We start from the raw sequence: 46,276 nt of genomic DNA, 5'->3' as shown, positions 1-46,276 counted from the left end.
CAGCGCCAGGCCCCGCCCCCGCCGCGTCCCGCCCCGCCTCCGGGCTACGGCCAGCAGCCCGGCTACCCGCAGCAGCAGGGCGGCCCCTGGGGCGCGGCCCCGGCCAGCGCGCCGGGCTATGCGGCCCCGCCTTCCGGCTACGCCCCGCAGGCCTATCCGCCTCAGCAGGCGGCGGTGGCCCCCGGCGGCGGCTTCTTGAAGGGTGCGCTGGGCACGGCGGCCGGCGTCGCTGGCGGCGTGCTGCTCGCCGATTCGATCCGCGGCCTGTTCCATGGCGGCGGCATGGGCGGCGCTGGGAGCAATCTCGGCATCGGCTCGGGCTTCGAGCACGCGAGCAGCGGCGGCGACACGATCATCAACAATTACTACGGCGACCAGGGCGGCTATCCCGACGCCGGCTATGGCGGCCCGGAGCCCAGCGCCCCCGATGTGCAGAGCGCCGATTACGACACCGATGTCGGCGGCTATGACGACGGCGGCGGGGACGGCGGCTTCGACGTGTGAGTCGCCTTCTCCGAGACGAGAATTCTCGAGCGGCGCGCTCCCGAGCGCGCCGCGATTTTTTTGCGTCGTTGTGCCTCTGTTAACCAAGCTGCGCCAGCCTGCCCCCTGTTGAAATCGTCAGCGTCTCCCGGTTCGTCGAATTATCGATTCTCGAGGAGAGAGCTATGTCGCTATTCTTCACCACGCTTGTTTTTTTGGTCGTTTTCGCCTTCGTCGGGCAAAGAGAAGCGCTCGGCGCGCCACAATCTCCGAAATCCGCGTCGACTTCGGCCTCCGATCCTCTCGTTTGGCTGCCGCCGGCGGAGATCGCCGCAAGAGCTTCCGCGCCGAAAGATGTGACCGGATCGATCGACAAGGAGCGCCGCCCCGCGCCGATCGACGCGGCGGCGTTCGAGGAGTTGCGGGCGGAGGTGTCGGCCCTTCGCCGCGCCGTCGCTTCTCTTCCTGCGGCTGCGCCGACGCTCGGCGGCGTCGTCAAAGCAATCCAAGGTCTGGAAAGGCGTCTCGCCATCATCGAAACCCGCCGCGCCTCGACGCGCGGCTCCTCCATAAGAGCTTCAAATCCGCTTTGATGGCGCCAGAGGATTGCCGCGCCGCGTCACGGCAATCCTCATCTTTATACAATTTGCCTTCGAACGATCGTTTCGTCACGCGATGCATCGAACGCCGCAAAAAAATCGGCGATCTTTCGATAGAGTTCCCTTTGCGCCTCCCTCCGGCCCTTCTCGAAAGGCTTCATGCGCGCGCCATGCATCGCGTCATTGTGGTCGAAGGACCGCCCGAAAATTTCGTCGAGCCGATGCCAGCGCCATTGGCCGGGCTCGATGCGATCCTCGAAACCGAATATCCCTTCGCCGCCGACCGGATGCGCGCGGCCGATGAACGGATAGCGCTGCGAAATCGTATTGACCACGCCGTCGTTCTCTCGCCAGAGCGTCATCGTCAAATCGCCGCTTCCCCAATCCGGCGTCGGAGGCGCCGAAAACTCGGGCCGTGTCGCGATATAGGCGGCCGAGTCCCGCATCGTCAGATCCATGGTGCGATCGTGGCGATGCCGCGCGCTCAGAAACGGCAAATTCAAAAACCGTCCCTCGCGCGTCGCGGAGGAAACCAATGCGAGATAGAGACAATTCTCGAATGTCTCCATCGTCTGATTGAGGCGCGCGGCGCCGTGCAAGGTGACGTCGAAGCCGAGATTGTCGCCGCTCTCGACGAAGCGGGTCGCATCCAAGCGCCTCAGGAACGCTTCGCCATTGTCGTGCTCATGCGCCCAATGATCGAGATGCAGATCATAGAGGCGCGACGCCCCGACGCTGGACAAAGCAGAAACGACAGCGAGCGCGCCGGCGACCAGCGCGCTCGGCAGCAGTTTCGGCTTGCCCTGCTCTTCGTCGCAATAACGATAGGCGAGCGTCGAGCCATTGAGCGGGCCGGAGATGGCGACGATCGCCTCCACCCAATCGGCGCTGGAGCCGACGCCCCAGAAATCCCGAGCCAGAAGATATTGCAGCATCCGGCAAGTCTGAGCGCCGGCGCTGTGGCCGATCAGTATCACCGGATTGTCGGCCGACCAGCCATCGATGAAGCCGCGGCCGGCATAATCGCGCGAGAAACGCGCATGGCCGGCCTGCGCACTATGGCTCTCGCCATAATCGATGCGCGCGCCGACGATCTGCGCGAATAGCTCACAGGCGCAATCATGGACCGAATTGAGCGGCCCGCATTTGGCGAGATGGGTGCGAAAGCGCGGCGCAAATTGCGCCGGAGCGTCGCCCCAATAAGGAAGCCCGCCGAGATCATTCGGCCCCCATCCCATCAGGCCATGGACGAAAACGACATAGCTCGACTTCATCGACACCCGCCTCGTCGATCGCGGTGACCCGCAAGCTAGCAGGAAGAGCGTCACGCGTCATGGCGACGACGAGACTCTGATCGCGAGCGAGCCACGAATCGCCAATTCGGCGTCAATTCAGCAATTCGTCACATGTCGCGTGGTGGCGCGCCGAACCGCATAAATATGATATTAAAATATTCTAATATGAGACTTGATTTAAATCTCTGATTATAATATCAACTATCGCATAGTTTCATGTATGCATGAATTTTTACGTTCTGTATCTATGCTATCGTATTATATGTTTCCGAAAATGTCTTTTATTTAAGCACAAATATTCTGCTGACACCGCATGATAGCTTCGTTTTTCTGTCACCATGGAATTACGGCACACACCTTGCTGTGAAAGAACCGACGTCGAAACTGTTTCTGGTCTTTGGACCGCAAGAGCGTCGGCGTGTCGCGCTTTGCTTTGCGAAGCGCGCCCGCCACGCGTGCGGCAGCCGCGAATGAAGCGACGTCACAAGATAAAGTCCAGCGGAGGAATCATGCCTATCAGTCTCGCAACCAATGCGGCGACCGACGCGTTGAAGGTCAATCGCGCGCCGGTCGGAATCGAGCCGCAGGAAGTCCATAAATGGCTGCAGAGCTTCAATTGGGACTTCAAGCAAAATCGTACGAAATACGCGACCAAATACCGTATGGCGAACCAGACCAAGGAGCAGTTCAAGGTCATCGCCAAGGAATACGCCCGCATGGAGGCGGCCAAGGACGAGCGGCAGTTCGGCACGCTGCTCGACGGACTCACGCGCCTCGGCGCCGGCAATAAGATTCATCCTCGCTGGGGCGAGACGATGAAGGTGATCTCGAACTTCCTCGAGGTCGGCGAATATAATGCGATCTCCGGTTCGGCGATGCTGTGGGATTCGGCCACCGCCGCAGAGCAGAAGAACGGCTATCTCGCGCAGGTGCTCGACGAGATTCGTCACACGCATCAATGCGCATTCATCAACCACTATTATTCCAAGCACTATCACGATCCGGCCGGCCATAATGACGCGCGCCGCACGCGCGCCATCGGCCCGCTGTGGAAGGGCATGAAGCGCGTCTTCTCCGACGGATTCATCTCCGGCGACGCCGTGGAATGCTCGATCAATCTGCAGCTCGTCGGCGAAGCCTGCTTCACCAATCCGCTGATTGTCGCGGTGACGGAATGGGCTGCTGCCAATGGCGACGAGATCACGCCGACGGTTTTCCTCTCGATCGAGACGGACGAACTGCGCCATATGGCCAACGGCTATCAGACGATCGTCTCGATCGCCAATGATCCGGCGGCGGCCAAATATCTCAACACCGATCTCAACAACGCCTTCTGGACGCAGCAGAAATATTTCACGCCGGCGCTCGGCTATCTGTTCGAATATGGCTCCAAGTTCAAGGTCGAGCCCTGGGTGAAGACCTGGAACCGCTGGGTCTATGAGGATTGGGGTGGAATCTGGATCGGACGTCTCGGTAAATACGGCGTCGAGAGCCCGGCTTCGCTGCGCGACGCCAAGCGCGACGCCTATTGGGCCCATCACGATCTGGCGCTGGCCGCTTTCGCTCTGTGGCCGCTCGGCTTCTCGCGCGTCTCGCTGCCGGACGAGCAGGATCAGGAATGGTTCGAGGCGAATTATCCCGGCTGGGCCGATCACTACGGCAAAATCTACAATGAGTGGAAGCGGCTCGGCTACGAGGATCCCAAGAGCGGCTTCGTCCCCTACGCTTGGCTGCTCCAGAACGGACACGAGGTCTATGTCGACCGCGTGTCGCAAGTGCCGTTCATCCCGACGCTCGCCAAGGGTTCCGGCTCGCTGCGCGTGCACGAATACAATGGCAAAAAGCACTCGCTGACGGATGATTGGGGCGAGCGCCAGTGGTTGTCGGAGCCTGAGCGCTACGAGGCCCAGAATCTGTTCGAGCAATATCTCGATCGCGAGCTTTCGGACGTCATCGCCGAAGGCCATGGCGTGCGCTCGGACGGCAAGACGCTGATCGCGCAGCCGCATGTGCGCGGCGACAATTTGTGGACGCTCGAGGATATCGAGCGCGCCGGCTGCGTCTTCCACGATCCGCTGGCGGCGTTCGGCTGATCCTCTTCCGTCGCAACAAAGACTTCGCCGGACGCTCGCGCCCGGCGAAGAGAGCCCCTCCAGGAGGACCCGCGAGAACTTCAGAATCTGAATTGCCTTTTCGGCCGGCTCGGCTGGCTGCGCATCCCGCGCGCCCTGCTCGGCTTGTCGAGCGCTACTCTCGACCTCACAGACTCGCCCTCTGGAGATTTTCTCCAGAGGGCCTTTTTTCGTGGGCTGGAGCGCGAAATCGTCGGGGGCGCCGCGGGCCGACGTCGCGAACGCGTCCCCACCCTTGCGCCCGGCCCCCTTTCCCCGTAACACCCTGCCCCCATGTCCGACGCATTCCGCCCCAAATCCGAATTCCTCGCGACGCTCATCGCGCGCGGCTTCGTGCATCAATGCTCCGATTTCGAGGGGCTGGATGAAAAGGCCCGCTCCGGCGAGCTGGTTTCCTATGTCGGCTTCGACTGCACGGCGGCCTCGCTGCATATCGGCAATCTCTTGTCGATCATGCTGCTCTCCTGGCTCCAGCGCACGGGCGGCAAGCCGTTGCCGCTCGTCGGCGGCGGCACCACGCGCGTCGGCGACCCTTCCGGCAAGGACGAGAGCCGCAAGCTGCTCTCGATCGAGACGATCGACTCCAACAAGGCGGCGATCCAGAAGACCTTCGCGAAATTCCTCAGCTTCGGAGACGGCAAGACCGACGCCATTCTGCTCGACAACGCCGAATGGCTGACCAAGCTCAATTACATCGATTTTCTGCGCGACGTCGGCCGGCATTTCTCGGTCAATCGCATGTTGTCGATGGATTCGGTGAAGCTGCGGCTCGAGCGCGAGCAGGAGCTGTCCTTCATCGAGTTCAACTATATGTGCCTGCAATCCTATGATTTCGTCGAGATCGCCAAGCGCTATGGCGCGAGCCTGCAAATGGGCGGCTCCGATCAATGGGGCAACATCGTCATGGGCGTCGATCTCGGCCGCCGGCTCGGGACGCATCAGCTCTATGCGCTGACCGCGCCGTTGCTCACCACCTCCTCCGGCGCCAAAATGGGCAAGACGGCGGCGGGCGCCGTCTGGCTCGACGCCGCTATGCTCGCGCCCTACGATTATTGGCAATATTGGCGCAATACGGAGGATGCGGACGTCGTCCGCTTCCTGAAGCTGTTCACCTTCCTGCCTCTGGACGAGATCGAGAAGCTCGCCGCGCTCGGCGGAGCCGAGATCAACGAGGCGAAGAAGATTCTCGCCACCGAGGCGACCGCGCTTCTGCATGGGCGCGAGGCGGCCGAGCTCGCCGCCGAGACGGCGCGCCGCACGTTCGAGGAAGGCGCGCTGGCGCTTTCTCTGCCCAAGGTCGCTGTGACGGCGAGCGAAGTGGCGGCGGGGATCGGCGTGCTCACCGCCTTTGTGAAAGCCGGGCTCGTCGCCTCCACGGGCGAGGCGCGGCGGCAGATCAAGGCCGGCGGCTTGCGCCTCAATGACGCTGCGGTGACGGACGAGAAGGCCGTGCTATCGGAGAAGGATTTCTCCGAGGGAGTCGTCAAATTGTCGCTCGGCAAGAAGAAGCATGTGCTGCTGGAGCGCGGCGAGGAATAGGATTCGTTCAGCGCGGCGCCGGCGCGCTCTCGGGCAGCCGGCCCGTGCCGGTTCCGTCGATGACGCCGAAGACCTTGCGCAGCAGGCCCGGCGCGATCACCGACAGCGGATTGACGGTCAGCACCGGCGCGCTGAAGGCGCCGCTGACGCGAAAGCTCACCGCGAAGACGCCCTCGTGCTGGCCGCCGGCGAGCATCAGGCCGATGACCGGAATATTCGACACGAGATTATTGAGCCCATAGGCCGGCACGAAAGAGCCCGACACGTCGATGCGGTCACGCGCCATGTCGATATAGCCGTCCACCGTGAGGCCGATGTCGGTTCCCGACATCACCGCATCGCGCAGATTGAGCCGCCCGTTCGCCCAGGTGAAGGCCGCTTGCACGCGCGCGAATTTCACCGAATCCGGGTCGAAATGCGCGGCGCCCTTATCGTCGACGCGCGCTGCGCCCTGCATGACGAGCTGGCGAATGGCCGGCTCGTTCTGCAGATAGAAATCCTGAATGCGCATCGTGCCGTCGGAACGGCCCGGATTGAGCAATAGGGTCGCCGACAGCGCGCCGCTCTCCATGCGATGATAGAGATCGAGGAAGGAGAGAAAGGCGCCGCCGTCGCTGGTCGAGAGATCGATCTGCGGCGCGCCGCTCGGATGGCGCGTCAGCATTGCGGCGAAAGGCTCGCGGCCGAAATTGCCGGTCAGCGACAATTGCCGCGGCTTGCCGCCGCGCCGCTCGAAGCGAAGATCGACATTCGAGAGGATCTGCTTGCCGTGTCCGGTGACGATCGGCGATTTGAGATCGAGATCGAAATCGTCGCTCGTGGGCGGCTTGCCCGCGGCCGCGGCGGCGGCCGGCTCGGTCGAAGGCTGGGTGAGGTAACGCAGCAGCGGCCGCGCATCGATATTGGCGCCGCGCACGACGAGCTTCAGCCCCTCGCCGCTGCGCGTCGCCTCGAGACGCATATCGTCGCCGGGCGAGAGCTTCGCCTGGGTGAGCTTGGCCGAGCGCAACGCTCCGTCGCGAGCGAGCTCGACGACGCCGGCAAATTGCTGCGGCCCCGCCTCCGCCTGCAATTGCTCGAGCGCCGAGCCGTCCGGCCGCTTCACCAGAGTGAAGCTGGCGCGCCCGGGCTTGCCGGGCGCTTTGGTCACACCGGGCAGAGGGTGATCGAGCGCGGCTTTGGAGAAATCGATCTCGAATTGCGATTCGGAATCTTCGATCGGCAGCTTGGTCTGCACCTGCACGCCGACGACGCCGGAAACGCCGTTGAACCCATAGCCGGCGCGTTGGCGCGCGGCGTCGTCGAGCGACAGCGACAATTGCGCCTGCGCCTGTCCCTTCTCGCCGGCGGCGCGGCGCAGATCGAGCGTCACCGGCGCGCCGAACACGCGGCCCGCGCCGGTGACGCGCAGCCCCTCGCGATCCGAGATCAGCCGCAGAGCGGCTCCCTCCAGCCGCTCCTTGCCGATGAAGCGCTCCATGGAGAGATTGGTCGTCTCCGCGTCGACCGTGATGCGCGTATGCTCTTCTTTCGCCGACAGCCCGAGCTCGAAATCGATGCGCAATTTGCCTTCGATCTGGCCTTTGAGCTGATTGGCGTCCATCGGCAGGCTGGCGGCCGGGGCGACGCTCTTCAGGGAAAGTATGTCGGCGACCGCTTCGACGCCGCCGACGAGCTTCAATTCGATCCAGGCGGGCGCAGGATCGGGGCCGAGCGAGGGAGCGCGGAAGACGCCTTCCGTGATGGCGAGCTTGCGGCCCGGCGCGCTCTCCATCACGCCGGAGGAGGCGACGAAAGACACTGTGCGGCCGGTGAGCGCGATATGGCCGTTCATCCCGTTGATCGGCCACAGGCCCGGAACGGCGTCGACGAGCGTCGCATTGTCGAGATCGAAATCGCCGCGCAGCGCCGCATCCGGCGGCGGCCGTTCGTAGCGCCCGGCGATCATCGCCTGCTGGTCGAGATCGGCGGTGAGCGTTCCGCTGCGCATCACGCCGGCCGCGATATGCTCGTCCATCCACATGCGCGTCGGCGCGGCGACCTGCGTCGGCCAGATGCGCAGCACCGAGCGGATCGGCGTCTGCGTCGCGCGGATCGCATATTTGAGATGCGTTCCGTCCGGCTGCGCGCCATCGACCTCCACAGAGGCCGTGGCATGCACTTCGGGGCCATCGAGGAAGACGCGCTCGACCTTGTATCTCTTGGCGACGAGATCGAGCGTCGCGGTGAGGCCGGCGCTCTCGATCGCCAGCGGCGCCTCGCCATGACGCTCCGGCAGAAAGACGCCCGGCCGCACGAGATCGAAAGAAAGCGCGACGATCCCCGCCCCTTCCGCCGGCGGCGTCAGCGCGCCTTTGAAGGTCAGCCGCGCGACGCCGGTGCGGATCTCGACCGGCTCTATGGCGAGCAGCCGGCGCTCCATGTCCCAGCGGCCGGAGATGGACAGTTCCTGGAGCATGAAAGGCTCGGCGTCCGGCTCTTCGAGCCGGAAAAAGCCCTCGCCGACGGAGAATTTCCCGCTCGCTTCGACGACGCGGCCGTCGCCGGCGAGCGCGAAATGCAGATCGAGCGACAAGGGCGCGTCGGTGTCGAAGGGCAGCGTGCGGGCGCCGGCGGCGAGCGCGACCTCCTCCATGGAGAGGCCGCGCAGCCGCGCGTCGAGCGAGCGCCGCTCGCCCATCGCGCCCTTGGCTTCCACTTCGGCGCCGACATGGCCGGAAGGGCCGGTCGCGCCGAGACGCAATCGCCGCGCGCCGACGATCCTGTCGAAGCTCAGCGCCAGATCGTCATAGACGATGGTCTTGTCCAGCGTGCGATCGTCGATGACGAGACGGGCGTTGGAGACGCCGATTTTGTCGATGGCGGCGACGGGGCTCTCTGGATCGACGATGAAATTCATCACCGCGCGCAGAGCGCCGGCGGCCTGCCGCAGCGAGGGGACGGGCGCGGCCGCGGCGGACGCCGCCTGCGGCTCGGCGGTCGGCTCCGATTGCGGAGGCGGCGCGTCCAGCGGAATGGCGACGGGATCGGCGCCGGGCGCCGAGATCGCCACCACGCCGTTGGGAAGCACCTCCAGCCGCAGCTCGAGGTCCAGCACGTCGAGTCGGCGCGGCGTCAGGCGGCCGATGAGCAGCGATCGCGGGTCGACCGACAATTGCGCGCGCGGCGCGGCGAGAACCGTGCGCTCGCCGTCCTTCACGGCGAGGCCGTTGACCGTGAAAGTGAGGCCGTGATCGGTGCTGGCGATCGCCACCGAGCTCAGCCCGAATTGATAGCGATGCGAATAGAGATCGTCGAGCGCCTCGACGATCTTGGGCGCGAGCCAGTCGGAGGCGATGGGGCCGCGAGCGAGCGCGGCGAAAAAAGCGCCGACGGCGACCACGACGACGAGCAGCGTCGACACCGCCATGACGGAAAGACAACGCACCGCGCAAAAGCCGCGCAGCCGGATCGCGGTGCAGCCGCGCGGGAAAAACCCCAATAAAATGCGCGAGGCCCGCGTTTCGACCGCCGGGCTCTCGTCTATCCTCTGCGTCAAACGCCAGCCCTTCGGTTGCACCGCGCGGGTCCGCGCGCGCCGGCGCCGAATCTGCACGTCGTCGAGAAGATCACAACTCGAATGGCGCGCAACTGGGGATTTCTACCAGAATCTCTTGCGGAGCGCGCCATCCTCTGCATCCTGCCGATTGTAACGGCGGATGAGACGAAAGGAAGGCGCAGTGACCGAAGCGAAGAAATCCACAGGCTTGCGCGAAGGCGACGCCGCCCCCTCTTTCGAGCTGCCCGGCGCCGGCGGCGAGACGCTCTCTCTTTCCGGCTTTTCCGGCAAGAAGCTGGCGCTCTATTTCTACCCCAAGGACGACACCTCCGGCTGCACCAAGGAAGCGATCGAATTCAACGCTTTGAAGGCCGATTTCGGCAAGGCGAAGACCGCGCTCGTCGGCGTCTCGCCGGATTCGCCGGCCAAGCACGACAAATTCCGCGCCAAATATGAGCTGACATTCCCGCTCGCCTCCGACGAGAGCAAGGAAATGCTCTCCGCCTATGGGGTGTGGGTGGAGAAGAGCATGTACGGCCGCAAATATATGGGCGTGGAGCGCTCGACTTTTCTGATCGGCCCGGACGGGAAGATCGAGAAAATCTGGCGCAAGGTGAAAGTGCCGGGCCATGCGGCCGAGGTGCTGGCGGCGGCGAAGGGGAAATAGGCCCTACGCCCACGCCCGAGGCGGCTCTGCAACCCCTCTTCGTCCAGAGGCGCGTACCGAAAGTGCGAGGTCGACCTTCGAGACGCCCGTTTTCAGGCTCGTCTTCGATGGTCGATTTGCGCAAGCGCAGCCAAAGGGCGTTGTGCGGCGCACGTCCCGAAGATACGCTTCGAAAATGGCTATTCCCGATTATCAATCCTTGATGCTCCCGGTCCTTTCAGCCGCATCGCAGGGCGAAATTCGTATCGGCGACGTCGTGGAGCGCGTTGCGGACAGCCTCGCTCTGACGGCGGAGGAGCGAGCGCAACTGCTGCCGTCGGGCAGACAAACCCTTTTCGCCAATCGCGTGCATTGGGCGAAAACCTATCTGAACAAGGCCGGCCTGGTCGAAATCACCCGGCGCGGCCATTTCACGATCACAGATCGAGGAAAGATCGCGCTCCAGTCAAATCCTGGGCGTATCGACAACGCGTTTTTGACCCGGTTCGAGGAGTTCCGGGATTTCGTCAAAGGCGCACGGCAAGAAGACGAGGAGGCTCCGCCTGTCGCTCTGTCTTCGATCGAGCTTCGGTCGCAAACGCCCGATGAAATCATGCGGGAGGCGCATCGCGAAATCGATGCGTCCCTGAGACGAGACCTGCTCGATCGCGTTCGCAGCGCGCCGCCCGAATTTTTCGAGCGGCTGCTCGTCAATCTGCTCCTCGGAATGGGTTTCGGCGGCTCCGTCGCCGACGCCGGACGCGCTCTAGGTCGCAGCGGTGATGACGGCGTAGACGGCGTGATCGATCAGGACGCGCTCGGGCTGGATCGGGTCTATATACAGGCCAAACGCTACGCCGAGGGCAATAATGTCGGATCGGGAGCGATCCGAGATTTTTTCGGAAGCCTCGATCGGCACAAGGCGACTAAAGGCCTGTTCGTGACGACCTCGCGTTTTTCGGCTTCGGCGATAGAAACGGCCCAATTTCTCAGCAAGCGCATCGTATTGATCGACGGGGATCAGCTCACGAAGCTGATGATCCGATACAATGTCGGATGCCGAGTTGAAGAAGCACTCGATAGACGAAGACTACTTCGAGTGATCGGCCTGCGGTCGAGCAGTCGAACCGCTATCGTTTGACGGCCATAGTGATCGCGGCGTCTCCTCGGTCCACGGGAATTCGAGCCGCCTCGCCTCTGCTTGACGCCGCTATCCCGCTCGGCTACGTCACTACATGTTATAACATAACATATGGCGCGCCATGGCCCAGCTCCCCGACCCTCGCCTCCCCGTCACCGTCCTCTCCGGCTTTCTCGGGGCCGGAAAGACGACGCTGCTCAATCATGTGCTCAATAATCGCGAGGGCCGGCGCGTCGCCGTCATCGTGAACGATATGAGCGAAGTGAATATCGACGCCGATCTCATCCGTGACGGCGGCGCAGAGCTGTCGCGCACCGACGAGAAGCTCGTCGAAATGACCAATGGCTGCATCTGCTGCACCTTGCGCGACGATCTGCTCGCCGAGGTGCGGCGCCTCGGCGAGGAAGGCCGCTTCGATTATCTGCTGATCGAGAGCACGGGCATCGCTGAGCCGCTGCCGGTCGCCAGCACCTTCTCCTTTCGCGACGAGAATGGCGACAGCCTCTCGGATCTCGCGCGGCTCGACACCATGGTCACCGTCGTCGACGCGGCCAGCCTGCTGCAGGACTATGGCTCGAACGACTTTCTGCGCGACCGCGGCGAGGTCGCCGGCGAGGACGACGATCGCACTCTCGTCGCTCTCCTCGTCGAGCAGATCGAATTCGCCGACGTCATCGTGCTCAACAAGGCCTCGGCGGTGTCGGCGGAACGGCTGGCGCTGGTGCGCAAAGTGGTGAAGTCGCTGAACGCCGACGCGCGCATCGTCGAGACCGATTTTGGCGCGGCGCCGATGGACGCCATTCTCGACACCGGCCTCTTCGACGAGGAGAAGGCGGAGCGCCATCCGCTATGGCACAAGGCGCTCTACAGCCCGGAAGACCATGTGCCGGAGTCGGAACAATATGGAATAGAGAGCTTCGTCTATCGGGCGCGGCGTCCGTTCCATCCGGAGAAATTCAACGCATTCATCAATGCGACCCGGCCCGGCCTCGTGCGCGCCAAAGGGCATTTCTGGCTCGCCACCCGGCCGAAATGGGTCGGCGAATTTTCGATCGCCGGCGCGATCGCCCGCGTGACGGCCATGGGCTATTGGTGGATCGCCGTGCCGAAGCAGCATTGGCCCGATCATCCCGATTGGAAGCGCCATTTTGAGCGCAATTGGGACGAGGTCTGGGGCGATCGCCGGCAGGAGCTCGTCTTCATCGGAATCGGCATGGACGAGGCCGCGATTCGCGCCGCGCTCGACGCCTGCCTCGTCGGGCCGCAAAAGCCGAAGCGCTTCGACGCTTCCGCCTATCGCTCGCTCGGCGATCCCTTCCCCGCTTGGGAGAGCGCCGATGCTATGTGACGAAACCGCCGCCCCGCCGTCGCGGCTCTCCTACCGCCGGCTGATGCAATCGCGCTCGATCTGTCTGTTGCCGCGCGAGCTGGAGCCGCGAATCGCCGCGGCGCTAGATACGATGCGTTTCGCGCAGCCGCTGCGAATGCGGGTGACCGGAGCGGAGGAGACTTTGCCCCGCGCGCTCGCCGCCGCACTCGCCGAAGCGGGATTCGAAGCATGGCTCGCCCAATGGCTCACGAGCGATGTGATGCGCCTCGCGCGCCTCTATCGAGAGGCGACGCGGGCGAGCGAGATTCGCGTCCGGCTGGAGACGATCGAGGACGACGCCTGCCGTCTCTTTCACGTCGATTTCGTGCGCTTTCGGCTCGTGACCACCTATCGCGGCCCGGGCACGCAATGGATCGCGCCGGGACCGAAAGCCGATCCGGTCGAGGAGAATTCGATTCGGCGGCTCGAGCGCGGCTGGGTCGCGATAATGCGCGGCGAAAAGGCGGCGAGCGCCGACCTCCGCGCCCTGCCGCATCGATCGCCGCCGATCGCCGGGACAGGAATCGAGCGACTCTTCCTCGCCATAGACGAGGCGCCCGCGCCGTCCCGCTGACGGCGAGAGCGCATCGGCGGGATTATTGCGCCGGCGCAGCCGCGGCGCGGACGGCGAGCTGCTTCGTCACCTCGTCGAGCCCTTTCTTCGCCGCGGCGAGATTGGGGTCGAGCGCCAGCGCCTGCTCGAGATCGGGCTTGGCGTGTTCGGGATCGCGCTTGCCGCGATAGGCGTTGGCGCGATTGAGATAGGCGCGCGCATATTTGGCGTCGATCGCGACGGCCTTGCCGAAATCGGCGATGGCGCGGTCGAAATCGCCCTTGGCGTGCAAAGTCAGCCCGCGATTATTGTAGGCGATGGCAAGCTTTCCGTCCTGCTCGATCGCTCTGTCGTAATCGGCCAGCGCATGGTCGAGATCGCCCTTGGCCTGATAGAGCGCGGCGCGATTGAGATAGGCCTGCGCGGATTTGGGCTCGAGCTTTACCGCCGCATCGAAATCGGCGAGCGCGCGGTCGAGATCGCCCTTGGCGCGCCAGGCGCGACCGCGATTGCTCAGCGCGGCGGCGGATTTCTTGTCCAGCTCCAGCGCCTTATCGTATTCGACGATGGCCTTGTCGAGATCGCCTCTACTCTGATAGGCGCCGCCACGGCCGAGATAGGCGGCCGGAGATTTCGGCTGTGAGGCGACGAGCTTGTCGTAATCGGCGAGAGCATGGTCGAAATCGCCCTTGGCGCGATAGGCGGCGGCGCGATCGGCCAGAGCCGCCGCCGAATTGGGATCGATCTCCAGCGCCTTGTCGTAATCGGCGAGCGCGCGCTCATAATCGCCCTTGGCGTGATAAGCGCCGCCGCGATTGACGTGAGCAGCCACGCGGTTCGGCTTTATCTCCTTGTCGCCGCGGGCGATCACCTCGCTACAGCCCTCGATGCGCTTGTCGGGATCGGCGGCGCGGCAGCCGGCCCAAGCGTCGCCCTTGGCGTATGCCGCGTTGGAAAAGACGAACAGCGCCGCCGCGAGAGCGAAGCGGGCCGCAAGATGAAACGGCGTCGAGGCGAAAGCGAGAGGCGCCATGTGGCCAGGGGCTCCTATTGTCGAGTATTCCGCTATGATTTCATTTCGACGCTTCGAGGGCAATGGGAAAAATCCGAGCCCGCGCCGGAACCGCAGCGACGCAAACGGCGGCGCCGACGACTTCGAGACGCGCGGCCGCCGCGATTTTTGGCCTTGCAGTGCGGCTAAGGCGCAGCTCCGAGCGCCCCCCGAGCCAGAAAAACGGTCGAAAACATGCATTGAGACACTTCTGAACCACAAAAAATTACTCTAAGACTGAATGTCGATGAGCCTCTTGACCTCTACCGAAGATCTCGCCGCCGCCTGCGCCCGTCTCTCCCGTCATCCCTTCGTCACCGTCGATACGGAGTTTTTGAGGGAAACGACTTTCTGGCCCAAGGTCTGCGTCATTCAGCTGGCCTCGCCCGAGGAGGCCTTCGCCGTCGACACTCTGTCCGAGGGCCTGGACCTCACGCCCTTTTTCGAGCTGATGGCCAATGAGAGCGTGGTCAAGGTGTTCCACGCGGCCCGCCAGGATCTCGAAATCGTCTGGCGGCTCGCGCGGCTGATTCCCGCGCCCTTGTTCGACACGCAGGTCGCCGCGATGGTCTGCGGCTTCGGCGATCAGGTCTCCTATGTCGAGCTGGTGAAGGCCATCTCCAAAGAGAGCCTCGACAAATCCTCGCGTTTCACCGATTGGTCGAAGCGGCCTTTGTCGACGGCGCAGATCGATTACGCCATCGCCGACGTCACCCATTTGCGGCAGATCTACACGCATTTGCGCGCGCGGCTGGAGCGCTCCAACCGGCTCGACTGGCTCGCCGACGAAATGCGCACCTTGACCACGCCCGAGACCTATGAGCAGAGCCCGGAGAACGCCTGGGAGCGCCTGCGCCATCGCGTGCGCAAGCCGCGCGACCTCGCCGTGCTGATGGAGCTCGCCGCTTGGCGCGAGAGCGAGGCGCAGGGCCGTGACGTGCCGCGCTCGCGCGTGCTCAAGGACGATATGCTGATCGAGATCGCCCTCGCCGCCCCGCGCACGCAGGAGGCGCTCGGCAATCTGCGCGCCTTCCCGCGCGGGCTCGAGCGCTCGCGCTCCGGCGCGGATATCGTCGCCGCCGTGGAGAGAGCGCTGGCGCGCGATCCCGCCACATTGCCGCGCATAGAGCGGGAGAAGCGCGGCAGCTCCAGCGGAGCCACGGTCGAGCTGCTCAAGGTTCTGCTGCGGCAGGTCGCCGAAGAGACGGGCGTCGCCACCAAAATGATCGCCACCGTAGAGGACCTCGATGCCATCGCCGCCGACGATGGGGCGGATGTGCCCGCCCTCTCCGGCTGGCGGCGGGCGATTTTCGGCGAGAAAGCGCTGCAGCTGAAAGCCGGAAGGCTGGCTCTGGCGGTCGAAAAGGGCAAGGTCGTCACGCTCGACTGGCAGGAGCTGGACGAGTCCGCCGGACGCTGAGCCCCTCCACGCGAGATCTGCGAGGCGCGCCTTCAGGCTCGCTCTTTCCGTTCCCTTCAATCCGACTGACGTATGGGTAGGACATAATCCCGCCCATTCACCCATTCTATGACCCATCCTCTAGTATGGGTATGGGTAGCGCTATGCCCACCTGATCGGCATAGGCTACCCCGCTCTATCTTGCGACGCACAACCCGCCTTTCGATCTGAATTCATTGTAGAATCGAATAGTTCTATAGAGACGCCCCTGCGACAAACCGCGCCTTGAAATTCTGCTATTGCGATGCAACATACGCTCATGTTGCGACGCAACGTGAACTCGGGACGGCTTCGGCGCCTCGAGGACGAGCAGGTCGCAGAGGGGCGCTCCCCAGCGCCGTATGAGGAAGGACAAGACCATGATGACTGCAGGCAAACGCATCTTCGCTCTGGCCCTCGCCGCTGTGCTGAGCCTCACGGCGGGCGTGGCCCTGCACGCCGAGCCTTATGGGCCGGTCGCTGCGCCGGTGACGCTGAAGCCGCTCGCTGCGGCCAGCTTCGACGCGGGTCGGAAGCATGTGTTGAGCTATTTCGTCGGCGGCGGCGGCGCCTGTCGGCTGACGGTGATCGTCTTCGACGCGCCCACGCTCGAGGAGGCGACGCCGGCCACCGCGACGACGCGCTTCATCGTGCCGATCTCCAGCGGCTCCTCCGCCAATCTCGACACTGCCGTCGCCAAGACGCTGCGCTTCGCCTGCTCGGACGACGCCGGCGCCCTGACGGTGACGTCGAGCGAGCGTGTCGCGCCGCGCGCCGCCTATTGAAACGAGCGCCGCCTCCGTCAGACGACGGAGGCGGTCGCCTCTATCACCGCCTCGGCTCCGATGAGACGGCCGAGCGCCTTGCAACGGCTGGCCAGCCGCTCGCTCACGAGATCGGCGAATTCCCCCGGCAGAGACAGAATCAACCTCCCGTCGCTCGCGACGAGCGGCGTGAGCGGCAAGACGCCGGGCATGGCCGCGCTCAGCAGATAGCCGACGCGCAGCGCCGCCGAGAGCACGCGGGCGCGCTCCAGCAGGCGCGGCGACATCAGGCCGCGCACCGGCAGAGCGCCCTCGCTATCGGGGCCTGCGTGACGCAGCACCGCCACCAGCGCCAGAAAGGCGCGGCCCGGATGATCGACGGCCACGAAGGCGGAATTGGCGATCACATTCATCGCCTGATTGGCGCGATAGTCCGGATGGGCGCGCCAGCTGACATCCGAGAGAAAACAGGCGGCGTGGCGCAGCCGCACCTCCTCCTCCGTCTCCTGTAGGCCCGAAGAGGAAAACAGCGCATCGGTCCAGGCGATGAGATCATCTCCATAGCCGGGCGCGCGGGCCATGGCGCGCTCGAGCTCGCGCGCTGCGGCGACCAGCGGATCGGCGGCGCGTTCGGCCGGCGTGAGGCGCTCATAGAGCAGCCCCTCGCGCACGCCCGCGGCCGAGATGACGATCTCCTTGGGCCGCGCCTTGCGAATCACCTCGTCGAGCACAATCGCGCCATAGGCGAGCAGTGGACGGCGCGCCGTCGAGACCGCGGCGATGTCGGCCAGCGCCTCGCTGTCGACGCGCTCCAGCAGGCTGGCGAATTCCGCCGCGTCGCTGGTCGGGATGCGGTAGTTATGCATCATGTCGAGCGGATAATTGCGCTGGCGCATGTGCAGCCGCGCCAGCGCGCGCCATGTGCCGCCGACGGCGTAGAAGGCGCGGCCCTTGAGCCGTTGCAAGGGAAGCGCATCCTCGATCGCCTTACGAGCGATTCGCGCCGCCTGACGGGTGGAGCGGCTCGCGGCGTCCATCAGCGCGAGGCCGCCGAGCGGCAGCGTGACCCCCTCGCCCATTGCGCCGCCATGCAGATCGATGAGCTCGAGCGAGCCGCCGCCGAGATCGCCGACGACGCCGTCGGGCTCGTGAATGGCGGAGATCACGCCGAGCGCCGAAAGCTCGGCCTCGCGGCGGCCCGACAGCAGCGAAATCTCGCGGCCGATCGCTTCGCTCGCCGCAGTGAGAAAGGCGGCGCCATTGACAGCGTCGCGAGCCGCCGCTGTCGCGATCACCTCTATGTCGTCGATCTCCATGATCTCGCAGAGCGCGCGAAAACGCCGCAGCGCCTGCAACGCCTTGCGAATCGCGTCCTCCGGCAGGCGGCCCGTCGTGACGACGCCGCGTCCGAGACCGCACATGGCCTTTTCGTTGAATATCGGCGTCAGCGCCCGGTGCAGCCCGACATAGGCGACGAGGCGCACCGAATTGGAGCCGATGTCGACGATCGCGACAGGCCGCTGCGCTCGCGAGAGCGCCCCAGCCTCGGTCTCGACCGCGTCACTCCTCGCGCGGCTTGAGGAGCGATCGCGGACGCCATTCCTTGAGAGACTTGCCACGGCCGGAGAGACTCGGGTTGGTCATGAAGTATTTATGGGCGTTGAACCGCTCTTCGCCCTCCGGGGGAGTTATGCGTAAGGACGAGCCGTCCGGCAAGACTCGATAGCTCTGTTCGTTGTCGATGAGATTGGCCAGCATGATCTGATCGAGAATTTGCTGATGCACGGTCGGATTGGTGATCGGCATCAAGACCTCGACGCGGCGATCGAGATTGCGCGGCATGAGATCGGCCGAGGAAATATAGACATGGGCCTTGGCGTGCGGCAGCGCGTGGCCGCCGCCGAAGCAATAGACGCGGGCGTGCTCGAGGAAGCGCCCGACAATCGATTTGACGCGGATATTGTCGGAAAGGCCCGGCACTCCCGGCCGCAGGCAGCATATGCCGCGCACGACGAATTCGATCGACACGCCCGCCTGCGAGGCGTGATAGAGCGCATCGATGATCTCGGGATCGACGAGGGCGTTGCATTTGCCCCAGATCGCCGCCGGCTTGCCTGCCTTGGCGAAGCCGATCTCCTGCTCGATATGCTCGAGCAGCCTGGTCTTGAGCGAGATGGGCGACACCGCCATGCGCTCGAGCCCGGCGGGCTCCGCATAGCCGGTGATGAAATTGAAGATGCGCGACACGTCGCGGCCGATCGCCGGATCGGCGGTGAAGAGCGAGATGTCGGTATAAATGCGCGCCGTCACCGGATGATAATTGCCGGTGCCGACATGGCAATAGGTGACGATGCTTCCGCCCTCGCGGCGCACCACCATCGACAGCTTGCCATGCGTCTTCAGCTCGATGAAGCCGAACACGACCTGCGCGCCGGCGCGCTCGAGATCGCGCGCCCAGCGGATATTGGCCTCCTCGTCGAAGCGCGCCTTCAGCTCGACCAGCGCCGTCACCGATTTGCCGGCCTCCGCCGCCTCCACCAGAGCACGCACGATGGGGCTGTTGGAGGAGGTGCGATAGAGCGTCTGCTTGATCGCGACCACATTGGGATCGCGCGCCGCCTGCTGCAGGAACTGCACGACGACATCGAAGGATTCATAGGGGTGATGGACCGCGAGGTCCTTCTGCTTGATGGCCAGGAAGCAATCGCCGCCATTATCGCGCACGCGCTCGGGGAAGCGCGGCGTATAGGGCTTGAACTTGAGATCGGGCCGATCGAGCCCGACCACCTCGGAAAGATCGTTCAGCGCCAGCATTCCATCGACCACGAAAGTCTCGTCCTCGCCGACATCGAGCTCCTCGGCGACCAGCGCGCGCAGCGCCTCCGGCATGTCCGAGGCGACCTCAAGGCGAATGACCGAGCCGCGGCGGCGACGCTTGAGCGCCGTCTCGAACAGGCGCACGAGATCCTCCGCCTCCTCCTCCACCTCGAGGTCGCTGTCGCGAATGAGGCGGAAAATCCCCTGCCCCTTGAGCTGATAGCCGGGGAAGAGCTTCTGCGCATTGATGGCGATCAAGGTCTCGAGCAGCATGAAGCGCTCGCGCCCCTGCCCCGTCCCATGTCCCGTTCCTTGCGCGCTCGGCAGGCGCACGAAGCGCTCGATCTTGGGCGGCAGGCGCACCAGAGCGTGAAGCGTCTTGCGGTCGCCCGGACGCACTAGCTCCAGCGCCAGAGTGAAGCCGAGATTGGGGATGAAGGGGAAAGGATGCGCCGGGTCGATGGCGAGCGGCGTCAGCACCGGGAAGACGCGCGAGAGGAAATGATCGTCGAGCCATTCGCGGTCGCCCTTGGAGAGATGTCCCGGCTCCACGATGACGATGCCGACATCCTCGATCTCGCGGCGCAATTCGCGCCAGCGTCGCGTCTGCGCCGTGGTGAGCAGCGCCACGCGCTCGTTGATCTTCACCAGCTGCTCGGCCGGAGTCAGCCCGTCCTGCGAAAGAGTGGCGACGCCGGTGCGCACCTGACCGCGCAGGCCGGCGACGCGCACCATGAAGAATTCGTCGAGATTATTGGCGGAGATGGAGAGGAAGCGCAGCTGCTCCAGCAGCGGATGATTGCGGTTGGACGCCTCCTCGAGAACGCGGCGGTTGAACTCTAGCCAGGACAATTCGCGATTGATGAAGCGCTGCGGCAGAACGGCGAGCTCTTCGGGATGCTCCAGAAGCTCGCCCGGCTGGTCCATGACGGGAATGTCGGCTCCGGTCCGCTCGGCCTCGAGATTGTCCTGAATATGCTTCGTCATGCTTTTCCCACCTCTCGCCCGCCGGCGCGATTCTGACAGATTTTCCGCCATACGAAAGCCCTCACGCGCCGCGAGAGGCGTCGATGAGCTGGAGAAGCTCGCCCGCGAGCGCGCGCGTGACCGGACGGCCACGCGAGAGCGCTTCCTCGTCGAGCATCCGCACGAAGGCGCGCGCCGCATCCAGCGAACGCTCGAGCCGAAGCGCGACATAATCGACCAGCGTCGCCTCGACCGCCAATTGGCGGTCGCGAAACAGCTTTTCCAGCACGGCGCGAATCAGCGAATCGTCCGGCGCGCCGATTTCTACGACCGGCGCACGACGTAAACGCGACAATAGGTCGGGAAGCGCGATTTTCAGCGCGGACGGCGGCCGGCGTGACGAGATCAGCAGCGACCCGCCGCTTTCGCGAATGAAATTCATCAAATGAAACAAAGCTGTCTCATCCGTCACCGCCTCCAGCCCGTCGAGCAGCGCGCAGGCTCCGCAGAGCGCGCCGGGCTCGGGAATATCGGTCGGGGAGACGAGAAGAGCGTCATGTCGGCGCGCGAAGATCGCCCCGAGATGGGTCTTGCCGGAACCCGGCGGGCCGACGAGCAGCAGCGCGCTGTCCGGCCAGTCCGGCCAGCGCGAGATCATCTCGTGAGCCGCGCGATTGGCGGGCGAGATCAAAAAATCCGCGTCGCCATGGCGCGGCGCGCCCGCCAGATCGAAAAAGAGCTGGGCGGGGCCGCGGCGAGCGTCGCCTGCGCCGGGCATCGGAGTCAGCTCTCCCGCGGCGGCGCGGCGGGGCCGAGAAACAGCGCGCTCTGCCGATAGCGCCGCGTCGCGAAACGCAAGATGACGCCGAGCGCCGCCGCCACCGGCGCCGCGAGCAGCAGGCCGGTGAAGCCGAACAGCGATCCCGCCGCCAGCAGAGCGAACATCAGCCACACCGGATGCACGCCGATGGAGCCGCCGACGAGCCGCGGCGACAGAACATTGCCGTCGAGAAAAAGGCCGGTGGAGACGACCGCCACCGCCATGGCCGGCAGCCGCCAGTCCGGCCAGCCCTGAACCGTGGCGACGATGATGGAGAGGACGAAGGCGGTGATCGAGCCGACATAGGGCACGAAGCTGAGCACGCCGGCGCCGACGCCGATGAGAAAGCCGAAATTCAGGCCGATGAGCGACAGGCCGATGCTGTACCAGAGGCCCAGGAACAGGCAGACCAGCGCCTGCCCGCGCAGAAAGCCGGCGAGCGCTTTGTCGATGTCGCGCGCGATGGCGCGCACATCTTCGCGATAGCGCGGCGGCGTCAGCGAATCGAGCGTCGCGACCATATCGTCCCAGTCGAGCAGAATGTAGAAGGCGACGACCGGCGTGATCACCACGAGCGACGCCATATTGACCAGCGCCGCCCCACCGGAGACCAGCGATTTCAAAAAGGCGGCGCCCATGCGCGCCGCCTCGCTGGCGATGTCGTTCACATATTTCTGCGTGTCGAGCGAGGCGTCGGAGACCGGCAGGCCGAGCTTCTCATAGACGCTGCGCATGAAGTCGCCGGTCGCCTCGCGGCTGACGCGCGCGAGCAGCCCCTGCAGAGTAGTGAGATAGCCGGGCAGACTCTCGACGAATTCGGTCAATTGCCGCGTGAGCACCGGCGCGACCAGCAGCACGATCGCCGCCGTCAGCACGACGAACACCGTCAAAATTGCGAAAGAGGCGCCGAGGCGCGAGAGGCCGAGCGTTTGCAGCCGATCGGCGACCGGGTCGAGCAGATAGCCGAGCGCGAGCCCCGCCAGGAAAGGCGCGAGAACCGAGCTCAGAAAATAAAACAGCGCGAAGACGAGGAAAATCGCCCCCGCGCACATAACAAGCGGCCGTTCGAGCCCGAGCCCGACCGGAACGCGCGTCGCCTCCACCTCACGCTCCGACATCGTCCGGCCCCATGAGCTTGACCCAGCGCCAGAGATAGACGCTGGCCGAAGCGACGGTCAATGCCGCCACCACGGCGAAGACGAGGCTCGTCGCCTCCCCGAGCGGAAAAGCGAAGGCCTCGCCCGCGAGCACGATCGCGGCGAGCAAGAGCTGCGCCGCCGTGGTGGCTTTCGAGACCGGCAAGGGGCGAAGGTCCATCGGGCGGGCCAGCAGCCAAGCGACGAACACGGCGCCGACGATCAGAACGTCGCGCGAGATCACCAGAAGCGCGAGCCAGGGCGGCAGCGCGCCTTTTATCGCCAGCGTCGCATAAATGGAGACGATGAGCGCCTTGTCGGCGATGGGATCGAGCACGGCGCCGAGGTCCGTGCGCAGATCGAAGGTCTTGGCCAACCAGCCGTCGAGCGCGTCCGACGCTCCGGCGAGCACGAAAATCGCGAAAGCGGCGCGCCAATGCTCGCCGACGATCATGTCGATCGCCGCCGGCGTCAGCACGAGCCGCCCGATGGTGATGAAATTCGGCAGCCATTGCAGATAGAGGGAGCGCATGAGCATCATATTTGGCGCGCCACGGGCTCGGCGCTAGAGCGCCCCCGATCCGTTCGAGCGGCGCTCTGCCGGCGCAAGCTCGGCGCGCGTGCCTTCCGGCTCGCTTCTCGAGACATGTCGAACCGTCCGACGCAGACCGCCGGCCCATCCGAAACGGCGGTGATGGTAAGTCGGCGGCGCTGAGCCAGCTATACGTGATGCTACGCGGAAGGGCTCGCGCGAGGCCTACTTCGACATGCAGGCCTTGATCTCGCTCGAGGTCTTCATCGCCTCGAAAGTGTCGGCGCAGAATTTCTCGAGGCTCGGGCGCAGCTGCGGATTGGAGGCGTTGGCGCGCAGGCTCATAGCGCCCTCGAGCAGCTCCTTCTGCGCGGCGTGGATATTGGCGCGCGGCAGCTCGACCGAACATTCCTCATAGCGCTTCAGCAGCGCGTCGCAGATCGGAATGCCCGTCGAATCGACGGCGAAGGCCGGCGTGGCGAAAAAGAGAGCCGCTGCGAGAGACATAGGACGTTTCACTGCCGATTTTTCCCTTATCGCCCGACCCGGACGTCCCTATAGAGGCTCCGACGTGAAAAGAAAACGGGCGACGGGCGCTTGCGCGGCCCGTCGCCCCACTCCGGCGTAAGTGTCTCGCGAACGCCCGAGATTCCTCAGCTCACAGCCTGCGCTCACAGTCCGGCGAGATAGCCGGTCGGATCGACCGGCGTCGCCCCTTTGCGCAGCTCGAAATGCAGCTGCGGCGAGCCGACATTGCCGGACTGGCCGGACTTGGCGATCGTCTGGCCGCGCTTGACCTGATCGCCGCGCTTCACATCGAGCTCCCCATTATGGGCATAGGCGGAGACGAAGCCATTGGGATGCCGGATCAGCACAAGATTGCCATAGCCTTTCAGCTCGCTGCCGGCATAGGCGACGACGCCACCCTCGGCCGCTTTCACCTGCGTGCCCTCGGGCACGGCGATATTGATGCCGTCATTGCCGCCCGTGGCGAAGCCCTGGATGATGCGGCCGCGCGCCGGCCAGCGGAATTCGGGACGCGCATCGGCCGAGGCCGATTTCTCTTCGGCCGGCTGGGCCGGCGACGGGATCGAGGCGGTCGGAGTCTTGTCGATGCTGCGCAGAGCCTGCGGCTGCGGGGCCGGCGCGGCTTCGGCGTATCTCTGCGGCTTTTCCGCCTGCGGCGCGCGGGCGATCTCGCGCTCCTTGACGGGCGCCGGCTCGGGCTTCTTCTTGGCGATCTTTTCGGCGCGGACCTCCGGCTTTGCGGGCTCGGCCTGAGCGAGCTTCGCCTTGACGGGCTCCTGCTCCTTCGTCCGCTGCGCGAGCTGCGCGCGGGCAGGATGCGTCTCCGCGGGCTTTTGCGCCGCTTTGGCGGGCTGCGCCGGCGCCTGGGCGATCTGCCGCGGCGCGGGCTTCGCCTCGACCGGCTTGGCGACGACCGCCGGCTTGAGAACAGCCGGCTTGAGAACGGCCGATTTGGGCTCGACGGGCGCGGGCCTCGCCTCGATCTGCGCCTGCTTGACGGGGGCCGGACGCGGCCGCTCGGTCGAGACCGGCTTCGACGGCGCGGAAGCGGGCTCGACGCTCGATGTCCGCTTGGGCTCGACCGGCGCGGCCGCCTTGCGGTCGCGCACATCCGCCGCCCGCTGCGCCACATGGGCGGTCGCGGCATAGACGGGAGCGGCGCGCGCCGGCGCCGGAACGGCGACTGGCGCCGCAGCCGCGGAGGCGCGATAGATCGGGATCACCAGCCGCGAGCCGGGATGCACCTCGGCCGGCTTGCCATAGCCGTTGACGCGCAGCAGCGCATCCAGCGGCACGCCATAGCGCGTCGCGACGACGCCGGCCGATTCGCCCTCGGCGACGACGACGGGCGTGCCGCCTTCGGCGCTCCAATGATTATAGGCGCCCGCCGCCCTGGCGGGAGCAGGAGCGGCAACTTGGACAGGAGCGGGCGCAGGAGCCGCGGCGACGGGCGCCGGCGTGCGGATCGCCGCCGGCGGCGGGGCGAGCGGCTGCCGCTCCACGACGCTGCGGCGCACGGGATTGGTCCCCGTCGGAACGCGATCGACGCGGCCCATGGGCGCGGAATCCTGGAACGGATTGGTGAAGGGATCGGCGAAGCGGGACGCGTCCGAACAACCGGCGAGCAGGCCGGCGGCGCCGGCTGCGAACATGAGCCGCTTTGCGACTCGCGACAGAAAAATACGACGCTCAATTGCCATGACGCGACCTACACTCGAACGCGAACCTCACTGCGTTCATCTAGCCACAGGCCGGTTAAGGGAGCGTTTAAGATGAATGCGGGTTCAGCCGCGCCTCGCCGATTTTAGGTAAATGCGCGCGTTCACAGAGCCTTTGCGCGTCCTGCGAGCGAAGCGCCGAGCCGGCTCGGACCAAGATCGCTATCGGTCCAGATCGCATCGCCGGCGCGATGCGAGAGACAGAGCCGAGCCAATGGCCGCTCGCCCTCTTCCGCCGGCGCCTGAATGCGGCCGAACAAAGCCGTTCCACCCGGCGTCAGCGCCGCCAGGACAGAGTGCGGCGGCTCGTGAAAGGACATGTGCAGAATGATGCGATCGAAATATCCGCGCGTCTCATTCGCCGCGATACCGTCGCCGAACAGAACCTCGACATTGGCGCGGCCGACCTCGGCGAGACGCTGACGCGCCTCTATCGCCAAAGTCTCGTAACGCTCGATCGTCACCACCTCGCGCGCGAGCCGCGACAGCACCGCCGCGCCGAAGCCGGAGCCCGTCCCCACTTCCAGCACGCGATGAAGCGGCTCTATGCGCAGCGCCTCGAGCCGGCGCGCGAGCTCGGCGGCGGCCGGCATGGTCTGTCCGCAGCCGATCGGCAGCGACATGTCGCGGGCGGAGAGATCGCGGAAGCGATACGGGGCGAAGAGCGCGCGCGGAGTGGTCTCGAAGGCGCGCATGATGGCGAGGTCGCGCACGCCGGCGCGCCGCAATTGCAGGAGAAGCGCCGCGCGAGCCTCGATCGACTGTCCTTCGCCGGCGCTCTCCTCCATTTTTCCCCTATTCGAAAGCGGCGGAGAGCCGCGTCAAGGTCGGATGGTCGGTGAAGTCGAGGCGCAGAGGCGTCACCGAAATCTTATTCGCCTCCACCGCCTCGAGGTCGGTGCCCGGCCCCGGCGTGAAATTGCCGCGCCGAAAGCATATCCAATAATAGGGAATGCCGCGACCGTCCTTGCGATCTTCTATATGCATCAGATCATTGGAGCGCTGGCCCTGCATGGTGACGGCGACGCCCTTCACCTCCTCCGGCGCGCAATTGGGAAAATTGACATTCATCAGCACGCCGCGCGGAATCCCGGCCGCGACCAGCTTGCGGATGACGTCGGCCGCATGAGCCTCCGCGCAAGCCCAGTGAATATGCCGGCGTCCGGCGAAGAAATCATAGACCTGCGAGAGCGCGATGGAGGGAATGCCGAGCAGCGTGCCCTCTATGGCGCCGGCGATCGTGCCGGAATAGCTGACGTCCTCGGCGAGATTCTGGCCGGAATTGACGCCGGAGAGAATGAGATCCGGCGGTCTGTCGGCGAGCAGCTTGCGCACGCCCATGATGACGCAATCGGTCGGCGTGCCTTTGACGGCGAAATGCCGCGAGGAGATTTCGCGCAGACGCAGCGGATCATTGATGGAGAGCGAATGCGCGACGCCGGATTGCTCGCTCTCCGGCGCGACGACGAAGACATCGTCGGTGAGGCTGCGCGCGACGCGCTCGGCCAGAGCGAGGCCGGCGCCATGGATTCCGTCGTCATTGGTGATGAGGATGCGCATCGTCACTCGTTCTCGAAGGACTATAGCAATCGTCGGGCGCGATTCCTTCTCCCACTCGTGGGAGAAGGTGGCCCCGCGAAGCGGGGTCGGATGAGGGCCGTCGTGTCTTCAGAGAATCGAAGCACACGAAGCGATGCGCAAAGCAGAAGGACCCTCCATCCGACCCTCGCTGACGCGAGGGCCACCTTCTCCCGCGCGCGGGAGAAGGGTCACGCCCCAGCTACCGCGCCGCGGCGATTCGCTCCAGCCCGCCCATATAGGGACGCAGAACCGTCGGCACTGTGACGGAGCCGTCCGCCTCCTGATAATTCTCCAGCACGGCGACCAGAGCGCGGCCGACGGCGACGCCGGAGCCGTTGAGCGTATGCACGAAGCGCGTCGCCTTGCCCTCGGCGGGACGGAAGCGGGCGTTCATGCGCCGCGCCTGGAAATCGCCGCAGACCGAGCAGGAGGAAATCTCGCGATATTTCCCCTGCCCCGGCAGCCAAACCTCGAGGTCATAGGTCTTCTGCGAGGCGAAGCCCATGTCGCCGGTGCAGAGCGTCACCTTGCGATAGGGCAGCTCGAGCAATTGCAGCACTTTCTCCGCGCAGCCGGTCATGCGCTCATGCTCCTCGAGCGATTGCTCGGGCGTCGTGATGGAGACGAGCTCGACCTTATAGAACTGATGCTGGCGGATCATGCCGCGCGTGTCGCGCCCCGCCGCGCCGGCCTCGGCGCGGAAGCAATAGGTGCCGGCGGTGAAGCGCAGAGGCAGCTGCGATTCGTCGAGGATCGATTCGCGCACGAGATTGGTGAGCGGGACTTCCGCCGTCGGCACGAGCCAATATTCGCTCGCCGGCTCCTCCGATTGTCCATCGCCGCGACCTGCCGTCACGGAAAACTGATCGTCGCGGAATTTCGGCAGTTGCGCCGTGCCGAACATTGCGTCGTCGCGCACCAGCAGCGGCGGCGCCACTTCCGTATAGCCGTGCGCGCCCGTATGCAGATCGAGCATGAATTGCGCGAGCGCGCGCTCGAGCCGTGCGATTCCGCCCTTGTTCACGACGAAGCGCGCGCCCGATAGCTTGGCGGCGCTCTCGAAATCCATGAGCTTCAGGCCTTCGCCAATGTCGAAATGCTCTTTCGGCGTAAAGTCGAATTTGCGCGGCTCGCCCCAGAGCAGAACCTCGACATTGTCGTGCTCGTCCTTGCCTTCCGGCACTTGCTCGAGCGGCGTGTTGGGAATCTCCGACAGCGCCTTGTCGAGCGCGGCGCTCGCTTCGCGCTCCTTCTGCTCCAGCTGCGGGAAATCCTCCTTCAGCTTCGCGACTTCCGCCTTCAGCGCCTCGGCGCGGGCGGCGTCCTTCTCGCGCATGGCGAGGCCGATTTCCTTGGAGGCCGCGTTGCGCCGCTCTTGCGCCGCCTGCAAAGCCGCGATCGCCGCGCGGCGCTCGTCGTCGAGCGCGAAAAGGCTTTCCGACAGAGGCGCGAGGTTGCGGCGGCGGCGGCCATTGTCGAAAGCTTCCGCATTATCGCGAATAAATTTGATGTCGTGCATGAGAATCGATCCGCCGACTGGTGCGTGCCCTCATCCGACCCTCGCTGACGCGAGGGCCACCTTCTCCCACGAGTGGGAGAAGGATTCGCTCACCACGTCGTGTACGCGAAACCTCGGCCGCTCCCTTCTCCCGCGCGCGGGAGAAGGTGGCCCCGCGAAGCGGGGTCGGATGAGGGCCCTTGTCCCTCGAGCGGAACGAAGGGTCAACCCGCGGCTTGCTGTTCCTCGGCCGCCGCCCGCTTCTTCTCGATCCAGCGCACGGAAATGATCGACGCCTCGTAGAGCAGCAGGCCCGGTATGGCGAGCGCCAGTTGGCTGAACACGTCGGGCGGCGTCAGCACCGCCGCCACGATGAAGACGAGGACGATCGCATAACGGCGCTTCTCGGCCAGAAACTTCGACGAGACGATTCCGATCTGACCGAGCAGCGTCAGCGCCACCGGCAGCTGGAAGACGACGCCGAAGGCGAGCACCAGCGTCATGATGAGCGAGAGATATTCCGACACGCGTGGCAACAGCTCGATCTGCGCCTTTCCCGGCTCATTGGCCTGCTGCATGGAAATGAAGAAATGCAGCAGATTGGGCATGACGAGGAAATAGACGACGATCGCGCCCAGCGCGAAAAACACCGGCGTCGCGACGAGATAGGGACGAAACGCCTGCCGCTCGTGGCGATAGAGGCCGGGCGCGACGAAGGCGTAGAGCTGGCCGATGACGATCGGGCAGGAAATGAAGGCCGCGGCGAACATCGCCACTTTGATCTGCGTGAAGAAATATTCCTGCGGCGCCGTGTAGATGAGCTTGGCCTCCGGCCCCGCCGCCATCGTATAGGGAACGACCAGGAGATTATAGATATCCTTGGCGAAGAAGAAGGAGAGGATGAAGGCGCCGAGAAAAGCCAGCAGCGCGCGAATGAGCCGCTCGCGCAGCTCCATCAAATGCTCGATCAACGGCGCCTTGGTCGCGTCTATGTCGGCGTCGCTCATTTCGGCAGGCTCTCGGGCGGCGAAACCTCGCTCGACGGCGCAGACTCGCTCGGCTGCCGGGTCTCGTGCGCAGCCGGCGCTTCGAGCGCCGGCGCAGGCTCCTCGGCTTTGGCCTCATCGTCGGACAACGGGGCCGGCGGGCCTTCGATCGCGCCGACGATCTGCTCACGCGCTTCCTTGAGCGGATCGAAAGCGACGTCCTTGCCGACGCCGGCGAAGGCCGAATCGACCTCGCTCTTCAAATTCTTGTGGAGATCGGCAATCTCCGCCTCGCGCATCGCGTCCATGAACTGGCCTTGGAACTCGGCCGCCATGCGCCGCATTCGGCCGGTCACTTGTCCGATCTGGCGCAATACGCGCGGCAGATCCTTGGTCGGAATCGCGACGAGCGCGACGATGCCGATGACGATCAGCTTTCCGGGATCGAGATCGAACATGGTCTTCTCGAGAGCCTGCCGGCGGCAGGCGTGAAAAAGGGTGACGTCAGGCCTTTTTCGCTTCGGCCGGCTTGTCGGCGTGAAGCGTGGACGGGCTCGTGAGCGGCGAATGCTCCAGCGATTTCGTCGGCTCCTCGGTCTTCGCCTCGGTCTCGTCCTCGGCGAGGCCCTTCTTGAAGGCCTTTATGCCTTTGGCGACGTCGCCCATCACATCGGAGATTTTGAAACGCCCGCCGAACAGGATGAAGGCCACGCCGCCGACGATAATCCAGTGCCAGATCGACAGACCGCCCATGGCGCGAACCTCCCACTCGTCTTTCGTGGACCGGCGAGGCCGGCCGAAACTCCCCGGAACCTAGGACGCCGGACGCGCAAAAACAAGTTGGATGAACGAATTCTCCGACGCTTCCGGTAGGATTTCGGCGTCGGTGAGCTTCGGGCGCGCTCCCTCGAGTCAGGGCGAGGGACGGATGGCGACGCCGTCCCGGGCGTCGCGCCGCTTCGATTGCAGCGAATCGAGGCTCTTTTCCACCAGCGGGGCGACTCCGGCGACGATTTTGGCGACGCCCGCCCGGCTCGGATGAAGCCCGTCGACGAGCGTCGTCCCGGTCTCGCCGATCACGCCAGCGAGGAAAAACGGATAGAGCGGCAGTCCGCGCCGCGCCGAAAGATCGGGGAAAATGGCGTCGAACGCCTTTTGCCGCTCCTCGCCGAAATTGGCGCTGGCCAGCATTCCGGCGAGCACCACGTCGAGCCCTTTCGCCTGCGCCTGCGTGACGATCTTCTCGAGATTGTCGCGCGTCGTCGCCGGATCGAAGCCGAGCAGCATGTCATTGGCGCCGAGCTCCAAAATCAGCAGATCGCCGCCGTCGCGCAGCGCATAGGAGAGGCGCGCGAGCCCGCCACGGGTGGTGTCGCCCGAGACGCTGGCGTTGATGACGCGGACGTCATAGCCGTCCTTCTTCAGCCGCGCCTCGAGCTGCGCGGGAAAAGCGGCGTCGGCCGGCAATTGGAAGCCGGCGCTGAGGCTGTCGCCGAATGCGATGACGCGCAAGGGCTCGGCCGCCGCCGGGCGCGCGAAGGCCATTAAAAGCGCCAAAAGCATGGCGACGCACAGGAGCGCCGCCGGTCCCCGCGGCCGAAAGCGCGGCCGGAGACTGGAAACCAGGGGCGCCTTCGCATATGTCGGGGCGGTCGTCTGGGCCGGAACGCGAGAGGCGGACCGGCGGGCGGCGCAGCGGCATACCATTTGTAGGACCTCCCCAAAGTGCAGCGGCCGGTCATCCAGCTCGAGGACGTCGATCTCACCCTCGGATCGGGCGCGGCGCGCGTCCATGTGCTCAAGAACATAAGCCTCACGGTCGCCCGCGGCGAGGCCGTCGGCCTCGTCGGACCATCGGGTTCCGGGAAATCCACATTGCTGATGACGCTCGCCGGCCTCGAGCGGCCCGATTCCGGCAAGGTGCTCGTCGACGGCAGCGATCTCGCCCGCCTCGACGAAAACGCGCTGGCGCGGTTCCGCGGAGGTAAGATAGGCGTCGTCTTCCAGTCTTTCCAGCTCATCGCCACGATGACGGCGCTGGAGAATGTCGCCGTTCCGCTGGAGCTCGCCGGCCGCGCCGACGCTTTTGCGCGCGCCAGCCAGGAGCTGGAGGCCGTCGGCCTCGCCCATCGCCTCTCGCATTATCCGGCGCAAATGTCCGGCGGCGAGCAGCAGCGCGTCGCCCTCGCCCGCGCGCTCGCGCCCGATCCGGTCATTCTGGTCGCCGACGAGCCGACCGGCAATCTCGATTCGGAGACCGGCGCGTCCATCGTCGATCTCATCTTCGCGCAAAAGGCGCGGCGCTCGGCGACCCTGGTGCTGGTGACGCACGACCCCTCGCTCGCCGCCCGCTGCGACCGCGCCATTAGGCTGCGCTCCGGCCGCATAGAGGGCGAGGAGGCGAAAGCGTCATGAGGCGCGGCCTCGCCTCGCGCCTGCCGCTGGCGCTGCGTTTCGCTCTGCGCGATCTGACCGGCGATCTGCGCGGTTTTTCGGTCTTCATCGCGTGCATCGTCATCGGCGTCGCCGCCATTTCCGGCGTCGGCGCGGTGTCGCAATCGCTCTCGGAAGGCCTCGCCCGCGAGGGCCGCACGATTTTGGGCGGCGATGTCTCCGTCGCCACCACGATGCGGCACCTATCGCCGCAGGAGCGCGAATTTTTCGAGCGCAATGGCCGCGTCTGCGAAATCGCGCTGATGCGCGCCATGGCCCGTTCGGCGACCGGCGAGGCGACGCTCGTCGAGATAAAAGCCGTCGACTCCGCCTACCCCAACGCCGGCGCCGTCGAGCTGACGCCCCCGCAGCCGCTCGCCGAGGCGCTCGGCCAGCGCGACGGAATCTACGGCCTCGTCGCCGATTCGACGCTGATCGCCCGGCTCGATCTCGCGGTCGGCGATCGGGTGAAGATCGGCGGCGGCTCCTTCCGTTTGACAGCCGAACTGACGAGCGAGCCCGACAAGCTCGCCGGCGGTTTCGGCTTCGGCGCCCGCGTCGTGATGAGCGAGGAGGCGCTGAAAGCGACCGGGCTCTTGCAGCCGGGCGCGGTCGTGCGCTGGCTGACCCGAATCGCGCTGCGCGGAAGCGGCGCGGTCGCGAGCGACGCCGAGGTCGAGCGTTTCGCGACGGCGCTGACCGCGGCCTTTCCGCAGGCCGGCTGGGATTTGCGCAAGCGCGACGCCGTCTCCCCGCAATTCTCGCGCAATCAGGAGCGCTTCACACAGCTTCTGACCTTGGTCGCGCTGACGGCGCTGGTCGCGGGCGGCGCGGGCGTCGCCAACGCCGTTTCCGGATTCGTCGCCCGCAAGCGCGACGCTTTCGCGATTTTGAAGGCGCTCGGCGCGCCGGCTTCGCGCGTCTTCGCCATGGCGCTGGTCGAGGTGCTGCTGGTCGCCGGCCTCGCCGTCATCGGCGGCCTCGCGCTCGGCGCGACCTTCCCCTATCTCGCCGATTTCGCCCTTTCCGCCTCCGTGCCTCTGCCATTTTCCCCTTCTGTCGACATGCGCTCGCTCGCGGTCGGCGCGGCCTATGGGCTGCTGGTGGCTTTGATCTTCGCGCTGCCGCCATTGGGCCGCGCCTATGGGACGCCAGTCGCCCGCCTGTTGCGCGACGAGGCGGAGGAGAAGGCCCCTCCCCGCATCTTTATGCTCGCGGCGCTCGCCGCCGCCGCGCTTCTCGTCGCTCTCGTCCTGGGTTCGGCCGCCGACAAGAGGCTGGCCGGCGCCTATATCGCCGCCACGGCGGCAGCCTTCGCTCTGCTGCGCGGCGTCGCCACGCTGGTCGTGCGTATAGCGCAGCGCGTCTCCAATGTTCCCAATGCGCGGCTGCGCCATGCGATCGGCAATATTCGCCGGCCGAAGAGCCTCGCGGCGACTCTCATCGTCTCGATCGGCGTCACTGAGACGCTGCTGGTCGCGCTGGCGCTGATCGAGGGCTCGATCCACGCCGAATTGCACCAGGTCCGCAAGAACGACACGCCGAGCTTTTATTTCGTCGATGTCGCCAAGGAGCAGGCCGGCGAATTCGCCTCCTTCCTCTCCGCCTTTGCGACGGACGCCAAGGTCGAGCATGTGCCGATGATGCGCGGCCGCATCGTCGCGGTGAAAGGCGTCCGCGCCGAGCATTTGAAGCCGCCGGACGATATCGCCTGGGCGCTCGACGGCGACCGTGGCGTGACCTTCTCGGCGACGCCGCCGAAGGGCTCCGAAATCGCCGCCGGCCAATGGTGGGCGGCGGGGCATGACGGGCCTCCCCTCGTCTCGCTGGAGACGCGCGTCGCCGAAGGTCTCGGCCTCGTCGTCGGCGACGAGATCGTCGTCAATGTGCTCGGCCGCGACGTCGCCGCCCGCATCGCCAATCTGCGCCGCCTCGACTGGCGCAGCTATGGCATCAATTTTATGATGGTGTTTTCGCCGGACGCTTTCGCCGACGCGCCCTTCTCGGAGATTTTCACCGTCGCTTTCGCCGATCGCGATGATCCCGCTCGCGACAAGCGGCTGATCCGCGAGGTCGCCGCACGCTTTCCGCAGATCGCCGCGCTGCGCGTGAAGGATGCGCTCGAAGCGGTGCAGAAGATCGCCAATCAACTCACCTTCGCCGCGCGGGCGGCCGCCGGCCTCACCATCGTCACGGCGGCGCTGGCGCTCGGCAGCGCCGTGGCGGCGAGCCAGCGCGGGCGCCAGCGCGACGCCATTATATTGAAGACGCTCGGCGCGACGCGCGTCTGGCTGACGAGCGCTTTCGCAATGGAGTTCGCGCTGCTCGGCCTCGTCGCCGGACTCTTCTCTGTGATCGCAGGCGCCGGCGCGGCGGGCTTCATATTGGAAGCGCTGATGAAAATGGACTTCGTCTTTCGTCCCTGGCCGGTGGCGCTGACCGCGCTCGGCGGGCTCGCCTTCGCCATCGGCCTCGGCCTCGCGGGGAGCTGGCGCGTGCTCGGAGAAAAGCCCGGCCCGGCGCTGCGCCGTCAATAAAGCGCTTTCTCGTCGTATAGAATCTCGCGCCGAGGCGGCGAAAACGCCAAAATGGCGATGTTTTCGTCGCTTGGAAGCGGCTTTTTCGCGCGCCGACCCTTGCCGGGAGAGATCGCTCGCCTTAAAAGGCGGGCTTCGCCGGCGTTCAGGGGGCTGGACGCGAGATGATCGCGCTCGCCCTCGAACAAGCGTAGAGCCCATGCCCCAACTTCTGCCCGAACGCAAGAAACTGCCCGTTCCCGACAATGGCGATTTTTCGCTGTCGCAGATCTTCGCCTCCATCGGCGGAGGCCTCGCCGGCGCGGCCGTGTTCGCGGTCATCACCAAGGGCACTTCGACGGCGGTTCTCTTCGCTTTTCTCGCGCCGCTGCCGATTTTGATCGTCGCGCTCGGCTTCGGCCTGCGCCATGGCGCGACCTCGGCCCTCATCGCGACCGGTCTTTTGTCGATCTGGCCGAGCCCGGTCTTCGGCGTCGTCTACGCTATCCTGGTCGCCCTTCCGGCGCTCGCCGCCGCCTATGTCGCGTCCGGAGCGGTCTGGCGCGGGCGCGAATTGGCGAGCGCTCACGCGCCGGCCTGGGCAGTCCTCGCCGCCGGCGGCGTGGTCGCGGCCGCAGTATCGATAGCGGTCGCCATAGCCGCGATTCGCTCCGGCGGCCTCGACGAGGCGCTCAATCCGCTGCAGGCGCGCGCCTTTATCGCGATCGAGGACCTCATCCGCACGCAGGAACTCGGCGACAAGTTCGATCCGAGCCAGCTTTCGGCGCTCGTCGTCTTCGCCTTTCCCGCGACTCTCGCCGCACTCACCTTGCTGAGCCATGTGCTCAATCTCTGGGGCGCCGGCCTGCTCGCCCGCGCCTCCGAAGCGACGACGCGCCCCTGGCCCGACATTGCGCGGGAATTCGTGCTGCCGCGCACGGTCGCCGGGCTGTTTCTCATCGCCAGCGCCGTGGCCTTCGCCGGCAATCTTCCCGGCGCGATCGGCCTCGTCTTCGCCGAGACGCTCGGCCTCGCTCTGGCGTTGCAGGGCCTCGCCGTGATTCACGCTCTGCTGCGCGGCACGCGCGTCGGCGGCGTCACGCTCACCATCGTCTATATCGTCATCGGCCTGTTCGCCTGGCCGATCGTCCTGTTCACTGTGATCGGCGTCGCCGATGCGGTGTTTTCGTTCCGCAGCCGCAAGCAGGCGGCGCAGGCGCGGCGCGGCTGAGCGCCGCGACACAATTCGAGAGACACGAGGAGAAGAACCCATGGTCGATGTCATTCTGCTGCAGCGCGTGGCCAAGCTCGGCCAGATGGGCGACACCGTTCGCGTGCGCGACGGCTATGCGCGCAACTTCCTGCTGCCGCGCGGCAAGGCGCTGCGCGCCACCGAAGGCAACAAGAAGCATTTCGAGACGCAGCGCGCCCATATCGAGGCCCACAATCTCACCGCCCGCAAGGAGGCCGAGGCCGTCGCCGAGAAGCTCGAGGGACAGGCCTTCGTCATCATCCGTCAGGCCGGCGAGAGCGGCCATCTCTATGGCTCGGTCGCGCCCCGCGACATTGCCGAGGCGGCGACCGCGGGCGGCTTCTCGCTGAACCGCAGCCAGATCGATCTCCAGCATCCGATCAAGGCGCTCGGCCTGCATAATGTGCCAGTGCATCTGCATCCCGAGATCGAGGTGAAGATCATCGTCAATGTCGCCCGCTCCGCCGAAGAGGCCGAGCGTCAGGCGCGCGGCGAGGCGGCCGCCGCCCGCGAGGAGACGACGCTCGACGATCTCGGCCTCGAGGTCGGCGCCGCTCTGGCCGAGGCCGGCGACGTCGAGCTCTGATCACGCACGAAGCGATTCGTTTTTTTACAAAAAGCCGGAGACCCCTGCGTCTCCGGCTTTTTTCATGCGCCGCCGATTCGCCGTGGCGAAATTGTCACACTCAAAGGATTTCACGCAGATAGACCGTAAGCTGTGCTGTGGTATGTGGAAATGACTCACAAGATCGCCGCGTGGGCATTTGCCGATCTTTGTGTCGATCTTCGGCATTGGCGCCGCTCTCACCTTCGGGCAATGTCGCCACCGTTCTCGAGTGCCTGTCGCTACGCGTTCACGAGCATCGAAGACATCCATCAGAGGCAATCAGGCGAAAGGCCGGGCTGGACGTCCCCATGATTGGGGGAGCGACCGCATCCCGGCCGCCTATGGCGCTCGGCTCCCTCGCGAGGGAGCCGAGCGCCCGCCTTTGGCGATGTTCTCGGCGCCGTGACGACCCCGCTCCGTCCCGCTTCCGAGAGAGAGATGCTCGACCAGCCCGCCTATCGAACGCCGCCGCATAATATCGAAGCCGAGCAGGCGCTGCTCGGCGCCATATTGGTCAATAATGACGCCTTCGATCGCGTCTCCGATTTTCTGCGCTCCGAGCATTTTTCCGAGGAGCTGCACAGGCGCATTTTCGAGGTCGCGTCGCAGATCATTCGCGCCGGCCGCGTCGCCACTGTGGTGACGCTGAAGACGCATCTCGGCGATGTCGAGCTGCCCGGCGGCGTGACCATGCAGGCCTATCTCGCGCGATTGGCGCGCGAGGCGACGACGATTATCAACGCCGAGGATTACGGCCGCACAATTCATGATCTCGCGGTGCGGCGGGAGTTGATCGTCATCGGCGAGGATATCGTCAACTCCGCCTATGACGCAGCCGTCGATCAGGCGCCGCGCCAGCAGATAGAGGAGGCCGAGCGCAAGCTCTATGCGGTGGCCGAGACCGGCCGCTATGATGGCGGCTTTCAGCGTTTCGCCGACGCGCTCTCCACCGCCATGGATATGGCGAGCAGCGCCTATCAGCGCGACGGGCATCTCTCCGGCGTCGCGACCGGGCTCGTCGATCTCGACGAGAAAATGGGCGGATTGCAAAAGTCAGATCTCATCATCGTCGCCGGCCGTCCCGGCATGGGCAAGACGGCGCTCGCCACCAATATCGCCTTCAATATCGCCAAAGCCTATGTGCCGGAGCAGCAGCCGGACGGCTCGATCAAGGCTGCGAATGGCGGCATCGTCGGCTTCTTCTCGCTGGAAATGTCGGCCGAGCAATTGGCGACGCGCGTCATCGCCGAGCAATCCGGCGTGCCCTCCTACAAGATCCGCCGCGGCGACATCAACGAAGACGATTTCCGCCGCATCGCCGAGGCGGCGCGCGAGATGCAGAGCGTGCCCTTCTTCATCGATCAGAGCGGCGGCATTTCCATCGCCCAGCTCACCGCGCGGGCGCGGCGCCTGAAGCGCCAGCGCGGGCTCGATCTGCTCGTCGTCGACTATCTGCAACTGCTCTCCGGCTCCAAGTCGCGCAACGAAAATCGCGTGCAGGAGCTGACCGAGATCACCACGGGCCTCAAGGCGCTGGCCAAGGAGCTGGCCGTGCCGGTCATCGCGCTCTCGCAGCTGTCGCGTCAGGTCGAGAGCCGCGACGACAAGCGGCCGCAGCTCTCGGACCTGCGCGAATCCGGCTCGATCGAGCAGGACGCCGACGTGGTGATGTTCGTCTATCGCGAGGAATATTATCTGCGCAATCGCGAGCCGCGCGAAGGCACGGAGGAGCATATCGCCTGGCAGAACGAGATGGAGCGCGTGCATGGGCGCGCCGAGGCGATCCTCGGCAAGCAGCGTCACGGCCCCACGGGAACAGTGACGCTCTCCTTCGAGGCGGAAGTGACGCGCTTCTCCAATCTCGCCGAGGAGGACAAGCTGCCGGCGCGCATGTGAGGCGGCGTCAGGCGACGCGCGTCGCCTCGAAGGCCGGAACCTCGCGCGAAAAAGCGTCGAGCCAGGCGAGGAGCGCGGGATATTTCGCGCGCCAGGCGCCTTCGAAGCGCAGATCGAGATAGCCGAGCGCGGCGGCGACAGCCACATGGCCGATCGTCACCGGGCCGGCCGGCGGCGCGGCGTCGAGCGCCGACAAAGCGCGGTCGAGCTTGCCGGTCTGCAGCGCGATCCAATCGGCGGAGCGCAGCGCCTCCGGCCGTGTGATTTCGTAACGGATCAGCAGCGCGGCGTCGTTCATGCCGTCGCCGAGCGATTGCAGCGTCAGCGCCGCGATTCGTTCGGCGGGATCATGCGGAATGAGCTTGCCGCCGGCGAGAAGATCGAAATATTCGCAGATCACGCGGCTGTCATAGATGGTCTCGCCGCTGTCGAGGATGAGCACCGGCACCTTGCCGAGCGGATTTTGCGCGCGCAACGAATCTTCGGGATTGGTCGTGTCGGCGCCGACGAGCTCGACGCTCGCGCCGAAGCCGAGCAGCTCGGCGACGATGCGGCACTTGCGGGCGTAGGGCGAAGCCGCGGAATAACGTAGAATGGGCATTGGCTCCCTCACGTCGAAAAAGGCGTCGTCGAGCAATAGGACGTAACGAAGATGACCGCCAGTCCCGAAGAGATCGCCGCCGGCCAAGCCGTCTACACGCCCGCGGTTCTGCGGCTCTACGACCTGCTGGTCCTCGGCCTCTCCAACCGCTTCTTCTGGAAATGTCCGACGCCGCGCCTGCGCGCGCTCTATGACGCGCATGTGTCGGGCAATCATCTCGATGTCGGCGTCGGCACGGGCTATTATCTCGACCATTGCCGCTTTCCCGCCGCCGCGCCGCGCGTCGCGCTGATGGATTTGAACCAGGACGCGCTGCGCTTCGCGGCGGCCCGCATCGCGCGCTTCTCGCCGGAGAGCTATCGCCGCAATGTGCTGGAGCCGATCGCTTTCGACGCGCCGAAATTTGATTCCGTCGGCGTCAATTATCTGCTGCACTGCCTGCCGGGCGCGATAGCGGAAAAGGCCGTCGTTTTCGAACATCTGAAGCCGCTGACGAATGACGGCGCCGTCTTTTTCGGCTCGACCTTGCTGCAAGGCGGCGTCGAGCGCTCCGGCGCGGCGCGGCGGCTGATGGACTTCTACAATCGCAAAGGCTTGTTCTCGAATAGGAACGATGATCTCGACGGGCTGCGCAACGCGCTCGAGCGGCGCTTCCGCAATGTCGAGATCGACATTGTCGGCTGCGCCGCCGTGTTCGTCGCGCATGATTGACGGATCGCGCGAGCCTTTCGGCTCGCGCCTCCGACGCCATCACTCGTAGATCGCGCTCAGCACGACATGGAACTTCGCGACCGAATTGCCGATATTCTTGATCTCGTAATGAATCTCGGTCTCGTCCTTGGTGTCGACGGTCTGCGACTGCGGGTTCGGCTTGATCTCCGTCACCGTGAAGTGACGCCAAACGCGCGTCACCTCGAGCGAGGTGTCCTGGTTGAAGCCGGTCGCCGTGCTACCGGTGGCGAAAGGCACGGCCTGCGCGTCCCACACCGCATTGAAGGGCGAGGCGTTGTTCCACCAGCCATGAACAGTCGCGCCCGGCGCGAGGGTGAGCTCGGTCTTGGTGTCGATGAAAAGCACTTTGGACATTTTCAATCTCCTATCTGAAACCGTCGCGTGAAATCATTGCGATCGGATGCAGAGGAGATTAGTCGCGGCGCGCCTTCGTCGCCGTGCGCGCGAGCACAGAGCGCGCTTCAATGAGTCTCGCCATAGAGCGCGGACAGCGGAAACACGAGGCCGGGCGGATCGAGCGTGATGTCGCCGTCATGAATGACGCGCGTCAGAATATCGCTCCCCTCCCCGCGACGATGATGAATCACCAGCGGCGAATCTGGATCGACGATGAGATAATGCGCGACGCTCGCGATGCGAAAATAGCCGACGAGCTTGCCGAGAGCGTCATTGCGCCCTGTGGATGGCGACAGCACCTCGACGACGATAAGAGGCGCTTCGACGAAAAGCGTGTCCGGCGGCAGCTCCGGTCCGCAATAGAGCTGCGCATCGGGCTCGAAGACGGTCGTCGCATCGACGCGCACGGCCATTCCGTCCGGCAGCACATGGCACGGCGCATCCGCACGGCGCGCGGCGTCCTGAAGAGCGCGAGCGGCCGCGAGCTTCGCCTTCGCATGGGCGGCTCGTTCCGCCGCCTGAGCGAAAACTTCACCATCGACGAGCTCGTGTCGGCCGGGCTGTCCTTCGGCCCAGACCACGAATTCCTCGGCGGTCATTTTCGTCTTCGGCAGAGCGCTCATGCGGAGCATCCTAGCGGAATGGCGCATCCGGCGCCATTCCGGGGCGTCACCCCTTCAGATCGTCGAAGGGCACCATCACATGCTGGCGATAGGCCGGCCGCTCGCAGAGGCGCGCATACCAAGCCTCGACATTGGGGAGCGACGGCCGCTCTATGTCGAGCGAGAAATAGCGAAACAGCGTCGTTCCGGCGGGAATGTCGGCGAGCGTCGGCTCGTCGCCGGCGAGGAAAGGACGATCCGCGAGCCAGCCGTCGAGAAATCGATAATGCTGCGCGCAGCGCGCGACGGCGGCGATGATCGCCGGCCAGTCGCGCTTTTCCTCCGGCGTGCGGTAATAGCCCATAAACACGCCGTCGACGAAGGCCGGCTGCAACGTCGTCTGCGCCCAATCCATCCAGCGATCGGTATAGGAGCGCGTCGCCGGATCCGTCGGCCAGAAAGCCTCGCCGCCATGGCGCGCGGCGAGATAGCGCAATATGGCGTGAGATTCCCACACCACCACGCCCTCGTCATCGATGACCGGAATGCGGCCGTGCGGATTTTTCGCGCGAAATTGCGGATCGTCCAGCCCGCCGAAAGCGCCGCCGAGCGGCACATGGGCGTGATCGAGCGAGAGCTCGCCGACGAGCCACATGACCTTCTGCACATTGAAGGAGTTGCGCCGTCCCCAGATCGTGAGCATGCGTTCGTCTCCTTCTTCGGCAATCTCGGCGTTGCGGCAATCTAGCCCGAGGCGCAGGCGCGCGCCATTGACGTGGGGTTGCGTTTATCGAAGCCGCGCAGCTGCGCGCGACGAGAGCAATTCATGAAAACAAATTGCGTTTCGCCGAAAATCCCCCGGCGAAACGCGCTTCTTTTGGCGGCGACGAAGGCTCAGGCGGTCTCGCCGCCCGAGTCACCGGCCGCGTCGCCGGCCGCCTCGTCCTCGCCGGCGTCGGCCAAATGCTCGACCGAGACGACGCGCTCTCCCTCCGCCGTGTCGAAGACGATGACGCCCTGCGTGCCGCGGCTCGCTATGCGTATCCCCTCGACCGGGCAGCGGATGAGCTGGCCGCCATCCGTCACCAGCATGATCTCATCGCCACGACCCACGGGGAAGGAGGCGACGAGCTTGCCATTGCGGGCGTTCACCGCCATTGCGACAATGCCTTTGCCGCCGCGTCCGGTGATGCGATATTCGAAGGACGAAGAGCGCTTGCCGTAGCCGTTCTCGGAGACGGTCAGGATGGTCTGCTCGGCCTGCTCCATCTCGCGATAACGCGCCTCGGTCAGCTCGATCGCCGTCGAAGCCTCCTCGGTCTCGGCCGCGCCCTCCTCCACGCCTTCCGCTCCCGCATTGCGGCGCTGCGCGGCGGCGCGCTTGAGATAGGCGGCGCGCTCGTCGCCGACGGCCTCGAAATGCCGCAGGATCGACAATGAGATCACGCGGTCGTCGCCAGCGAGCGCGATTCCGCGCACGCCCATGGAGGTGCGCCCCTGGAACACGCGCACGTCGCTGACGGGGAAGCGGATGCACTGTCCCTCGCGCGTCGTGAGCAGAATATCCTCCTGCTCCGCCGCTGTGGCGACGTCGACGATGGCCTCGCCTTCGTCGAGCTTCATGGCAATGATGCCGGAGCGCCGCACATCGGAGAAGTCCGACAGCTTATTCCGGCGCACCGTGCCGCCCGTCGTCGCGAAAATGGCGTCGAGCGTCGCCCAGCTCGATTCGTCCTCGGGCAAAGGCATGATGGTGGTGATGCGCTCGTCCTGCTCTAGCGGCAGCATGTTGACCAGCGCCTTGCCGCGCGCCTGCGGCGCCGCCAAAGGCAGACGCCAGACCTTTTCCTTATAGGCGCGGCCGAGCGAGGAGAAGAACAGCACCGGCGTATGCGTCGAGGCGACGAAGAGGCGCTGAACGAAATCCTCTTCCTTCGTCTGCATTCCCGAGCGGCCCTTGCCGCCGCGCCTTTGCGCGCGATAGGTCGAGAGCGGCACGCGCTTGATGTAGCCAGCGTGCGAGACGGTGACGACCATATCCTCTCTGGCGATGAGGTCCTCGTCCTCCACATCGCCGTCGCCATCGACGATCTGCGTCCGGCGAGGCGTCGCATAGGCCTCCTTGACCGCGATCATCTCGTCCTTGACGATTCCGAAAAGCTTCTCGCGCGAGCGCAGAATCTCGAGATATTCGGCGATCTCGGCGGCGAGCTTGTTCAGCGCCTCGGCGATCTCCTCGCGGCCGAGCGCGGTGAGGCGCTGCAGGCGCAGCTCGAGAATAGCGCGCGCCTGCGCCTCGGAGAGGCGAATGGTTCCGTCCTCGGCGAGCACATGACGCGGATCGGCGATCAGCGCGACCAGCGGCGCCATATCCTTGGCCGGCCAGGCGCGCTCCATCAGCGCCTCGCGCGCGGCGGCGGCGTCGGCCGATGTGCGGATGAGGCGAATGACCTCGTCGATATTGGCGACGGCGATGGCGAGGCCGACCTGCAGATGCGCGGCGTCGCGCGCCTTGGCGAGGCGGAACTTCGTGCGCCTTGTGACGACCGTCTCGCGGAAGTCGACAAAGGCGACGAGCACGTCCTTCAGCGTCAGCAGCTCGGGCCGGCCGCCATTGAGCGCGATCATATTGACCGGGAAGCTCGATTGCAGAGCCGTATGGCGCCAGAGCTGGTTCAGCACCACATCCGCCACCGCGTCGCGCTTCAGCTCGACGACGATGCGCATGCCTTGGCGATCGGATTCGTCGCGGAGATCCGAAATGCCTTCGATCTTCTTCTCGCGGACGAGCTCGGCGATGCGCTCGATCAGCGCGGCCTTGTTCACCTGATAGGGAATCTCGGTGAAGATGATCGCCTCGCGCTCCTTGCGGAGCATCTCGATCTCGGCCTTGGCGCGCATGATGATCGAGCCGCGCCCGGTCGTATAGGCGTTGCGTATGCCGCCGCGGCCGAGAATCGTCGCCGCTGTGGGGAAGTCCGGGCCGGGCACGATCTCCATCAGCTCGGCGACGCCCATCTCGGGCCGGTCGATCAGCGCAATGGCGGCGTCGATCACCTCGCCGAGATTATGCGGCGGAATATTGGTGGCCATGCCGACGGCGATGCCGCCTGCGCCATTGACGAGGAGATTGGGGAAGCGCGCCGGGAGAACCGTCGGCTCCATCTCCTTGTCGTCATAGTTGGGCTTGAAGTCGACCGTGCCTTCGTCGATGTCCTCGAGCAGGGCCAGCGCCGGCTTGGCGAGGCGCGACTCGGTGTAGCGCATGGCCGCCGGCGGGTCGTTGTCGACAGAGCCGAAATTGCCCTGGCCGTCGATGAGCGGCAGCCGCATCGAGAAGGGCTGCGCCATGCGCACCAGCGCGTCATAGATCGCGGCGTCGCCATGCGGGTGATATTTACCCATGACGTCGCCGACGATGCGCGCCGATTTCACATATGGCTTATCAGGCGTATGGCCGTTCTCGTGCATGGAGAACATGATGCGCCGATGCACGGGCTTCAGCCCGTCGCGCACATCCGGCAGCGCGCGGCTCACGATCACGCTCATCGCGTAATCGAGATAGCTGCGCTTCATCTCGTCGGCGATCGAGACCGGGCGAATGTCTGAGCCGGGCGTCGGAGGCTTTGTGTCGTCTGTGTCGTTCTCGGCCAATGGCTCGCCAATCCGCTTCGATCGTCCCGCGCTCCACGGCGAAATCCTGCCGCGGCAAAGTCGCGCCGGCTCTGGGAAAGAGCGCTTCTCGTCGTCGTCCCGTCTCGCCGACGAAGGTGAGGCGGCTGCAGGGTCCGCCGCTCGGGAGAGCGGCGGGACGTGGAGATCGCGCTCGCAGGACGTTTCGAGCGAAGCGCGCCGAGGCGAGCCTAGCGGCAGCCGTCGACGACGCTCGAAACCGCCGTTTTTCTATAGGCGATTCTCGGCGGCTACGCCAGTTCGCCCCGCCGCGCGGCGTCGCAGTTCTGCTCGGAGAAACACGGGTTTAGAAAAATTCCTCAAATCTCGTCCGATTCATTTTGGCGGCGGCGTCAGCTCTGCGCCGCACGCAGCCGACGTCGGGCGTTCATGACGATCGCCCGCGCGCTGGCGTCGCCCGGCTCCAGCAGTTCGAGCCCATCCTCTTCGCTCGTCTCCCACGAATCGGCCACGCGCCCCCTGCCCTCCGACTCGACGAGGCCGATTGAGCGATTTTGCTGGGCCGCCACCGGCTCGCCCGTGGTTTTCGCGCCGCCGAAACGCGCGCGGAGCGCATTCGCGACTTCCGCCCAATCGAGCGATTTCGGCTTCTTCGGCGCTTCATTCGGCGCCACGGCGGTGGGCGCTTCGAGTGCTCGCTCGGCCGGCTTCCGGCCGCGCAATGCGAGGAATTTGGCGCGCAGCGGCTCGATTTTCGCGCGCATAGCGGCGATCGCCGCGGCGAGACCGGCGGCCGGCGCGGCCTTCTCCTGCGCGGCCGGGGCGGCGGGCGGGCGCCGGACATATTTCATGCCGAGCAGCCCGATGAGCGCGAAGGCGGCGATCAGCGCCTGCCAGAGGGCGAGCGGCGACTCGCTCTCCTCCGCGGACGCTTCTTCGGGGAGTGGAGCGGGAGCGGCCGCCGCGGCGGGGTTCGGCAGAGTTTCGACTGCGGCGAGCGGCGGCGCGGCCTCCCCGGCGACGGGCTCCTCGCCTTTTTGGGATTCGGCGGTCGCTTCCGAATCTGCGGCTCGCGGCGAAGGCTCGGCCGGCTCCTCCATCGCGGCGGCTATGTTCTGCGGCGCAGCCGCGGCCGCCTCCGGCTCGGCCGGCGGCGCGACGGGGTCCGGCTCCCCGGCCGTCGCGACCTCGGCGACAGGCGCGCTCTCGATGAGCGGAAGCGGCGCGTGCAGGAAAACGGGAGCCGCCGGCTCCGACTTCGTCGATTCGGTCGGCGGCGGCGCGGCGACCGCGGCCGGCTCCGCCGGTCGGACCGCTTTTGCAGATTTCGCAGCGACGAGCGGCGCGAGCTGCACGACGATATCGTCGTAGCCTTTGCTGGTCGGCGCGCCGAACTCCTCGATCGGCGCGCTCCCGCCGCCGCGCGAACGGCGCGGCTCGGCGACGGCGCATCCGAAATGTGCGGCGGCGGCAGCCAGAGTCAGGCCGCCGACGAGCAGGCGCGTGAACGGCGTGAATATCGACCTCATCTTCGAAGCTCCGCTGCAATGACGAGGCGTCAGCTTGCCTCTCGGAGTTGAACAAAGCCTTAGCAATGCGATCAACGATCTGTTAACGCCGTGATCTCGCGACGCATTCACCGTCGGTTCACCCGCAAGGGGCGATGCTCAGGCCCTCGCTTCGCATTCCCGACAGGAGGAGACAAATGAAGTTGAAGCTCGCTTTCCTCGCCGCTCTGGCGCTCGCCGGCGTCGAGGCCTCGTCCGCCATGGCCATGCCCCTCGCACCGCTGGCGGAAGGAGTGGCCGCCCCGCTGACCCAGGCTATCGGCTATCGTTGCGGCCCCGGCTGGCACGTCGATCCCTGGGGACGCTGCGTCCCGCATCGCCGTCCGCCGCCGCCGGCCTATGGTCCGCGTCCGGGCTACCGTCCGCCGCCGGTCTATGGACCGCGTCCCGGTTACCGTTGCGGCCCCGGCTTCCATGCCAATCAGTGGGGCCGCTGCGTCCCGAACCGCTGGTGATCGGCCACGGCGCGTAGAACCGAATAGCTCGCCGAGTTCTGCGCGCCACGCCAACTCTGTTGCAACGAGACCAACTGTTGCAACCAGACTGTCGCTACGGAGTCTTGCCGTTCGCCGCCGGGTCCTGTATGAGCGAGCCTTCTCACGTCGACGTCGAGCTTTCGGCGCCAACGTATGGGGCCTCGTGGCGGAGTGGCTACGCAGAGGACTGCAAATCCTTGTACGGGGGTTCGATTCCCTCCGAGGCCTCCAACATCAATCCTCACATATGGGTGGGATTACCTGATAGCTCGCTATCGGGTATGCGGGTTTCGAGGAATATGCCCTGGCGCTTCGACGTCGGGGCTTTTTGTTCTTGGTGCCGTCGCGGATCGTGTTGAAATTGGCTGACGCAGCTCCGAGGCAATCGAGAATATCCGATCAAGCGGCAAGATCAATGGGCTGATCGGAGGGCC

Annotated in this window: 41 protein-coding genes and 1 tRNA gene; 17 read left to right on the top strand and 25 right to left on the bottom strand. The window is 65.6% G+C overall.

What is annotated here, in order from left to right; genetic code table 11:
- Positions 1-504: DUF2076 domain-containing protein (locus C5689_RS18870; RefSeq protein WP_108918161.1), on the top strand; the 504-nt coding region annotated here is incomplete at its 5' end.
- 79 nt (positions 505-583) lie between these two features.
- Here the strand turns inward: C5689_RS18870 and C5689_RS18270 are convergent.
- Complete coding sequence (locus C5689_RS18270; protein ID WP_146188399.1) at positions 584-859, bottom strand: hypothetical protein; 276 nt, start codon at positions 857-859, stop codon at positions 584-586.
- 261 nt (positions 860-1,120) lie between these two features.
- Positions 1,121-2,356 (bottom strand): lipase-like domain-containing protein, encoded by a 1,236-nt coding sequence (locus C5689_RS15500; RefSeq protein ID WP_108918159.1) that lies wholly within the window; start codon positions 2,354-2,356, stop codon positions 1,121-1,123.
- Positions 2,357-2,886: 530 nt separating this feature from the next.
- Between C5689_RS15500 and mmoX the strand changes: the two genes are divergently transcribed.
- Positions 2,887-4,470 carry an aromatic/alkene monooxygenase hydroxylase subunit alpha gene (mmoX, locus tag C5689_RS15495; protein ID WP_108918167.1) on the top strand — a complete coding sequence of 528 codons (1,584 nt, stop codon included), beginning with the start codon at positions 2,887-2,889 and terminating at the stop codon, positions 4,468-4,470.
- Between the two features lie 312 nt (positions 4,471-4,782).
- Positions 4,783-6,048, top strand: coding sequence for a tyrosine--tRNA ligase (tyrS, locus tag C5689_RS15490; protein WP_108918158.1), 1,266 nt, complete (start codon positions 4,783-4,785; stop codon positions 6,046-6,048).
- A 7-nt stretch (positions 6,049-6,055) separates the two neighbouring features.
- Here the strand turns inward: tyrS and C5689_RS15485 are convergent, their stop codons facing one another.
- Positions 6,056-9,607, bottom strand: a complete 3,552-nt coding sequence (locus C5689_RS15485; protein WP_244594742.1) for a YhdP family protein — start codon at positions 9,605-9,607, stop codon at positions 6,056-6,058.
- 139 nt (positions 9,608-9,746) lie between these two features.
- Between C5689_RS15485 and C5689_RS15480 the strand changes: the two genes are divergently transcribed.
- The 4 genes from C5689_RS15480 (at position 9,747) to C5689_RS15465 (ending at position 13,316) form a co-directional block, all read left to right on the top strand.
- The gene (locus C5689_RS15480) at positions 9,747-10,253 is read left to right on the top strand and encodes a peroxiredoxin (RefSeq protein WP_108918156.1); all 507 of its coding nucleotides are present in this window, start codon (positions 9,747-9,749) and stop codon (positions 10,251-10,253) included.
- 175 nt (positions 10,254-10,428) lie between these two features.
- A complete protein-coding gene (locus C5689_RS15475) occupies positions 10,429-11,373 on the top strand; it encodes a restriction endonuclease (RefSeq protein ID WP_108918155.1) in 945 nt (314 codons plus the stop codon).
- A gap of 121 nt (positions 11,374-11,494) precedes the next feature.
- Positions 11,495-12,721 carry a zinc metallochaperone GTPase ZigA gene (zigA, locus tag C5689_RS15470; protein ID WP_108918154.1) on the top strand — a complete coding sequence of 409 codons (1,227 nt, stop codon included), beginning with the start codon at positions 11,495-11,497 and terminating at the stop codon, positions 12,719-12,721.
- Positions 12,711-13,316 carry a DUF1826 domain-containing protein gene (locus tag C5689_RS15465; RefSeq protein ID WP_108918153.1) on the top strand — a complete coding sequence of 202 codons (606 nt, stop codon included), beginning with the start codon at positions 12,711-12,713 and terminating at the stop codon, positions 13,314-13,316. The genes zigA and C5689_RS15465 overlap by 11 nt, the downstream gene beginning before the upstream one ends.
- 22 nt (positions 13,317-13,338) lie before the next feature.
- Here C5689_RS15465 and C5689_RS15460 read toward each other — a convergent pair whose 3' ends face one another.
- Entirely contained in the window at positions 13,339-14,328 is a 990-nt protein-coding gene (locus C5689_RS15460) for a tetratricopeptide repeat protein (protein WP_108918152.1), read from the bottom strand.
- Positions 14,329-14,593: 265 nt separating this feature from the next.
- On the opposite strand from C5689_RS15460, the gene rnd reads away from it, so the two are divergent.
- Together rnd and C5689_RS15450 are read left to right on the top strand one after the other, a co-directional pair.
- Positions 14,594-15,766, top strand: a complete 1,173-nt coding sequence (rnd, locus tag C5689_RS15455; RefSeq protein WP_108918166.1) for a ribonuclease D — start codon at positions 14,594-14,596, stop codon at positions 15,764-15,766.
- Between the two features lie 398 nt (positions 15,767-16,164).
- Positions 16,165-16,569 carry a hypothetical protein gene (locus tag C5689_RS15450; RefSeq protein WP_108918165.1) on the top strand — a complete coding sequence of 135 codons (405 nt, stop codon included), beginning with the start codon at positions 16,165-16,167 and terminating at the stop codon, positions 16,567-16,569.
- A gap of 17 nt (positions 16,570-16,586) precedes the next feature.
- Here C5689_RS15450 and ppx read toward each other — a convergent pair whose 3' ends face one another.
- The 14 genes from ppx to C5689_RS15380 form a co-directional block, all read right to left on the bottom strand.
- Complete coding sequence (gene ppx / locus C5689_RS15445) at positions 16,587-18,167, bottom strand: exopolyphosphatase (RefSeq protein WP_108918151.1); 1,581 nt, start codon at positions 18,165-18,167, stop codon at positions 16,587-16,589.
- Positions 18,109-20,352 (bottom strand): RNA degradosome polyphosphate kinase, encoded by a 2,244-nt coding sequence (locus C5689_RS15440; RefSeq protein ID WP_108918150.1) that lies wholly within the window; start codon positions 20,350-20,352, stop codon positions 18,109-18,111. The genes ppx and C5689_RS15440 overlap by 59 nt, the downstream gene beginning before the upstream one ends.
- A 61-nt stretch (positions 20,353-20,413) precedes the next feature.
- Positions 20,414-21,109 carry a P-loop NTPase family protein gene (locus C5689_RS15435; RefSeq protein WP_108918149.1) on the bottom strand — a complete coding sequence of 232 codons (696 nt, stop codon included), beginning with the start codon at positions 21,107-21,109 and terminating at the stop codon, positions 20,414-20,416.
- Between the two features lie 5 nt (positions 21,110-21,114).
- Positions 21,115-22,269 carry an AI-2E family transporter gene (locus C5689_RS15430; RefSeq protein ID WP_108918148.1) on the bottom strand — a complete coding sequence of 385 codons (1,155 nt, stop codon included), beginning with the start codon at positions 22,267-22,269 and terminating at the stop codon, positions 21,115-21,117.
- On the bottom strand, positions 22,256-22,825 hold the full coding sequence (locus C5689_RS15425; RefSeq protein ID WP_108918164.1) for a CDP-alcohol phosphatidyltransferase family protein: 570 nt from the start codon (positions 22,823-22,825) through the stop codon (positions 22,256-22,258). Before C5689_RS15425 ends, C5689_RS15430 begins: the two co-directional genes overlap by 14 nt.
- A gap of 219 nt (positions 22,826-23,044) precedes the next feature.
- Complete coding sequence (locus C5689_RS15420) at positions 23,045-23,326, bottom strand: hypothetical protein (protein ID WP_167398731.1); 282 nt, start codon at positions 23,324-23,326, stop codon at positions 23,045-23,047.
- A gap of 164 nt (positions 23,327-23,490) precedes the next feature.
- Positions 23,491-24,999, bottom strand: a complete 1,509-nt coding sequence (locus tag C5689_RS15415; protein ID WP_108918163.1) for a peptidoglycan DD-metalloendopeptidase family protein — start codon at positions 24,997-24,999, stop codon at positions 23,491-23,493.
- A 170-nt stretch (positions 25,000-25,169) separates the two neighbouring features.
- Positions 25,170-25,853 carry a protein-L-isoaspartate O-methyltransferase family protein gene (locus C5689_RS15410; protein ID WP_108918146.1) on the bottom strand — a complete coding sequence of 228 codons (684 nt, stop codon included), beginning with the start codon at positions 25,851-25,853 and terminating at the stop codon, positions 25,170-25,172.
- 7 nt (positions 25,854-25,860) lie between these two features.
- Positions 25,861-26,625 (bottom strand): 5'/3'-nucleotidase SurE, encoded by a 765-nt coding sequence (gene surE, locus C5689_RS15405; protein WP_108918145.1) that lies wholly within the window; start codon positions 26,623-26,625, stop codon positions 25,861-25,863.
- 220 nt (positions 26,626-26,845) lie between these two features.
- Complete coding sequence (serS, locus tag C5689_RS15400; protein ID WP_108918144.1) at positions 26,846-28,165, bottom strand: serine--tRNA ligase; 1,320 nt, start codon at positions 28,163-28,165, stop codon at positions 26,846-26,848.
- A 203-nt stretch (positions 28,166-28,368) separates the two neighbouring features.
- Complete coding sequence (tatC, locus tag C5689_RS15395; protein ID WP_108918143.1) at positions 28,369-29,151, bottom strand: twin-arginine translocase subunit TatC; 783 nt, start codon at positions 29,149-29,151, stop codon at positions 28,369-28,371.
- On the bottom strand, positions 29,148-29,588 hold the full coding sequence (locus tag C5689_RS15390; RefSeq protein WP_108918142.1) for a Sec-independent protein translocase subunit TatA/TatB: 441 nt from the start codon (positions 29,586-29,588) through the stop codon (positions 29,148-29,150). The genes tatC and C5689_RS15390 overlap by 4 nt, the downstream gene beginning before the upstream one ends.
- 46 nt (positions 29,589-29,634) lie before the next feature.
- Positions 29,635-29,883: a twin-arginine translocase TatA/TatE family subunit gene (locus C5689_RS15385; RefSeq protein WP_108918141.1), complete on the bottom strand. Its 249-nt coding sequence runs from the start codon at positions 29,881-29,883 to the stop codon at positions 29,635-29,637.
- A gap of 159 nt (positions 29,884-30,042) precedes the next feature.
- Positions 30,043-30,675 carry an arylesterase gene (locus tag C5689_RS15380; RefSeq protein WP_244594739.1) on the bottom strand — a complete coding sequence of 211 codons (633 nt, stop codon included), beginning with the start codon at positions 30,673-30,675 and terminating at the stop codon, positions 30,043-30,045.
- Positions 30,676-30,855: 180 nt separating this feature from the next.
- Between C5689_RS15380 and C5689_RS15375 the strand changes: the two genes are divergently transcribed.
- Together C5689_RS15375 and C5689_RS15370 are read left to right on the top strand one after the other, a co-directional pair.
- Entirely contained in the window at positions 30,856-31,545 is a 690-nt protein-coding gene (locus tag C5689_RS15375; RefSeq protein WP_108918139.1) for an ABC transporter ATP-binding protein, read from the top strand.
- Entirely contained in the window at positions 31,542-34,100 is a 2,559-nt protein-coding gene (locus C5689_RS15370; protein ID WP_108918138.1) for an ABC transporter permease, read from the top strand. The genes C5689_RS15375 and C5689_RS15370 overlap by 4 nt, the downstream gene beginning before the upstream one ends.
- On the opposite strand, the gene C5689_RS18425 is transcribed toward C5689_RS15370, so the two are convergent.
- Entirely contained in the window at positions 34,094-34,288 is a 195-nt protein-coding gene (locus C5689_RS18425; protein ID WP_108918137.1) for a hypothetical protein, read from the bottom strand. The two genes, C5689_RS15370 and C5689_RS18425, sit on opposite strands and share 7 nt — an antisense overlap.
- Before the next feature lie 11 nt (positions 34,289-34,299).
- On the opposite strand from C5689_RS18425, the gene C5689_RS15360 reads away from it, so the two are divergent.
- The 3 genes from C5689_RS15360 (at position 34,300) to C5689_RS15350 (ending at position 37,834) form a co-directional block, all read left to right on the top strand.
- Positions 34,300-35,310 carry a DUF2232 domain-containing protein gene (locus C5689_RS15360; protein WP_108918136.1) on the top strand — a complete coding sequence of 337 codons (1,011 nt, stop codon included), beginning with the start codon at positions 34,300-34,302 and terminating at the stop codon, positions 35,308-35,310.
- Between the two features lie 40 nt (positions 35,311-35,350).
- Positions 35,351-35,917: a 50S ribosomal protein L9 gene (gene rplI, locus C5689_RS15355; protein ID WP_108918135.1), complete on the top strand. Its 567-nt coding sequence runs from the start codon at positions 35,351-35,353 to the stop codon at positions 35,915-35,917.
- Between the two features lie 459 nt (positions 35,918-36,376).
- Positions 36,377-37,834: a replicative DNA helicase gene (locus C5689_RS15350; protein ID WP_108918134.1), complete on the top strand. Its 1,458-nt coding sequence runs from the start codon at positions 36,377-36,379 to the stop codon at positions 37,832-37,834.
- Between the two features lie 7 nt (positions 37,835-37,841).
- Here the strand turns inward: C5689_RS15350 and C5689_RS15345 are convergent, their stop codons facing one another.
- Positions 37,842-38,435 (bottom strand): glutathione S-transferase, encoded by a 594-nt coding sequence (locus C5689_RS15345; RefSeq protein WP_108918133.1) that lies wholly within the window; start codon positions 38,433-38,435, stop codon positions 37,842-37,844.
- A gap of 51 nt (positions 38,436-38,486) precedes the next feature.
- Between C5689_RS15345 and C5689_RS15340 the strand changes: the two genes are divergently transcribed.
- Positions 38,487-39,146 (top strand): class I SAM-dependent methyltransferase, encoded by a 660-nt coding sequence (locus C5689_RS15340; RefSeq protein WP_108918132.1) that lies wholly within the window; start codon positions 38,487-38,489, stop codon positions 39,144-39,146.
- Positions 39,147-39,185: 39 nt separating this feature from the next.
- On the opposite strand, the gene C5689_RS15335 is transcribed toward C5689_RS15340, so the two are convergent.
- The 5 genes from C5689_RS15335 to C5689_RS15315 form a co-directional block, all read right to left on the bottom strand.
- Positions 39,186-39,521, bottom strand: coding sequence for a hypothetical protein (locus C5689_RS15335; RefSeq protein ID WP_108918131.1), 336 nt, complete (start codon positions 39,519-39,521; stop codon positions 39,186-39,188).
- 107 nt (positions 39,522-39,628) lie between these two features.
- Entirely contained in the window at positions 39,629-40,186 is a 558-nt protein-coding gene (locus C5689_RS15330; protein ID WP_108918162.1) for a Uma2 family endonuclease, read from the bottom strand.
- Positions 40,187-40,232: 46 nt separating this feature from the next.
- Positions 40,233-40,868 (bottom strand): glutathione S-transferase family protein, encoded by a 636-nt coding sequence (locus C5689_RS15325; protein ID WP_108918130.1) that lies wholly within the window; start codon positions 40,866-40,868, stop codon positions 40,233-40,235.
- Between the two features lie 191 nt (positions 40,869-41,059).
- Complete coding sequence (gene gyrA, locus C5689_RS15320; protein WP_108918129.1) at positions 41,060-43,819, bottom strand: DNA gyrase subunit A; 2,760 nt, start codon at positions 43,817-43,819, stop codon at positions 41,060-41,062.
- 371 nt (positions 43,820-44,190) lie between these two features.
- Complete coding sequence (locus C5689_RS15315) at positions 44,191-45,327, bottom strand: hypothetical protein (protein WP_108918128.1); 1,137 nt, start codon at positions 45,325-45,327, stop codon at positions 44,191-44,193.
- A gap of 176 nt (positions 45,328-45,503) precedes the next feature.
- Here C5689_RS15315 and C5689_RS15310 point away from each other — a divergent pair, with 176 nt between their 5' ends.
- Positions 45,504-45,821 carry a GCG_CRPN prefix-to-repeats domain-containing protein gene (locus C5689_RS15310; protein WP_108918127.1) on the top strand — a complete coding sequence of 106 codons (318 nt, stop codon included), beginning with the start codon at positions 45,504-45,506 and terminating at the stop codon, positions 45,819-45,821.
- A 178-nt stretch (positions 45,822-45,999) separates the two neighbouring features.
- Positions 46,000-46,073 (top strand) — tRNA-Cys (locus C5689_RS15305).
- Positions 46,074-46,276: the final 203 nt, after the last annotated feature.

Source organism: Methylosinus sporium (assembly GCF_003113265.1).
In the GTDB taxonomy this organism is placed as follows: Bacteria; Pseudomonadota; Alphaproteobacteria; order Rhizobiales; family Beijerinckiaceae; genus Methylosinus; species Methylosinus sporium.
Note: the sequence above shows the minus strand (reverse complement) of the source record. Positions and strands in the feature narration are given on the sequence as shown.

Excerpts from the sequence above, each read along its gene's own strand:
- serS (WP_108918144.1), bottom strand. The coding sequence starts at position 28,165 with ATGCACGACATCAAATTTATTCGCGATAATGCGGAAGCTTTCGACAAT.
- C5689_RS15350 (WP_108918134.1), top strand. The coding sequence starts at position 36,377 with ATGCTCGACCAGCCCGCCTATCGAACGCCGCCGCATAATATCGAAGCC.
- C5689_RS15425 (WP_108918164.1), bottom strand. The coding sequence starts at position 22,825 with ATGCTCATGCGCTCCCTCTATCTGCAATGGCTGCCGAATTTCATCACC.
- mmoX (WP_108918167.1), top strand. The coding sequence starts at position 2,887 with ATGCCTATCAGTCTCGCAACCAATGCGGCGACCGACGCGTTGAAGGTC.
- surE (WP_108918145.1), bottom strand. The coding sequence starts at position 26,625 with ATGCGCATCCTCATCACCAATGACGACGGAATCCATGGCGCCGGCCTC.
- C5689_RS15480 (WP_108918156.1), top strand. The coding sequence starts at position 9,747 with ATGAGACGAAAGGAAGGCGCAGTGACCGAAGCGAAGAAATCCACAGGC.
- C5689_RS15500 (WP_108918159.1), bottom strand. The coding sequence starts at position 2,356 with ATGAAGTCGAGCTATGTCGTTTTCGTCCATGGCCTGATGGGATGGGGG.
- C5689_RS15410 (WP_108918146.1), bottom strand. The coding sequence starts at position 25,853 with ATGGAGGAGAGCGCCGGCGAAGGACAGTCGATCGAGGCTCGCGCGGCG.
- C5689_RS15330 (WP_108918162.1), bottom strand. The coding sequence starts at position 40,186 with ATGAGCGCTCTGCCGAAGACGAAAATGACCGCCGAGGAATTCGTGGTC.
- C5689_RS15340 (WP_108918132.1), top strand. The coding sequence starts at position 38,487 with ATGACCGCCAGTCCCGAAGAGATCGCCGCCGGCCAAGCCGTCTACACG.
- C5689_RS15325 (WP_108918130.1), bottom strand. The coding sequence starts at position 40,868 with ATGCTCACGATCTGGGGACGGCGCAACTCCTTCAATGTGCAGAAGGTC.
- C5689_RS15415 (WP_108918163.1), bottom strand. The coding sequence starts at position 24,999 with ATGTTCGCAGCCGGCGCCGCCGGCCTGCTCGCCGGTTGTTCGGACGCG.
- C5689_RS15440 (WP_108918150.1), bottom strand. The coding sequence starts at position 20,352 with ATGACGAAGCATATTCAGGACAATCTCGAGGCCGAGCGGACCGGAGCC.
- C5689_RS15465 (WP_108918153.1), top strand. The coding sequence starts at position 12,711 with ATGCTATGTGACGAAACCGCCGCCCCGCCGTCGCGGCTCTCCTACCGC.
- C5689_RS15315 (WP_108918128.1), bottom strand. The coding sequence starts at position 45,327 with ATGAGGTCGATATTCACGCCGTTCACGCGCCTGCTCGTCGGCGGCCTG.
- zigA (WP_108918154.1), top strand. The coding sequence starts at position 11,495 with ATGGCCCAGCTCCCCGACCCTCGCCTCCCCGTCACCGTCCTCTCCGGC.
- C5689_RS15335 (WP_108918131.1), bottom strand. The coding sequence starts at position 39,521 with ATGTCCAAAGTGCTTTTCATCGACACCAAGACCGAGCTCACCCTCGCG.
- C5689_RS15430 (WP_108918148.1), bottom strand. The coding sequence starts at position 22,269 with ATGTCGGAGCGTGAGGTGGAGGCGACGCGCGTTCCGGTCGGGCTCGGG.
- C5689_RS15475 (WP_108918155.1), top strand. The coding sequence starts at position 10,429 with ATGGCTATTCCCGATTATCAATCCTTGATGCTCCCGGTCCTTTCAGCC.
- C5689_RS15420 (WP_167398731.1), bottom strand. The coding sequence starts at position 23,326 with ATGTCTCTCGCAGCGGCTCTCTTTTTCGCCACGCCGGCCTTCGCCGTC.
- C5689_RS15450 (WP_108918165.1), top strand. The coding sequence starts at position 16,165 with ATGATGACTGCAGGCAAACGCATCTTCGCTCTGGCCCTCGCCGCTGTG.
- C5689_RS15310 (WP_108918127.1), top strand. The coding sequence starts at position 45,504 with ATGAAGTTGAAGCTCGCTTTCCTCGCCGCTCTGGCGCTCGCCGGCGTC.
- C5689_RS15360 (WP_108918136.1), top strand. The coding sequence starts at position 34,300 with ATGCCCCAACTTCTGCCCGAACGCAAGAAACTGCCCGTTCCCGACAAT.
- rnd (WP_108918166.1), top strand. The coding sequence starts at position 14,594 with ATGAGCCTCTTGACCTCTACCGAAGATCTCGCCGCCGCCTGCGCCCGT.
- tyrS (WP_108918158.1), top strand. The coding sequence starts at position 4,783 with ATGTCCGACGCATTCCGCCCCAAATCCGAATTCCTCGCGACGCTCATC.
- C5689_RS15460 (WP_108918152.1), bottom strand. The coding sequence starts at position 14,328 with ATGGCGCCTCTCGCTTTCGCCTCGACGCCGTTTCATCTTGCGGCCCGC.
- C5689_RS15345 (WP_108918133.1), bottom strand. The coding sequence starts at position 38,435 with ATGCCCATTCTACGTTATTCCGCGGCTTCGCCCTACGCCCGCAAGTGC.
- tatC (WP_108918143.1), bottom strand. The coding sequence starts at position 29,151 with ATGAGCGACGCCGACATAGACGCGACCAAGGCGCCGTTGATCGAGCAT.
- C5689_RS15390 (WP_108918142.1), bottom strand. The coding sequence starts at position 29,588 with ATGTTCGATCTCGATCCCGGAAAGCTGATCGTCATCGGCATCGTCGCG.
- C5689_RS15370 (WP_108918138.1), top strand. The coding sequence starts at position 31,542 with ATGAGGCGCGGCCTCGCCTCGCGCCTGCCGCTGGCGCTGCGTTTCGCT.
- C5689_RS15380 (WP_244594739.1), bottom strand. The coding sequence starts at position 30,675 with ATGGCCTTCGCGCGCCCGGCGGCGGCCGAGCCCTTGCGCGTCATCGCA.
- rplI (WP_108918135.1), top strand. The coding sequence starts at position 35,351 with ATGGTCGATGTCATTCTGCTGCAGCGCGTGGCCAAGCTCGGCCAGATG.
- C5689_RS15385 (WP_108918141.1), bottom strand. The coding sequence starts at position 29,883 with ATGGGCGGTCTGTCGATCTGGCACTGGATTATCGTCGGCGGCGTGGCC.
- C5689_RS15435 (WP_108918149.1), bottom strand. The coding sequence starts at position 21,109 with ATGCCCGGCGCAGGCGACGCTCGCCGCGGCCCCGCCCAGCTCTTTTTC.